A 45,217-nucleotide genomic window follows, 5' to 3' on the forward strand; every position below is an offset into this window, starting at 1 on the left:
CGCCTTCTTCACCGTTGGTCGAGCCGGGCCCGGAGCCTGCGGAGGGCCCGTGTCGAGACCTCCGCGGGATTCCCGCTCAGCTCGAGTTCCTGCACCGTGCGCCAGGGGTCTCGACACGGACGGCGCGCTGGCGCGCACGGTCCGGCTCGACCAGCGGAGAAGAAGGTCGTGAATAACGCCTTAAGACAGGCAATTCCGAACAAGGCAGGCATTTCCATCCCAAGGCAGGCGAAATCCTGTCGCAGCGAGTCGGGTCAGCGACCTCCCCAGTTCCATGGTGGCCGGTCCCCCAGCTGCTGCCCGCTGACCAACGTTTCGCCGTGGTCCTTGACCAGTTCGACGACGGCGTGATCCGCGGCCGCCGCCGCGATCGCGTCGATGAGGGCCTCGGAGTGGGTGACGACGACGACCTGGGTGTCGGTGACGCTGGCGATGAGCCGCCCCAGGGCCGGGATGAGGCTGGGGTGGAGGCTGGTCTCGGGCTCGTTGAGGGCCATCAGGGGTGGGCGGCGCGGCGCGTGGAGGGCGGCCAGCAGCATGAGGTGGCGCAGGGTGCCGTCGGAGAGTTCGGCGGCGGTCAGGGGGCGCACCATCCCGGGCTGGGTCATGGTCAGCTCGAACACCCCGTTGTCCGCCTGGATCTCGACGCGACTGCCGGGGAAGGCGTCTTCGACGAGGGCGTCGAGGTCGGTGCGGCCGTGTTCGACGATGGTCTGCAGCACGGCGGCGACGTCCGCCCCGTCACTGGAGAGCGTCCAGGTGCGGGTGCCGATCCGGGGTCGCCTGGCCGGGGCGGCGGCGTCGGTGCGCAGCGAGTCGTAGAACCGCCACGACGCGAGGTCGTCGCGCAGCGGTCGCAGCTCCGGCGCCTCGAACAGCATCGACGCATGGCTGGGGACCGACGACGGCTCACCCCCGGCGACGTCGTGCAGGGAGATGTGGCCGTTTCGGCGGTCAGCGACGAGGGTGGATCTCCGCATGACGGGGCCGCCCCACACGGCCTCACGTTTGATCTCCGGATCCCGGTTGAAGGCACTGTGGTGAGAGTGCTGGGGCAGACCGAGGTCGACGAGGTAGGAGAACCCGTCAGCTCCGACCCCGAGTCGAAGCGACACGGGGCCCGTTCGGCTGGCGCCGGCCCACAGGGCCGAGCCGAGGCCGCCCTCCTGGGCGAGCGCCCCGATCACCTCGCCCATCCCACAGGCCGCCAGGAGCCGCAAGGCCCGATAAAGGCTCGACTTCCCGGCCCCGTTGGCCCCGGTCACGACGGTGACCTGACTGAGCGGGACGACGATCTCCCGCAGACTGCGGTACCCCGCCACCGCCACACTCCGATACATGGGGCAAGCCTAGGGGGTCCCGTCGGGATGCTCCTTGTCCGTTGGGAGCCGGACCGCGAGCCTCGCGAGCCGTCCGTGTCGAGACCACCCACGCCACGTGTGGGGCCCGGCTCCCTTCCCTCCGCTGGTCGAGCCGAGGCCGCAGGCCTCGTGTCGAGACCTCCGCAACAGTCCCCGCGAACCCTCACCGGGTCTCGACACGGCCCCTGTCACTTCGTTCCGGGACCGGCTCGACCAACGGAAACCGGAGATAAGTTCTTCCCAACCCCTTGCGCTAGAACACTCATTCGATTACAATGGGGTCATGAACCCACTCCCCGCCACCCTCACCGAGGCCTACCTGGCCATCCACGAGGCCGACGCCCATGTTCGGGCGGCGGAGGTGGCCCTCATGGTCGGGATCGCGAAAGCAGCCGAACTCTATGAGATCGACGACAACGCGGTGATGGAGGCTGTGGAAGGGTTCCTCGAGCCGGGTGGGGATGGGACTCCGTCGGTGGGTGAGTTCCTCGCCCACGAACTCGCCGGGATCCTCCAGATCTCCCCCGATGCGGCGTTGGAGAGGATCGGAACCGTCCTGGACGTGCGGTTCCGATTCCCCGCTCTCTGGGAGGCCTTCCTATCCGGGAATCTTCGCTGGTGGCAGGTCGCCGAGGTGGTGAACCGACCAGCCATCTCCCACCTGAATGCTGAGGCAGCCTCACGGTTGGATCGGAAACTTGCTGTCGCGTTGAGGTTGTGGTCGTGGCAGCGGATCCGCCGCAACCTGGAGGCGTGGATCATCGCCGCCGACCCCAACACAGCCCGGGAACGAGAGGCCCGGCAGCGGGAAAACCGGTACGTGGCAGTCGATACCGTCAAGAACGGCCACTGCGCGTTGTATGGGCTGTTGGATCCCCGCGACGCGATCGACTTCGACCACGCCCTGACTGAGGTTGCGAAAACCCTCCCCAGCGAGGCGGGGGATCTGCGGCAGCGTCGCGCCGCCGCCGTCGGGGTATTGGCCCGCCAGGCGGGCGGGCAGGACATGCTGCCCCAGGCCACAGTGTTCGTCCACATCAACGCCGACGACCCCGCCCTCAATCCCGACAATGAATCCTCCGGGGTTGCTGAGGTGGAGCGGTGGGGCGCGTTCCTCACCAGCCGGTTGCCGGAGTTCTTGAAGGACTCCCGCGTGACGGTCCGGCCGATCTTTGATCCCCTTCGGCACGCACCCGAGGATCTTCATGATCCGTCGGTCGGGTTGCGGATGGCAGTCACGGCATTGATGCCAGTCGATGTGTTCCCCTACGCTGCCCGCACCTCCAGGGCGTGTGATCTGGATCACACGATCCCGTACCGGGACGGCGAATCGGGTCAGACCCGGTGGGGCAACCTCGCCCCGCTGGCGCGTAGGTCACATCGGGCAAAGACCTTCGGCGGCTGGACACTCACCCAACCAGCCCCCGGCTGGTTCCACTGGCGCTCTCCGGCAGGGTTTGAGTATCTGGTGCATGCCACCGGCGGCACAATGTGTCTCCGAACTCCGGAACCAGAACCCAGGGTGGAGGAACCACCCCCGCCATGGCTTGATCCGCCCGAACCCCCAGAGACCAGGCCAGTGGAATCCGAGGCCTGGGAATGGGTCCAATACTCCCTGTACTGAACACCCTCTTCCCACCCCGCTGGTCGAACTGAGGGCTCCTCTCCTCCCGCTGGTCGAGCTGAGGGCGCAGCGCGCCCGATAGTCGAGACCCGGCGACGGCTCGCTGGAACTGTCGCGGAGGTCTCGACACGCTCGCTTCGCTTCGCGGCTCGACCAGCGGAAAAGCAGCGACCCGGGCGCCCGTGCTGCCCGTCGCCGGTTCTCCCGTTCTCCGTTGGTCGAGCCGGGTCCCGAAACGCAGTGAAGGGCCCCGTGTCGAGACCCGGTGAGAGTTCGCAGAGACCGTTGCGGAGGTCTCGACACGAGGCCTGCGGCCTCGGCTCGACCAGCGGAGAAGTACCGACCCGGGCGCGCATGTCGCCCGAGTGCTGGTCATTCTTCCCCCGGCTGATGGTCCCCTTCCCCCGCTGGTCGAGCCGGGACCCGAAACGAAGTGGAGGGGCCCGTGTCGAGACCCCGTGAGGATTTGCAGGAACCCCTCCAGAGGTCTCGACACGAGGCCTCCGGCCTCGGCTCGACCAGCGGAGAAAGCTCGACCAGCGGAAAAGCAGCGGGACGGGAACCTGAACCGGCCGGGTCCCGTGGGACCCGGCCGGTTGCTGACTGGGTGGTTCACTCGGCCTTGGCCAGGGCTTCCCGCCACTTCATGGGCTTGCCCGTCTGCAGCAGGCCCCGGTCGTAGACCCGGGAGGCCAACAGGATCACCAGGACGGTGGTCACGATGAGCAGCGCCACAGAGACTCCCACCTGCCACCACTCCATCCGTCCCAGGAACAGCTGGATGGGCACCGCGACCGGAGAACTGAACGGGATGTAGCTCATCGCGGTCATCAACGACTGGTTGGAGTTCCCGAAGACCACCGCGAAGTAGGGAAGCATGACGATCCACATCATCGGCTGCACCACACTGTTGAGGTCCTCAGCCCGCGACACCAGAGCGGCAGCCGCTGCGTACATCGACGCGATCATGACGAAGCCGATGAGGAACAACGGCACGAAGACCAGGATCGGGACCAGCAGCTCACCCACCGGCAAGGAATCACCGTTGATGGCGAACCCCAGCAGCACCGTGGCCACGATGAGTGTGATCTGAACCAGCGCTGCGACGCTGTTGCCGATGATCTTGCCGGTGAGCAGCGCCCTGGAGGTCACACTGGCCAGCAGGATCTCAACGATGCGGGTCTGCTTCTCCTCCACCACGGACTGGGCGATGCTCATGCCGAACGTGATGCCAGCCATCATCCACACCGCTCCGAACGCGGCCGACAAGAGGTACTGGAACGCCGGGTTCTGTGCGTTCGGGTCCAGCAATTCCACCCGAGGGGCCACCGACAGACTCTGCATCAGACCCGTCGGCACGTCGCGCAGGCTCAAAACCTTGATGCCGAGCGGGCTGGACGGGTCCGAGACGAGCGCCGCCTCAGCCGTCTCATCCAGGACCGCCTGCCGGGCCGCCGCCTCATCAGTGACCTGGACCAGCTCGGCACCCGGAATCCTGTGCACCATCTCGACGTGCTCCGACGTCGTGGCAACACTGGACGCCCCACCGGCGAAGAACTCCCCCAAGCGGGGGGCAAGCACGACGACGGCCATGATGATCACCAGCGTGACAAGCGTGGAGACGATGAACGCCTTGGACAGGAAACGCACCTTGATCTCGCGCTGCGCGACGATACCGACGGTGGACCAGAAACTTGGACGGGTGTGCGTGTTCACTTCGACATCTCCTTGTAGATCTCGTGCAGGCTGCGGACCACGGGCTGGAACCGGGTGACGGTGCCGCGCTGGAGCGCCTGGGCCAGGATGGAATTCGCGACGCCCGGATCAGGGGTCCGGAAGCAGACGTAGCGGCCATCGACATCGATGACCTCGACGCCGGTCTCCCGCACCCACCCGGTGTCGACGCTGCTCTCAAGCTCCCACTCGTTGGTGGCGTTGGCGGCCTGCAACTCGGTGCGGGTGCCGTCGGCACGAATCTCCCCGTCACGGATGATGACCAGTCGGTCACACAGCCGCTCAACGACGTCCAGCTGGTGCGACGAGAACAGCACCGGCGCGCCCGTGGCGGCGAACTCCCGCAGCACCTGGACGGTGATCTCGACGGACTCCGGATCGAGCCCGGAGAACGGCTCATCGAGGATCAGGGCGGAGGGCCGGTGGATGAGGGCCGCCGCGATCTGCACCCGCTGCTGGTTGCCCAGCGACAGCGACTCCAGCGTGTCGGTCGGCTTGCCCTTGAGCTGCAGCCGCTCCAGCAGCTCAAGGCCGTACCGCTTCGCCTGCTGCGCCTCGACCCCGTGCAGCTGGGCGAGGTAGACCAGCTGGTCGATGATCTTCATCTTGGGGTACAGCCCCCGCTCCTCCGGCATGTATCCGATCGCGGCCCGGTGCTCGGGCGTGATGGGCACACCGTCGGCGAGGACGTGCCCGTTCTGGGCAGCGAGTACCCCGAGGATGATTCGCATCGTCGTGGTCTTGCCCGCGCCGTTGCCGCCGACGAAGCCAGTCATGAGGCCGGGATGGATGTCGAAGCTGACATCCTTGAGGACGTGCTTCTCACCGAAGAACCGGTGGATGTTCCGTACGCTGATCATGCCCTCAACGCTACGGCGACGCCCTCTCACCGCACATCCCGCACGGGGGTGAAATCGGCTCTCCCCCGCACGGGGGACTCCCCGACCCGAGCCGGGGGATGGACGGTCAGGACCTGGGCACCAGCCCGTGCTCGAAGGCCCAGATCACCGCGTTGATCCGGTCCCGCAACCCCAGTTTCGCGAGGATGTTGGAGACGTGGGTCTTCACCGTCTCGGCGCTGACGTACAGCTCCGCCGCGATCTCGGCATTGCTGAGCCCCCGGGCCAGGCAGCGCAGGGTGTCGATCTCCCGTTCGGTCAGGACGTCCACCTTCGCGTCGACGGGGGCTGAGGTCGCCGTGAACCTTCCGATGACCCGACGGGTCACCTCGGGCGCGAGCAGTGCCTCGCCCCGGCCGAGCACCTGGACGGCCTCGATGAGCTTCTCCGCCTCGGCGGTCTTCAACAGAAATCCCGACGCCCCCGCCTGCAGGGTCTCGAACAGGAAGTCGTCCCGATCGAAGGTGGTGAGGATGAGGATCGCGGCACGGCACCCCTGCTCCGTGAGCCTTCGGGTGGCGGCGATCCCGTCCAGCTTCGGCATCTGCACATCCATGCAGATCACGTCCGGATCGAGGTCCTGGGCCAAGGCGACGCCCTCCTCGCCGTTCGCGGCCTCCCCCACCACCTCGATGCCCGGCTCGGATTCCAGGATGGTCTTGAACCCGATCCGGATGAGCGCCTGGTCGTCGACCAGCAGTACCCGGATCATGCGGGCACCCCCGTCGGGATCTCGGCGCGCACCCGGAACCCACCACGGTTCTTGGCGCCCGTGGTGAGGGTGCCACCGACAGCCTCGACACGTTCCCGCATCCCGATGAGCCCGGTTCCGGTGCCGGGGGCGTCGGTGTGGGTGCCGCGACCGTCGTCCGAGACCTCCAGCTCCACCAGGTCGGGACGCCCACGCAGCCTCACCTCGACGTGGGCGCTCGGCCCTGCGTGCTTGGCGGCATTGGTGAGGCCCTCCTGGGCGACGCGGTAGAGGGTCAGTCCGACGGCGGGAGTCACCTCGGGCACGTCGCCGAGGATCTCGAAGGCCACGTCGAGGCCGCTGTTGCGGGCCGCCTCGATGAGCTCGGGAAGGTCGGTGGCGGTCGGTGGCGCGGAGGTGTCGCCGTCGTTGGATCTGAGGGTCGTCACCATGGTCCGGAGCTCCCCGACAGCGTGCCGGGCGCTGGTCTCGATGTGTTTGAGAGCCGTGGCTGCCGTCTCGGGGTCACGCATGATGAGCCGTCTCGCGGCGGCGGCCTGCACGGACATCGTCGTGATGTGGTGGGCGACGACGTCGTGGAGTTCCCGCGCGATCCTGAGGCGCTCCTGCTCGATCGCGGAGTCGACGAGTTCCTGCTTCAGGTCCTGGATGGCGGCATTGGCCCGTTCCAACTCCTCCCGCTCCACGGCCTGGGTCCAGGCGCGGTTCCCGAAGATCCAGGCACCGGTGAAGAAGGCGATGTTGAGGGACACCTGGAGGGTGAACCCGGCGAGGAGCACCCCCACAGGTAGGGCGGTGGCGGTCCCCTCCAGCTGCCGGACGGTCCTGAGGATGAAGCCGACGATGAGCCACAGCCCCATACCGGCGCTGATGAGGATGCGGGTGAGATCGGCTCGTTGGCGCTGCAGCGACCATGCCCCGATGGAGTAGAAGGACATGAACAGCACCACCTGCGAGGTGTAGAGGTCCAGGCCCATCGTGGAGATCACGATCCCGTAGACGATGGCCACCACGATTCCGGAGGACAGCGGGTAGCGACGGCGCCACACCAGCGGCACCGCCAGCAGGAGGCTGCCGAGGGCATGCAGCCACACGGGGGTGTCGAAGATTCCCCGCTGGACCAGGTGTGCGAGCCACGCCAGGAAGCAGCCCAACAGCCCCATGGCCGCCGCCAGCACGGCATCGGTGCGAAACCACCCTGAGGGAAGTTCTCGAGTGCGCATGTGACGATCCTGCCTCACAGCTCGGAGAGATACCGTGCAGGGATGGTGTCGGCCATCCAGACGCGATCGCTCCCCGGGTAGAACCGGATGCCCGCCTCATGGGCGGCGGCCGCATCGACGCGGAGGATGACGGGATGGGGCGCGTGGCGGGAGCCGACGGCGCGCGCCATCTCGACGTCGGTGGCCATGTGGACCTGCTGGCGCCCCATGGGGAGCAACCCGTCGGCGAACACCGACCCCAGGTTGGCCGGGGCGGTGCCGTGGTAGAGGACCTCCGGGAGCCTCGCCGGGGTGTGCTCGATGCGGGTGGCGACGGAGTGCCCGTAGACGGCGCGGATCCGGCCGTCACGGATCTCGTGCCGCTGCTTGCTGGCCGACGAGACGGCCTGCTCGATGTCGGCGCGGCTCACCCGGCGATGCTTCCGGTGGAACGCCGCCACCATGTCGTCGAGATCGACCCAGCCCTCCGCGTCGAGGGTGAGGCCATAGCTGCCGGGGTCGTGCCTGAGGGCGTGGGACAGGGTCCTGCTGATGTCGGTCAGGCGTTTGTCCATGGCCCCAGCCTATGACCTCCCGCCTATGCTGTCCCCATGACCACCCAGCCACGCATTCTCGCCGGTCTCGGGGGCTGGGAGAACCTGTGGACCACCGATGGGACGTACCTGTGGTGGACGAGCGACGGTGATCGTGTGCTGGCAAGGAACCGGGACCTGTTCCTCCACGACGCCAACACCGGGGCACTGCTCCGGGTCTTCCCACAGGCCCGCTTCCACGTCCACGGCCGCCCCCTCAGCCACGACGACGAGCGGGTGCTGGCGGGCGACGGGGTGTGGGCCACGGCGACGATGCGGGAACTGTTCCACCTCCCCCACCCTCGCGGGACCACCGCCGAGTGGAGCCCCGACGGGACCCTCATCGCGCTGACCTCCCCCGGTCAGCCCATCGACCTGGTCGACGGCCGCACCGGCGCGCTGCGGCACCGGCTCGGGACCGGCGCGGAGCATCAGTACGCGCCCGCCTGGTCGCCGGATGGCCGCCACCTCGCTGTCGGCGGGATCGCCTGCGCCTTCGTGTGGGACGCGGCGACGGGCGAGCAGGTCGTCGAGGTCCGGCGGGAACGGGGACCGCGCCGCCGTCACGCCGGGCCGGAGCACTGGCGGGTGTTCTGGGAGTCCGACGATGTGCTGATCGCCGACTCCGTCGAGGACCTCACCAGGTGGGCCCTCGACGGCACCCCACTCGGCCTCGCCACCGACCCCGGAATCACCCCACCTGACCTCACCAGCCCGGACGGGACGCGTCGTCTCGTGCCGGAGGGGAGGACGCTCCACGTCGTGACCGAGGCGACGGGGCACACCGTGCCGCTGGCCAGGGCCGTCGTCGAGGAGCGGCCACTGAGGATGACCGGGCAGCACCTCGTCATCGGGGATCCTCCGCTCCGGGTGGATCTCGCCACGGGTGCCCTCAGCGCATCCGGGGACACTCCCTCCGACCCGCAACCCGCCGCCTCGCCTGACGGTCACCCCGTCGACGAGGCACTGCCCGGCCCGGATGGTCGGTGGCTCGCCTGTCTCGACCACGGCGGCTGCCTGGAGGGTGAGGGGCTGGTGGGCCTGTGGCGGGACGAACAGCTCCTGCACCGCTTCGAGCCGCTCGGCGACGTCACGGACCTGGCCTGGAGCCCCGACGGGACGCGGCTGCTGGCCGTCGGCGAGTTCATGGGACTGCGCATCCTCGACGTCGATTCCTTCGAGGTGACCGATCTCGCGCTCCCCCACCCGAACAGCGCCGCCTGGAGCCCCGACGGGAGGCACATCGTCGCCGCCAACGAGTTCGGCCTCGTGGTCCTCGACCAGGACGGCCACCGCCGACACGACTGGGCCGGGGAGGCGAGGGAGCTCCACTGGGTGCAGCCGGAACGGATCGTCGCCCTCACCCCGCGGGGAGCGCAGCAGTGGGATCCCGCCGGGAAGCCCGTCGGACCCCGCGTCGACCTCCTCCCCGAGGGCGACCTGCTGGTCCGCGACGCCGTCACGGGCACCGTTCTCAGCGCCACCCCGGGGGCACGACGCTGGCTCGGCGACCTCCCACCGCTGTGAGAGGATTCCCGCATGTCGCACCCCGTCGATCCCCTCATCCTGGACGAGTCCCCCGCCCGCGCCACCGCCCTGGCCGTCATCGACGCGCCCGGCCTGGTGGCGGCCGCCCTCGAACGCTCCGACGACGTGCGCGTCTTCTGCGACGACCTGCGCGACGCCCAGCAGGTCGAGGCCCTCGGCGAGGGACTCCTCGTCGGGCACCCCACCGAGCTGGCCGGGGTCGACCTCGCGTGGGGGCACCTGCCGAAGTCGCTGGCCGCCCTCGACGAACACTGCTGCTGGATCCAGGGCGCGACGGACGTGATGTTCCTCACCGGAGCCCGCGTCAAGCACATGAACCGTTCCATGAACGAGGTCCTCGGCCGCCACTTCACCGCCGTCAACGCGTCGCTGGGCCGCGCGAAGAGTCGCGTGCTGCGCGCCTGGGGCCCGAACCAGCTGGCGAACCCGTGGCCGAAGCTGCGCCGCCACGACGACCTCGGGCTCACCCTCGCCGGGCACGGCGCCACGTTCAACGGCAACCGCGTCGACGACGGCACCCGCCTGCTGCTGGACCATCTCGACGTCGAGGGCACCACGGCCCTCGACCTGGGATCGGGCAACGGGGTCATCGCCGCGACCCTCGCCTCGCGGGGCCTCCGCATGACCGCCGTCGACGTGTCCTGGGCCGCGACGGCCGCGACCTTCGCCACCGCCGAGGCGAACGGCCTCGACATCGACGTCCACTGGGGTGATGGCCTGGGCGGCTACGACGACCACAGTTTCGACGTCATCGTGACCAACCCGCCGTTCCACCAGGGGGTGGCGAAGGAGTCCGAGCCGACCCTGGCCATGTTCGACGACGCCGCGCGGGTGCTGCGTCCGGGGGGCCAGTTCTGGTGCGTGTTCAACTCCCACCTGCCGTGGCGTCGGGAGCTGGGATCCCGGCTCGGCCCGACCCGCGTGGTCGCCCAGGACCGCCACTACACGGTGACGGTGACCAACCCCTGACAGGTCACAGCCGACGCGGGGCCGACTCACAGGAAACCCACAGCAACCGCGGGTTGAGTCGGGATCACACCCCACGAAGGAGAGTTCGATGACCACCACTCCCCCGACCTGGACCCCGCAGGCCTGGAACATCCCCACCCACCAGCCGATGCCACCGCAGCCGCGTCGGCGCCCGGGCATCAGCGCCATCGGCGCCCTCACCCTCGCCCTCGTCTCCGCCGGGATCGGTGGCGGGGCCGCCCTGGCGGTGAACCAACACCTGGCCCCCGTCGCCCCGGCCTCGGCCCCGGCCACCTCCACCTCCGTCGTCCACGCAGCAGCCGACTCGCCCGACTGGGCGGCCACCGCCCGCGCGGTGCAGGACGCCGTCGTCGCGATCCAGGTGTCGGGCAACTCCGGCTCCGGTCAGGGCTCAGGGGTCATCATCGACACGGGAGGCCACATCGTCACCAACAACCATGTCGTCTCCGGGGCGGGGCAGGGGGCCCGGATCGCCGTCATCATCGGCGACCGGAGCCATGCGGCGAGCGTCGTCGGCACCGACCCGTCCACCGACCTCGCCGTGCTCCGCCTCGACGAGGTACCCGAGACCCTGTCCGTCATCGCGTGGGGGGACTCCTCCTCCCTCGTCGTGGGCCAAGGGGTCATGGCGGTCGGCAACCCCCTCGGCCTCGCCGACACCGTCACCACCGGGATCATCTCGGCCCTCAACCGGCCCGTCACCACGAAGGCAGTCGGGGTGCAGCCAACGGCCCACTCCGGTGGCGACCTCGTCGTCACCGCCGCCATCCAGACCAACGCAGCCATCAACCCCGGCAACTCCGGGGGCGCGCTCGTCGACGCCTCCGGGAGGCTCATCGGCATCACGAGCTCCATCGCGACGGTGACCTCGGGGGCCGACCGGGCGGGCAACATCGGCATCGGTTTCGCCATCCCTGTCTCGCAGGTGCGCGACGTGGTCGACCAACTCATCGCCACCGGCGCCGCACAGCATCCCCAGTTGGGCATCAGTGCCCGCGACGGCGTCGAGGGCACCCAGCTCGGCGCGAGCGTCGAGGAGGTGTCCCCCGACTCCGCCGCGGCGAGGTCAGGACTGCAGCAGGGTGACCTCATCACCGCCGTCGACGACGCCCCCGTCGTCAGCACGGAATCCCTCGTCGCCCTCATCCGCACGCACGCGGTGGGGCAGGAGGTCGTGCTGCGGGTGCTCCGCAACGGCGACCCCGAGGAGATCCGTGTCGTGCTCAATCGGGCCGGCTGATGGACTCCGGTTCGACGGTGGGGGCGATGTACTCCAGATCAGGTGCGCCCCTGCCGCCGGTGTCGAAACCGAGCACCCGTGCCAGCCGCGGCTCGTCGCCCTCGACCTCGACGGCCAGCTCCGTCACCTCGGCTGGGGCGAAGGCGTGAAGTCGGTGCTCACCGACGGTCAGCCCCTCGGCGAGCAGTCGACCGTCGAGGAGGACCCGGTGTCGCGTGATCCGCTGCCCGTCCGAGTAGTCCTCCTCCAGGGCAACGTGATCGAGGCGGGTGGCCTCGGGGAACACTGCCCGCCAGCCCTTGCCGTCGCGCTCCAACCGTGCCTCGACCGGATGACCGAACCGGGAGTCCAGCTCGTCGCGCCATTCCCGCAGCCGGGCGACGTCCTCCTCGGGGATCAGACCGCGACGATCCGGAGGCACGTTGAGCAGCAGCCCCGCACCCATTCCGATCGAACGGTAGTGGATGCCGAGCAGATGGTTCAGTGACTTCGGCTGGTCTTCCTCGGCCCAGAACCAGCCCCGGCGCAGCGAGACGTCACACTCCGGTGGCAGGTACCTGCCCGCTCCCTGCCCCATGGTGACGTCACCATAGTTGTTGAGGTCCAGCAGATCGGTGACGTACTCCACCGGGTCACAGGCCATCCCGTCCTCGTTGCCGACCCAGCGGATGGTGGGGGAACCCATGTTGAACACCATCGCTCCCGGCTGGTGCTCCCGGACGACCGCCATGATCCGATCCCAGTCGTACTCGCGTCCATCGGATCCGGCTCCGTCGAACCAGAGCTCCACCAGGTCGCCGTAGCGGGTGCAGAGTTCCTCCAGCTGGGTGCAGTAGAAGTCGTCGTAGGCCGCGGCGTCCTCGTAGCAGGCCGCGTTGCGATCCCACGGCGAGAGGTACAGACCCACGGCGATCCCTCTCCGACGGAAGGCCGAGACGAACTCGCCGACGACGTCACCGCGGCCGTCCCGCCAGGGCGATGACGCCACCGAGTACTCGGTGGTGGCCGTCGGCCACAGGCAGAACCCGTCGTGGTGCTTCGCCGTGAGCACGGCGTACCGGGCTCCCATCGAGGCCGCGACATCGGCCCACTGGTCGGCGTCGAGTTCCTTCGGGTCAAATGCCTCGGCGGGCAGGGTGCCGTCGCTCCACTCGGCCCCGAAGAAGGTGTTGACACCGAAGTGGAGGAACATGCCGAGTCGCATCCGCTGCCAGGCGAGTTGCTCGGGTGTCGGAGAGGGAACGCTCATGGCATCAGGCCTTGTCCGCTGCTTCGAGGATCTCGAGGTAGCGATCCACCCCGGCTGCCTTGACGGAGGTCTTGTAGCTCTCCCAGTCCGCGTCCTTCTCGGGGTCCAGCTTGCCGAGCGCCAGGTTCGTCATGCCCTGCTTGAAGGCGTTGTCGATGTTGGTGCGCAGCTCACCGACCTCGGCGGCCTGGGTCTCGTCGAAGAAGGGCTCCATGAAGAACTCGTCCTCCTTCATCGCGAAGGGCTCGTACATCTTGCCCGCACGGTAGAGCGACGGTTCGATGGAGGACGCGTCGTCGACGGCCTCGCCATGGCGCACGTCGAGCACCAGGTTGTAGGTGCACCACTCCCACCAGTTGCCGTTCTTCGGTGCAGGTTCGGTGACCTTGTAGATGGCCTGGCGCTCGTCGATGCCCTTCTCCCCCTCCGTGGCCCAGGCCCAGTTGTTGTTCGGGCCGAGCCTCATGTTGAGGGTGGAGACGAGACCGAGCTGGTAGTCCGCCCACTGGGCGATCTCCTCCGGCTTCTGGGCCTTCGACGGGATGATGAGGCCAACCACCGCACCCGGGTCGTAGGACCAGCCCACCGTCGCCTTGCCATCGGGCCCGGTGAACGGCTTGAAGGGGATGAACTCGCGGTGCCGGGATGCGGGATCGGTGAGATCGACCGTGGCGAAATCACCCTGCGACTGGCCAGCGACCACGGCCACCCTGCTGCCCGCCGGGTCCATGGCGAGCCGGGTGAGCTGGTCCTTGGTCTGGGTGAAGGCCGCCTCATCGGTGAGCTTGTCCTTGACCAGCTTGTTCATGAAGGCCATCGCCTCGCGGAACTTCTCGTCCAGCGGCGTGTAGACGGGCTTGCCACCCTCACGACGCAGATGGTCGATGCCGAGGTTGAGGAACGCGGCGCACACCAGCGCGATGGGCGGCAGGTCCTGGTGCCCGCTGAGCGGGGTCATCTCCGGATGGGCGGCCTTGATGTCACGGAGCAGCTTCTCGAACTCGTCGATCGTGTTGACGCCATTGGTCGCTGCGACGCCGAACTCCTCGGCGATGGGGGTGTGGATCCAGGTGCGGTGCGCCGCCGAGGCACAGTGGTAGCACTGGTTGGCCGCCGGGATCGCGTACAGGGTCCCGTCGGGGGTGGTCATGACCTCCCGCAGCTTCGGGTTGGTCTTGAACATCTCCAACGCCTCGGGCATGTACTCGTCGACGAGCTGGTTGAGATCCATGAACAGACCCTGCTTGCCGTAGGCCCACAGCTGGGAGCGGGAGAACCCGCCCATCCACCGCGGCCCGGTCATGAAGGCATCCGGCAGATCCCCGGAGGTGATCATGGCGTTGAGCTTGGGGGCACCGTCGTCACCCGGGGGGATCGCCTCGTAGGTGACCTTCATCCCGGTGGCCTCCTCAAGGTGCTTGGAGAAGGCGTTCGTGGCGAGGTCGAAATCGGGGAACTGTCGACCGACGATGCGGAAGTTCGTCGAACCGTCGGAGAAGGGCTTGAACTCCCGCGCCTTCGGGCCGATGTAGCCCTCCGGGTAGAGGACCCCCTCGATCTCCTTGCCGAGTTCGACCTTCAGGCTGGCGGTGCCGGGCTTGTAGTTGGAGCCGCCGCCTGAAGAACCGGCACCACCGCCACCGTTGGCATTCTTCCCACCACCGCCGCAGCCGGCGACGGCCGCAGCCGCGACGCCACCCGCACCGGTGAGGAGGGCTCGCCTGGAGAATCGCTGGAACATGGACATGTGTCTTCCCTTTCGGTGTGTTGGCCCCTCAGAACAGGCCACTTCGGGTGGTCCGCTTCGCGAACCAGTTGACGGACAACAACAGCACGAGACCGATGACGCTCTTGAAGAGTCCGATGGCGGTCGAGTAGCTGTACTGGGGGATCGGGGACTTCAGACCAACCTCGTAGACGTAGGTGTCGATGACCTGGGAGACGCCCAGGTTGAGGGGGTTCTGGAGGAGCAGGACCTTCTCGAATCCGACGGACAGGATGTTGCCCGTGCTGAGGATGAGCAGGATCACCGCGATCGGCATGATGGAGGGCAGGTCGATGTGGATGATGCGACGGAACAGCGATGCGCCGTCGACCTTCGCCGCCTCGTGGTACTCGGGGGGCACGCTGGACAGGGCGGCCAGGTACATGATCGCCGAGAAGCCGGCGGTCTGCCACACCCCGGACCACACGTAGATGTGCCGGAACCAGCCCGGGTCGGTGAGGAAGGATGAGGGCTCCATCCCCATCGAGGAAAGGACCTTCGGCACCACACCCGTGCTCGGGTCGAGCAGCATCATGACGATGCCGACGACGACCACGACGGACAGGAAGTTCGGCGCGTAGGTGATGAGCTGGATGGAACGGCTGAAGTACTTGTGGCGCAGCGCGTTGAGGGCCAGCGCCAGGATGATGGGCACCGGGAAGGCCGCGATGAGTTCGTAGAGTGCCAGCGACAGTGTGTTCCACAGCAGGGGCCAGAAGTTGTTGCTGGCGAAGAACCTCTCGAAGTGCTTGAAACCGACCCATTCGCCGCCCGCGATGCCCGTGAGGGGGGTGAAGTCACGGAAGGCGATCTGCACCCCGTACATGGGGATGTACTGGAAGATGATGAGCCACAACAGGGCGGGCAGGAGCAGCACGTAGAGCTGCCAGGCGCGAGTGACCTTGCGCCACAACGGCACCTTGCGGGTGTTGAGCTGCGCGAGTTCCTGATCCATGGTCGTCACCCCTTGACCGATCCGAGCATCATGCCCTTGACGAAGTGTTTCTGGACGAATGGGTAGGCGATGAGGGGCGGGATGCTGGAGACGACGATGAGTGCGAACTTCAGCTTCGCGGCGACCTCCTGCATCTGGGCGATCTTCTGGGGATCGGCCTCGGCAAGCTTGGTGGCGTCGAAGGTGTTCTGGACCAGGATGTTCCTCATGGCCAGCTGCATCGGGTAGAGCGACTCATCGGTGAGGTAGATGAGGCCGTTGAAGTAGGCGTTCCACGTCGAGACGCCGTAGAGCAGCATGTTGACCGCGAGGATCGGGATGGACAGGGGCAGGGCGATGCGGAAGAAGAAGGTGAAGTCGTTGGCCCCGTCCATGCGTGAACTCTCCAGGAGTTCGTGCGGGATGGTCGTCTCGAAGAATGCCTTGGTGATGATGAGCTGCCACACGCTCACCGCGGCGGGGAGCACCATCGCCCACGGGGTGTTGAGCAACCCCAAGCTCTGCACGAGCAGGTAGGTGGGGATCATGCCGCCGCTGAACAGCATCGTCAGCATGATGAGGAAGGTCAGGACCCTGCGGAACGGCAGATCCTTCCGGGACAGGGCGTATCCGGCGGCCATGGTGATCGAGGTGCCGAGCAGGATGACCGCGCCCGAGTATCCGAGCGAGTTGAGGAAGCTGCGTAGCAGCACCGGGGAGTCGAACAACGCCTGGTAGGCCTCGAAACCGAAGCCGACGGGGAAGAGCACGACCTCGCCGGAGCGCACGGCGCTGGCATCGGACAGGGATGCGCTGACAACGTAGACAAGCGGGTAGATGATGGACACGGCGAAGATGAGGAGGATGACCACGAGGCCACCTTGGAGGGCTTTGTCACTGAGTGGCTCCCTGACCACTCTCGCCTGTTCACGGACCCGGGCTCCCTTGGCCATGTCAACCACCCAGACCCCGTCGATGTCCCGTTGTGCGCATCATCGCCGCCTTCGTCCGGGGCTCGATTCCTCCCGGCCGTGCACCCCGGCGTGCCGCCGACCGTCGCATTCCTCGAATGCTGAGGAATGTCTACCACTCACGACGCCCCCACAAATGGCAACGTTGCCATTCCGGGCCCCGGAATCGACCACTTTGACCAAAAGGATGACAGGATTGGGCATCCTTCGGCTCCCGTGCGGGTCCCCCCGGGATCCTGCGCCGCAGCGCCACCGCGGGTACCATCGATGCCCATGCGAGCCCGAGTCGTCGCCCTCCATCCCCATCCGACCCCACTCCCCTTCGACGCCGAATGGGAGGACGCCGCTTTCGGAGCGGTGGCGACGATCGACATGGACACCGAGGATCCCGAGGGGCTGCGATCATCGCTCCTCGCCGAGGGCGTCTCCGGCGGGGTGATCACCGGTCCGCTGACGGACTCCCCCGCACGGCTGGTCATGTGTGATGTCGACTCGACCCTCACCACCACCGAGGCCATCGACCTCATCGCCGAGCATGCCGGGACCGCGGGGAAGGTCGCCGCCATCACGGAGCAGGCCATGCGGGGCGAGCTCGACTTCGAGGCCTCGCTGCGGCAACGGGTCGCCACCCTGGCGGGTGTCCCCGTCTCCGTCATGGACGAGGTGCTGCCGAGGATGACGCTCTCCCCGGGGGCGCGGGACCTGGTGTCCACGTTGCAGGGCGCGGGCGTGCGGGTCGGGGTCACCTCCGGTGGGTTCACCTGCCTCGTCGGGCCGCTCGCGGAGGAGCTCGGGCTGGACTTCTTCAACGCGAATCACCTGGAGGTCCGCGACGGGCACCTCACCGGACAGGTCACCGGGACCGTCGTCGACCGCGGGCAGAAGGCCAGGGACTTGACCGCCTTCGCAGCCGCCCATGGGCTACCACTGGAACTGACGGTGGCGGTGGGCGACGGCGCGAATGACCTGGCGATGCTCGCCACCGCCGGGCTGGGCGTGGCGTACTGCGCCAAACCGGTCACGGCCGTGCAGGCCGACGCGGTGATCTCCTTCCCCCGCCTCGACGCGGTGCTCCCCCTCGCCCTGAACTGAAGGATCACACGGAGGGTGCACGGCGAGGGGGCGGGATGCCGCCACCATGGTTGAGCCACTAGTCTTGCTGCCACGCGAAACTTTCCAAGGAGGGAACATGTCAGGTCGGATTCGCAATGAGGGTTTCCGTTCCAAGGTGATGTCTGCTGCCGACGCCGCCGCGATCGTGGAGAACGGCTGGAACATCGGTTTCTCCGGCTTCACCGGGTCGGGCTACCCGAAGGCATTCCCGGGCGCCCTGGCCGAACGCATCACGCAGGCCCACGACAAGGGCGAGGAGTTCAAGGTCGGGGTGTGGACCGGCGCGTCGACCGCCCCTGAGCTCGACGGTGCACTGGCGAAGACCGGCGGCATCGGCTACCGGCAGCCGTACCAGTCTGATCCCGACATGCGCACCGCCATCAACAAGGGCATCTCGAACTACACCGACATCCACCTCTCCCACGTCGGCCCGCAGGTCAGCCAGGGCTTCCTCGGCAAGCTGCACCTCGCCGTGATCGAGGCCACCGCCATCACGGAGGACGGCGAGATCGTCCCCTCCTCCTCGGTCGGCATGAACCGCACCTACGTCGACCACGCCGACAAGGTCATCATCGAGATCAACGAGTGGCAGTCCGAGGGGCTGTACGGCATGCACGACATCTACTACCCCATCGGCGCCCTGCCGCCGAACCGGGTGGCGCTGCCGATCCTCAACGCCGGTGACCGCATCGGCGGGCTCACCATGAAGGTCGATCCGGAGAAGGTCGTCGGCATCATCGTCACCGACGCGCCCGACCGCAACTCCCCCTTCAAGCCGCTCGACGACGACTCCCTCGCCATCGCCGGCCACCTGCTCGACTTCCTCGGCAACGAGGTCAAGCAGGGCCGCCTGCCGGAGAACCTCCTGCCGCTGCAGTCCGGCGTCGGCAACATCGCCAACGCGGTGCTGGCCGGCCTGCTGGAGGGCCCGTTCGAGAACCTCACCTCCTACACCGAGGTGATCCAGGACGGCATGGTGGACCTGCTGGACTCCGGCAAGCTGCTCGTCGCCTCCGCCACCGCGTTCTCGCTGTCCCCCGAGGCCGCCGAGAAGATGAACAACAACGCCGCCGACTACGCCAAGAAGATCATCCTGCGGCCGCAGGACGTCTCCAACCACCCCGAGGCCATCCGCCGCATGGGTGTCATCGCCTGCAACGGCATGATCGAGGCCGACATCTACGGCAACGTGAACTCCACCCACATCATGGGCTCGCGGATGCAGAACGGCATCGGCGGCTCGGGCGATTTCACCCGCAACGGCTACTTCGCCGCCTTCGTCACCCCGTCGACGGCCAAGGGCGGCGCCATCTCGGCCATCGTCCCGATGGTGAGCCACGTCGACCACACGGAGCACGATGTCGACGTCATCATCACCGAGCAGGGTCTCGCCGACCTGCGGGGGCTCGCCCCGCGCCAGCGCGCGAACGTCATCATCGAGAACTGCGCGCACCCGGACTTCAAGGAGCCGCTGCGCGAGTACGTCAAGCTCGCCGCCACGAAGGCCAACGGTCAACACACCCCGCACGACCTGGCCTCGGCGCTCAACTGGCACATCCGGTTCCTCGAGACCGGCTCCATGAAGGCCTGACGACGTCACGACGGGTGGTGTTCCGGGAGACCGGGGCACCACCCGTTTCGTGTGTCGCCGTCAGGAACCGAGCGCGTAGGTGCGGTGCCGTCGCCACGCGCCGGTGCCGGGCGGTGGCCCGGACCACAGCTCCACCGTCGTGCAGCGTTGGACGATGGGCAGGTGCTTGAGCACCCGCACCTCCGCGGCCTTGAGGGCCTCGAGCGGGGCACGCTTGCCGATCGTGACGTGTGGGATCGCCCGTTCCGGGACGGCCCCGAAGGCGGGATGATCCGGGAAGAGGTCACGGATGCGGGTCACCAGATTGTTGAGGATCACCGGGTCCGTGGGTGGCAGGTAGACGGAATCCGTACCGAACCACGCGGTGGTCGAGAACTCCAGCTGGAATCTCCCGAAATCCCGCAGCACCTGGTTGAGCTGATCGTCCTGCTCCACCGACAACCTGGTGGTGAAGGGGTAGAGCAGGTTCAGGTGAGCGGGCACCCCGTCCGCGGCCGATGGGTCGAGGGCCATGCGGATGTCGTGCAGGGCCGGCTCCAGATCGGCACAATTCAGCATCAGTGCTGACTGCCGGAGCACAACGTAGGGCTCAGGCGGGGATTCCATGGGGACATTGTAAGGCCTTGCCCCCTCGACCCGGCGGGGCGACGTACCGATGACGGGGGAAGTCGATGTGGCCGATTTCATGATGGGTGCCAGACTTCACCTGTGAGCATTCGTGATTTCCTTGCAGACATCGAGGAGGAGCTGATCGCTCTGCGCCGTGATCTCCACCAGATCCCGGAGGTGGGGCTCCAGCTTCCTCGGACCCAGGCCAGGATCCTGGCCGCGCTGGAGGGTCTCCCCCTGGAGATCACCCTCGGGAGGAAGGTGAGCAGCATCGTCGCGGTCCTGCGCGGCACCGCCCCGGGCGACGGGGAACGCCCCGTTGTCCTCCTCCGTGGCGACATGGACGCCCTCCCGGTGCGGGAGCTGTCCGGCGAGCCCTTCGCCGCCACCAACGGCAACATGCACGCCTGCGGCCACGATCTCCACATGGCGCTGCTCGTCGGCGCGGTCCGGGCGCTGTGTGAGCACCGGGACCGGCTCGCGGGCGATGTCATCTTCCAGTTCCAGCCCGGCGAGGAGGGGGTCGACGGCTGCCGATACATGTTGGAGGAGGGGCTCCTCGACGTGGCCGGACGCCGACCGGTCGCGGCCTGGGCGATCCACGTCTGGTCCGCGATGGATCCGTGCGGGGTGTTCTCCACCAAACCCGGCACCGTCATGGCCTCCTCCGATGAGTTCCGGGTGAAGGTGCTCGGCCGCGGCGGCCACGGCTCCGCCCCGCAGCGGGCCGCCGATCCGGTGGCCCCGATGGCGGCGATGATCTCCGCCACCCACGACGTCGTGACGCGTCGTTTCGACGTGTTCGACCCGGTGGTGGTGACGGTCGGTCGGGTCGCGGCGGGCACCGCCCACAACGTCATCCCGGAGCACGCCGAGTTCGACGGCACCTTCCGGGCCTTCTCCGACGAGGCCCGCGCCCGGGTGGCCGACCTGCTGCCCCGGCTGTTCCACGGCATCGCCGCCGCCCACGGCGTCGAGGTGGACTACGAACGGGTGGAGCAGTACCCCGTGACCGTCAACGACGACGCCGAGACCGAGAACGTCGCCCGGGTGGTCGCCGACCTGTTCGGGGCCGACCGGCACGTCCGTTGGGAGCATCCGCTGTCGGCGGCGGAGGACTTCTCCCGCATCCTGCAGGCCGCCCCGGGCTGCTTCATCGGGCTGAGCGCCTGCCCCCCGGACCTGAACCCGGCGACCGCCCCCATGAACCACTCCGCCCACGCCCGTTTCGACGACCGGGTCGTCGCGGACGGAGCGGCCCTCCTCGCGGAGCTCGCCGCGAGGAGGATCGCCCCCGCCGGGCGGTAGGCTGAACCACGATGACCACCCCGATGCCCCCGGCCCCACCCAAGCAGATCGCGACGCTGCCCCCGCTCCCCGCCAGCAACGGGGCGGTGGCAATGTCGCCCCGCACGGGCGAACCCACCCGCCCCTGGACCGTCACGGTGGCGCTGGTCGTGATGTGTGTGGCGGCCGCCGTCGTCGCCGTCGTCTACGGCAGGCACTGGTGGCTGGCGGTGCACCCGGCGTCGTACCCGACGTCGGCGCAGCTGGTCGAATGGGTGGCCCCCGACCCGGGCAAGTGGCTGTCCCTCACCCTCGAGGGGGTGCTCGCCCTCGTCGCGTTCCTGGCGGCCGGGGCCTGCGGTTGGGCCGGATTCCAGGGCTGGAACGGCTGGTCCTTCTCCCGGTGGGCGGGGATCACCGCCATCGCCCTCACCGGGGTGGCGACGGCGGTGTTCAGCATCCACGGGCTCGTCGCGGTGGTCCTGGCGGTGGTGTCGACGCTGCTGCTGATGCTGCCCGCGAGCATTCGGTTCTTCCACGGCTTCGACGCCCACCGCAGGGTTCCGGAGACGGGCTGGAGGCGCCCGCCCCGGATCCACTACGGTCGGCTGCCGAGGTTCCGCTGACCTCCGTCAGGCGGGGGTGACGTCGCCGCTCGGCCACTCCTTGGCGATGTACTCCTTGACCTCAGGGCTGTGGAGCAACTCGTCCAGCTTCTCCACACCCGGCTTGGCGTCACCGGTGCGCCACACGAGGACGTTGGCGTAGGGGTTGCCGGCCACCTCCTCGACGATGAGCGCACCCTCGGTGGTGAGACCCGCCGTGAGGATGAAGTTGCCGTTGATGACGGCGAGGTCGATGGCGGGGTCGTCCTTGAGCTGGACGATGATCTCCGGCTGGTTCTCCTCGAAGGTCAACCCGCGCGGGTTCTGCTCGGCGGTCAGCGAGAGGGCGGAGGTGCCCTCCGTGATGTTCTGCAGCAACCCGCCCTTCTCCAGCAGCTTCAGGGCCCGGTACTGGTTGGAGACGTCGTTGGTGATGGCGACCTTCGCGCCGTCGGGGACCTCCGCGACGCTGCCGAACTTCGACGAGAACACGGCGTAGGGCTCGATGTGGACGCCCTCCCCGTGGGTGAAGTCGTAGCCCTTGTCCTTCTCCTCGGACTCGAGGTAGGGCAGGTGCTGGAAGAAGTTCGCGTCGAGGGTGCCGTCGGCGAGGCTGGAGTTCGGCAGGACGTAATCGTCAAACTCCCGGATCTCGATCCTGAGGCCGGCGTCGGCGGCCAGGTTGTCGCGGACGAACTCCAGGATCTTCGCGTGGGGAACCGGGCTGGCCCCCACGACGATGGTCGAGGTCTCTCCCCCGCCGGACTCGGCCGTTCCACCGTTGGTGGGGGACGGATCGGAGCCGCACGCGGTGAGGGCGAGGGTGGCTGCCAACGAGGCCGCCAGGAGGGACAGGTGCTTGCGCATGTCGGTGCCTTTCCGGGTCAACGACAAGTTGACCTCTCAGTTGGGGCGCGCCGCCCCGCTCAGCGATGGTCGACGCGCCGGATCACTGTATCCCCCAACGCCTGGATGGCCTGAACCATTCCCATGAGCAGCACGACGGTGATCGCCATGACGAGCGGCTCGAACCGCTGGTAGCCGTAGTTGTAGCCGAGCCGCCCCAGGCCACCACCGCCGATGAGCCCCGCCATGGCGGAGTAGCCGATGAGGGTGACGACGGTGGTCGTGACGCCCGCCACGAGGGCCGGGGCCGCCTCCGGCAGCAGCACCTTCGTGATGGTCTGGAACCGGGTGGAGCCCATGGCGTGGGCGGCGTCGATCTTGCCAGGGTGGACCTCACGCAGCGCCGACTCGACCAGCCTGGCGAAGAACGGCACCGCGGCGATCGTGAGGGAGACCGTCGCCGCGTAGGGGCCGACGGCGGTGCCGACCAGCCACTTCGTGAACGGGATGAGGCTGAGCATGAGGATGGCGTACGGCACCGAGCGGGTGATGTTGACCAGCCCGCTCAGGAGGAACGAGGCGACGGGGTTGGCGGCCATGGCGCCGCGCTGCGTGGTGAACAGGACCACGCCGAGCGGCAGGCCGAGCAGCACCGTCGCGACCGCGGAGATCCCCACCATGGCGAGGGTCTCGACGATGGCGGGGCCGAGGGCCTTGAGGAGGGCGGCGGTGGTGATGTCGAGGAGGGTCATCGTGCTTCCCCGTTCAACTCGGCGGCTGGGGTGAGACGGGCGTCGGCGCCGAGGCTGCGCAGGTAGTCGACGACCGCGTGGGGGTCGGTTCCGGTGGGGACGAGGAGCCTGAGGTGGCTGAACGTCACCCCGGCGAGGTGCTCGACGCTGCCCGCGACGATCGCGAGGGTGGCGCCGACGTGCTTCGAGGTGAGGGCGACGACCGGCTGGTCGGCGTTGCTGCCGGAGGCGAGCACGTCGACGAGCACCCCGGCGGCCTCGTCGGCGGGGTCGTGGGCGGGGATGCCGAGCAGGGCCTGCGACAGCCTGCCGTCCAGGGTGCGGATCACGTCGGTCAACGGGCCGGATTCGACGATCCTTCCGGCCTCGAGGAGGGAGACCGCGTCGCAGATGCGTTTGACGACGTGCATCTCGTGGGTGATGACGAGGACCGCGAGGTCGAGGCGGCGCCGGAGGTCGTCGATGAGGTCGAGGATCTCGTCGGTGGTGCGGGGGTCGAGGGCCGAGGTGGGTTCGTCGCACAGCAGCACCGACGGCTCGGTGGCCAGGGCCCGCGCGATCCCGACCCGCTGCCGCTGCCCCCCGGAGAGCTGGGCCGGGTGGGCGCGCCCGGCGTCGGCGAGCCCCACCAGGCCGAGGAGGTCGGCGGCGCGGCGGCGCGCCTCCGAACGGGCCACGCCCTGGATCTCGAGGGGGTAGGCGACGTTGTCGACGATGGTGCGGGAGTCGAAGAGGTTGGCGTGCTGGAAGACGACCCCGAGGCGGCGGCGCATGGCGCGCAACTCGATGTTGCTGGCGGAGGTGAGGGTCCTGCCCTCGATGCTGATGGTGCCGCTCGTGGGTCGGTCGAGCATCGCCAGGCAGCGCACGAGGGTGGACTTCCCGGCCCCGGAGTGGCCGATGATGCCGTGGATGCTCCCGGCTGGGACCGTGAGGGTGACGCCGTCGAGGGCGCGCACCTCCCGGTCGGGTTGGGTGTAGACCTTGCGCAGGTCCTGGACGGTGATCACGGCGGCTCCAGAGGTCGTCGACGGTGGGGGTCCGGAAGGGACAACCAGGACCGTCCGGAGATTATTCCGGCTCAGAGTGCCGAGCGCACCGCCGTGGCCACCTTCTGGAACCGCTTCTCGTCGAGGATGGCGCCGATGCGTCGGACCTTGTCCGGGTGCACCCGGATGATCCGGTTGACGCGGACCTCGCTGGGGCGTCCCTTGTCATCCCACGGTCCCACCCCGATGTCCACCCATTTCCGGCCCTGCCTGGCCTCCTGACGCTTGTCGAGGTCGTGGTCCTGGGAGGTCAGCTGGAGTCCCAGCAGCCAGCCGCGGTCGCGGCCGATGAGGAGCACCGGGCGGTCCTTGCCGCGGGTGTGGTCCTCCTCGTACGGGACCCAGGTCCACACGATCTCCCCCGGGTCGGCGTCGCCGTCGTCGGAGGGGCGGTAGGTGATCCTCGGGGTGCCGCGGAAGTCGCCGGGGTAGGTCGCAGACGACGACGGGGTGCGACGGCGGCGTCTCCGGTCCTGGGTGGCCCCGGATGCCGCCCCCTTGAGGAAGGAGTTGAGCAGGTCGCGGGCGATGCGGCCGAGGTTCCCGGAGAGCCACTTGTTCATGGCTTCACCCTAACGCCCGTCGCGGGATGGACGGGGTGAGGACATAAGAGAGCCCGTCCTCGCCCGATGGGGGGGTGCGGGCGAAGACGGGCTTCCTTGGGCTCCGGTTGCCCGGAGCAGTCCTTCCGCGAGCAACTCCAGCTTGGGGGGATTTGGGTCGCTTCCTGCGTTCTGGACGGTCTAAATGTAACCGACTTTCGCGAAGATGCAAAACGGGAACTGGCCAAGAGTAAACATCGTTAAACGTCCTGCCCAAAAGGAGGACTGTCCGAAAGTTATCCACATTCATCGTCCCTGCTCAGCCCCTGCTCAGCGCTCCGCCAGCTCCCGATTCTGGTACTCCGGAAGCAACAACGACGCTCCCATCGCGAGGGCGAACATCGCACCGAAAACCACGAAAAGACCCACCATCCCGAGATCCTCCCTGAGACGCAGCACCAGGAGCGGAGCGAGCAACGCGGCAAGACGACCGAAAGCGGTCGCCGCACCCGACCCGCTCGCCCGCATCGCCGTCGGGTACACCTCGGGGGTCATCGCGTAGAGCGCACCCCAGGCACCGAGGTTGAAGAAGGACAGCACACAGCCCGCCGCCAGGGCGACGGCCCCGGCACTCCAGCCGGTCGCCGTCGCGATCTGCGGCGCGAAGCCGAACAGCAGCGCCCCCACCGCGGAACCGCCGAGGAAGGAGACCAGGGTGGGGCGCCGCCCCCACACCTCGACGAGGATCGCCGCGGCGACGTAGCCGGGGAACTGCGCGAGGGTCATCCACAGGACGAAGCCGAAGGACTGCACCATCGACATCCCCTGCTTGGTGAGCAGCGTCGGCAGCCAGATGAAGGCGCCGTAGTAGGCGAAGTTGATGCCGAACCAGGTGAGCCACAGCCCGATCGTCCGGGCGCGGAACCGGACGTCGAAGAGGGTCCGCCACGGCACCCTCGGCGCGGGTTCCGGCGTCGCCGTCGTCGCCGGGGTCCCGATGCCGGCCTCCCGCTCCAGGTCCGCGACGATCCGCTCCGCCTCGTCGGTGCGCCCCGTGGCGACGAGGAACCTCACCGATTCGGGGAGACCAAAACGCACGACGAGGGAGTACAGGGCCGGCAGCGCACCGAGGGCCAGCGCCCACCGCCACCCGTCGGCCACCGCGGGGACGAGGAAGTAGCCGAGGACGGCGGCCAGCAGCCACCCGACCGCCCAGAACGACTCCAGGATCACCACCACGCGGCCACGGATGCGGCGGGGCGCGTACTCCGAGACCAGGGTCGACGCGACGGGCAGTTCGGCCCCGAGCCCCAGCCCCACGACGAAGCGGAGGACGATGAGCGCCGCGACGCTCCCGGCGAGCGCGGAGGCCCCCGTCGCGAGTCCGTAGACCAGCAGTGTGAGGGCGAACACCTGTCGGCGACCGATCCGGTCGGCGAGGAGGCCGCCGAGGGACGCCCCGAGCGCCATCCCGAGGAAACCCGCCGAGGCGAGGAGGGACAGCTCCGCGTCCCCCAGGGACCACTCCTTCGCCAGCGCGGCGACGACGAAGGCGATGAGCCCGATGTCCATGGCGTCGAGGGCCCACCCGACCCCGGAACCCAGCAGCATGCGGGAGTGTCGCCGGGTCCAGGGCAGCCGGTCCAGGCGCTGCGTGTGCGTCAGTGACATGGCCGGATTGTCGCATCACCCCGTCGCCCCGGTGCACCGTCGGCGCCGCCTCGGACACTGGCATGATGTCCCCATGTCTGATGCACCCCTGACCGGCCTCGTCGTCCTCGTGGATCCCGCTCCCCTCAGCACGCTGGTCGGGGTGGTGGAGGTCCTGGTGCAGGAGGGGGCCGCGAACATCTCCTTGTCGGCGGAGGACGGCGCCCTGGAGCCGATGCTCGGCATGTACGGGGCACGCACCCGTATCGGGTGCCACGGTCCGCTCCCGGACGTCATGGCGGCGATGGGGATGGGCGCCCAGTTCCTCCTGCCCGATGACCTCGACGAGCCGTCGGCACGGGCGGCGAGGGAACGTGGCGTCGCCTGCTACGGCATGGCGATGACCCCGACGGAGGTGCGGCGGGCCCTGGAACTCCCCGTCGACGGCGTGCAGCTGTTCCCCGCCGACGTGACGGGCCCGCTCATGGCGGATCGGCTGCGGAGCATCGGGCTGATCGAGCACGTCATCCCCAGGGGCGGCGTCGTCGCGTACTCGGCGAAGCAGTGGCTCAAGGCGGGGGCGCCCGCGGTGTGCGCCGACTCGGCTCTCCTGGCGGACGCCCTCACCGGGGGTGATCTGGCGGCACTGCGCGAGCGGTACCGGAACTACGTCGGCTGACGCCGGGGATCAGAGCGCGGCGCGGCGCGGGAGGGCCTGACCGCGGACGTCGGTGGACTCGACGTCACTCTCGGGCGCGATGGCGTGGCCGGGAGCGGGTCGGGAGGAGACGGTCTCGTCGTCGCGGAACCACGACGGCGGCATCGTCCTGACCGTGGGGGGCGGGGCGAACGCGGACGCGGACTCACCCAGCGGGCTCATCCCGGCGTCGTGATCCATGGGGCGGTCCCCGTCGAGGGCCCCCTCGGCCCAGGCGTCGGCCTGCTCGAGCTCGGCGTCCTCCGGCTCGCCGATGAGACCGACCTCGCCGTTGTCGGCCGGGGTGCGCTTGGGGCGCATGGCCGTCGCGATGAGCGCCAGCCCGGTCCCGGTGGCCAGCACGACGCCGATGAGGATGGCCCAGGTACCGAGGTTCGAGCCGGAATCGGACGTGGCGGTCGCGGGGGCCGCTGCCGCGTCGGTGCTGGTCGCCGTGGGACTCGCCTCAGGCGATGCCGATGCCGATGGGGCGGCCGCGGATTCGGGGGCGGCGGCGGTCTGCTCCTCGGCGGGAGCCCCGCTGGCCGATGTGGATGGGGCCTCGATCGTGATTGTGGCCTCGGCGTTGGACGGCCTCAGGGCCTGACTGCCCGGGAAGGCCACGCCGATCGTGACGGCCCCGGGGGCGAGATCCAGCGGGAGCTCGACGAAGGAGGAGAAGGTGCCGTCCCCGTCGGTGAGGGTGCTCGCGGCGGCCTGCTCCTGGCCGCCGACGCTGACGACGACGGATCCGCTGGCGATGGCCTTGCCGTCGTGCGTCGACAGACTGCCGTTCAGGGTGATGGTTTCCCCCGGCACCGCCGAGCTCGTGGACAGGCTGAGGGTCAGCACCGTCTCCTGGACGCCGTCGTCGGCCACGACCCCGTTGGCCGCAGCGCCCCCACCGCGGTAGTCGATGGCGTGACTGGCGGAGGATGCCGCATGGATGCCATCTCCCTCGAAGGCGAGCCTCACCTCCTGAACCCCTCTGCGGGATTCCTCGGGGATGACGAAGGTCAGCGCGAAGGACCCGTCGCCCTGCGTGGTGACGGTGCCGAGCGGCGCCCCCGCCGCGATCGCGGAAATGGTGGCGCCCGGGATCGCGTTGCCCGAGGAATCCACCAGCTGCCCGGCGATCCGAACCTCACCGTTGTCCACCGCGTCGAAGCGCGTGATCAGAGTTGTCTCGATGCCGTCGGCACGGGCGACCCCGGGGTGAAGGAAGGCCAGGAGGAGGCTCAGCAGCAAGCCAACCGCCATTTGGCTGGCCCGCAACGTCTTTCTGCTCATCCGTTTTCCTTAAGAAGAGGGGGACCTAGGAAGCGTACCGGCTGCTGAGCAACGTGTCACCCGAAAGGCCAGCATCCACGAGCCCTCCACCGAGAGCTCCCCACATGATGCAGCGAAACTCGTAGTGAAAGGCAAGTTGTACGTTTGGGGGACGCAGCCCACTTGAGATGACCCCCCGTCGCAACTATTCTGAGAGAAGTTCAGCTATTTCTCAAGATGCGAATGAGGGACATGGTCAAGGCACGACGGGCAGCACTCGAGGACGACATCCTCGAGGCCACGACAGTTGACACCGCCCCCCGACGCGGTGCGATTCAGGAAGTCGAGAGCGGCATCACGGGTGCTCGTGGTCGCCTCGTCACGCGCCTCATCGCACCCCTCGCCCTCACGGGCATCGTCGTCGCGGGTGCTGTCACCCTCAACCGGGAGGACAGCTCCTCGGTGGTCGCGGATCCGGTCCTGGAGACCGCCGACCTCGGGTTGAGCCGCAACCTGGCCCGCCAGGAGTTGGCGGCGCCGTCGGTGACCCCCTCCCCCACCGCGGAGGAGACCGGCCCCGTTGATCCGCTGCCGACCGCGGCGGCACCGGAGGCCACGGAGTCGGCGACGCCGGAGGCGACGGCTGAACCCACCGAGACCCCTTCCCCCGAGGCCACCGAGACCACGGAGCCCGCGCAGGAGGAGAAGGCTCCCGAGGCCGAGCCCAGCAAGAGCGCCGAGCCGAAGGCGGAGCTGCCTGCGCTGGGCAACGAGGCCGGCACGATGTTCACCACGAAGTCGGTCAACGTCCGCACCGGCCCTGGCGTCGACCATGACGTGCGCGTCACCCTGAAGGCCGCCACCGAGGTGACCATCACGGACGTCACCCAGGACGGCTGGCAGCAGATCAACCACAAGGGTTCGGCGGGCTGGATCAAGGCCTCGTTCCTGGCGGCGGAGAAGCCTGAGGAGGAGACCGTCAGTCCCAGCACCTCGGGCGCCTCCTGCAACTCGGCCTCCGCGAAGAGCATCGAGTCGGGGCTCACGTCGAGGAGCGTGGGCGTGCTCCGCGCCGTCTGCGCGGCATTCCCGGACGTGAAGTCGTACGGCGGCTACCGTCCCGACAGTGGCTACCACGGCAAGGGCCGGGCCATCGACGTCATGATCTCCGGCGAGGCGGGCTGGGAGATCGCAAGGTGGGCTCGCGCGAACGCGAAGGAGCTCGGCGTGATCGAGGTCATCTACTCGCAGCAGATCTGGACCACGCAGCGCGCATCCGAGGGCTGGCGCTCGATGTCGGACCGGGGCTCGAGGACGGCAAACCACTACGACCACGTGCATATCAGTGTTGCAGGCTGAGAAGCCTGCAACACTGATCCCCCTCCCACACTGATCCAACACCGCGTCGCGGGCTGACAAGCCCGCGCTCCATCGTGCACGAACCGCCGCTTTGCTTCGTCGAGACCCCGATTGAAACGTTCCAAGCGAAACAGAACGGCGATTCGTGACCGTGGCGGGTTCGCCTGCCTTGACCCGGGTTCGCCTGTCCTGGGTGTGGCTCGCCTGCCTTGTCGGCGGCTCGCCTGTCTTGTTCGGCAGGCGTTTTGAAAGAAGGCAGGCGTTTCCGATCCAAGGCAGGCGAACCCGTCGTAAGGCAGGCGAATCAGTGGGGTGAGGCGTGACGGGCCGCGCGTCGGAGCCACCGTGGCGGGCCCCGCATCATCGAGTCGGTGCGAGGTCATAGGCTTGGCACCATGATGAAGCCGGTTGATGCCACCACCACTGCCGCGTGGGACGAACTCGATGACCTCGCGGACAACGCCGAACTCGATCTGCGTGAGGCTTTCGCCGCGGATCCGGATCGCGCCCAGCGGTTCACCCGCGATGTCGCCGACCTCCACGTCGACCTGTCGAAGAACCTCATCAATGACGATGTGCTCGCCGCACTGCTGCGGCTGGCGGAGCAGACCGACGTGGCGGGGCGACGGGATGCGATGTTCGCCGGTGACCACATCAACGTCACCGAGGACCGCGCCGTCCTCCACACGGCCCTGCGTCTACCCCGTGACCGGACGCTCGAGGTCGACGGCCAGGACGTCGTGCACGACGTCCACGAGGTGCTGGACCGCATGTACGCGTTCGCGGAGAAGGTCCGTTCCGGCGAGTGGGTGGGCGTGACCGGCAAGCGGATCGAGACGGTGGTCAACATCGGCATCGGCGGCTCCGATCTGGGCCCCGTCATGGTCTACGAGGCACTCCTGCCCTACAAGCAGGACGGCCTGGAGTGCCGCTTCATCTCGAACATCGACCCCACCGACGCACACGTCAAGACCGCCGACCTGGACCCGGAGACGACGCTGTTCATCGTCGCCTCGAAGACCTTCACCACCCTGGAGACCCTGACCAACGCCCGGATGGCCCGCACATGGCTGCTCGACGGCCTCGTCGCAGCCGGGGCCATCGAGGACACCGACGAGGCACGCCGCAGCGCCGTCGCCTCCCACTTCGTCGCCGTCTCGACGGCGCTGGACAAGGTGGCGGAGTTCGGCATCGACCCGGTCAACGCGTTCGGCTTCTGGAACTGGGTGGGCGGCCGCTACTCGGTGGACTCCGCGGTCGGTCTCCCCATCGCCATCGCCATCGGACCGGACGGCTTCCGCGACTTCCTGGCCGGGTTCCACGCAGTCGACGAGCACTTCCTCACGGCCGAACCGCAGCAGAATGTGCCGCTGCTCATGGGGCTCATCAACATCTGGTACGTCAACTTCCTCGGCGCGACATCCCACGCCGTGCTGCCGTACGCGCAGTACCTGCACCGGTTCGCCGCCTACCTGCAGCAGCTCACGATGGAGTCCAACGGCAAGTCGGTGCGCTGGGACGGCTCCCCGGTGACCTGCGAGACCGGGGAGGTGTTCTGGGGGGAGCCCGGCACGAACGGGCAGCACGCGTTCTACCAGCTGCTGCACCAGGGCACGCAGCTCATCCCCGCCGACTTCATCGCCGTGGCGAACCCCGCCCACCCCGTCCAGGACGGCGACGTGGATGTCCACGGCATGTTCCTGGCCAACTTCTTCGCCCAGACCGCGGCGCTGGCTTTCGGGAAGACCGAGGAGGAGGTGCGGGCCGAGGGCACCCCTGAGGAGATCGTCCCGGCGCGGGTGTTCTCCGGGAACCGACCCACCACCTCCATCATGGCCCCGGCCCTCACCCCGTCGGTGGTGGGCCAACTCATCGCCCTGTACGAGCACATCACGTTCGTGCAGGGGATCGTGTGGGGCATCGACAGCTTCGACCAGTGGGGCGTCGAGCTGGGGAAGAAGCTGGCCCTGGAGATCGCACCGGCCCTCTTCGGCGACGACGAGGCGCTGCAGCGTCAGGACTCCTCCACCCGGGCGCTCGTCACCTGGTACCGGGAGAACCGCTACCGTTGACGCATGCCTGAGAAACCGTCGCGCCCGCGCCGCCGTCGTCTGGAGGTCGCGGTCGCGACGGCTCTGGCGTTCCTGTTCGTCCCTATCCTGTCCGGGGCGACGCACGCCGCCGTCGCGTCGGCAGGGCGGCTCCACGGCGCCACCGACGACGACATCCCGACCCGCGACGTGCTCCTGGTTCTGGGTGCCCACGCCGAGCCCGGCCGCCCGAGCCGATTCCTCCAGGCCCGACTCGACCTCGCCGTCGACCTGTTCAACGCCGGTCGGGGCAGGGTCATCATCGTCAGCGGCGCCAACACCGAGGCCAGCAACCACGAGACCCAGGTGATGGAGGACTACCTCATCGGGCGTGGCATCCCCCGGAACCGGATCATCCAGGACGGTGCGGGCTTCGACACCTATGACTCGTGCATGCGTGCCCGGGACGTGTTCGGGGTGCGGGAGCTGACCCTGGTGTCGCAGATGTACCACCTCCAGCGGGCCGTGGCGACCTGCCGGGCCCTCGGGGTGGATGCGATCGGCGTGGGGGACGTGACGGCCAAGCGATGGCCGAGCCACCACATCAAGGCGGAGCTGCGGGAGTACTTGGCGGTGGTGAAGATGCAGCTTGACCTGTTGCGGGGAGCCAAGGCCACCGAATCGGAGCCCAGCGACGCTGTGCAGATCGCGTTGGAGTCCTGACCAGCGGCGGAAACAGAAAACCCCTGTCTGAGACAGGGGGCTGTGGCCAGGGCCGGGGTCGAACCGGCGACCTTTCACTTTTCAGGCGAACGCTGCTACCAACTGAGCTACCTGGCCAGTAGGGCTGGACGCCCAGCGACCCCGACGGGACTCGAACCCGCGACCTCCGCCGTGACAGGGCGGCGCGCTAACCAACTGCGCCACGGGGCCAATTTCTTGACCTGCCGGCTTGCACCGGCCCGGGTAACTCTAGCGATCTCTTCCCGATTTGTGAAATCGGGCGTTTGTCGCTGTCAGCGACCCGTTGGGCGGGACCTGACGGCGCCCGCCTCGCATCCCCAACGGGATTCGAACCCGTGCTGCCGCCGTGAAAGGGCGGAGTCCTAGGCCGCTAGACGATGGGGACCGGACCCGACAAGGATAGAGGGACCAACGCCTCTCAGCAAACTCGGCCGGAGGATGTCTGGGCCGTAAGTTTGATGCCATGACTCTGCAGCCCGTGACCCTGCCCGGAAACCATGTCCAACTCGTCCCACTAGACCCCGACCATCACGACGGCCTGTGCGACGCCGTCCGGGACGGGGAGCTGTGGCGGCTCTGGTTCACCCGGGTCCCCGCCCCCGAGGCGATGGCCGACGAGATCCAAAGAAGGCTGGGGCTCCAGGAACACGGCTCCATGCTCCCGTTCACGATCATGGTGGGCAACGAGGTGGCCGGGATGACCACCTACTGCAACATCGATACGCCGAACAAGGTCCTGGAGGTGGGGTACACCTTCATCGCACGCCGGTTCCAGGGCAGCCACGTCAACCCGGAGATGAAACTCCTCATGCTTGAGTACGCCTTCGAAGCACTCGGGCAGAACCGGGTCGAGTTGCGCACCCACTCGATGAACCGGCACTCACGCTCAGCCATCGAGAAGCTGGGGGCCACGCTCGACGGGATCCTACGGCGACACACGATTCTCCCGAACGGAACGGTGCGCGACACCTGCGTCTACTCGATCCTCGACCACGAGTGGCCGACGGTCAGGGCTGGTCTGGAGTTCCGGCTGCAGCAGCCACCTCGGAGACGGTAGCCTCGACCCCAGGAACCCCAGGAGGCACCCATGTCCGTCGTCGTGGCCGGATCACTCAACGTCGATCTCCACCTGCACCTCGACCGCCACCCCCACCCCGGGGAAACCCTCCTCGCCTCCGGAGGCACCCTCTCCCCCGGCGGCAAGGGCGCCAACCAGGCCTGCGCCGCAGCCCTGGCCGGGGCGACGGTCACGTTGCTCGGCGCCGTCGGCGACGACGACGCCAGCCAGACCGCCCTTTCCCTGCTCCGCGGCGCCGGGGTGGACCTCAGCCACGTCGCCCGGGTCCCGGGGCCGACGGGACTGGCCGTGGTCTCCGTGGACGCCCGGGGCGAGAACACCGTCGTGGTGGTGCCGGGCGCGAACGCGGAGGTGACGGCCGAGACGGTCGCGGGCTGGGCCCCGATCCTCGCCGCCGCCCCCATCGTCGTGTCCCAGGGTGAACTGTCCAGGGCCGCGACCGAGGCCGTCGCCCACGCCGCGACGGGGCGGTGGCTGCTCAACCTGGCCCCGGTCATCGACCTGGACCCGGACGTCATCCGACGCGCCGATCCCCTCGTCGTCAACGAGCACGAGGCGCAGGCCGCCCTCAGCCAGCTCGGCGGGCCTGCCGTCGACGAGCCGGAGGTCCTCGTCGCGGAGTTGCGGCGGGCGGGACTCGCCTCGGTGGTGCTCACCCTGGGCGCGGCGGGCGCCATTGTCGCTGACGGGGCGGGCACCGAGCACGTGCCGAGCCCGACGGTGCACGCCGTCGACACCGTCGGCGCCGGCGACGCCTTCACAGGGGCCCTGGCCGCTCGCCTGGCCGAGGGGTCCACCCTCGTCGAGGCGGCCCGGTACGCGGCACGGTTCGCCGCCCACACCGTCCAGTTCGAGGGGGCCCAGACCTCCTACCCGGCCCCGGGAACCGAGCTCCCGCAGGTGTGACCGATGCCCCGTTCCGCCCCCACGCCGATGTGTCCCCTCAGGCCGGACACCCCGTGCGGCCTGTGCGTCCCCGGGGCGGACGGACCGCACAACTGTCAGACGGTCCGGCTTGTCATGGACGACCCCGACCTCAGGAGCATGTGGCGAGAGCAGCGGGTCAGCGCGCGTAGGCAGCCAGCCAGCGCTCCACCTCGGCCAGATAACGGGCGCGGGGCTCCTTGGCCGACAGCATGAGGTCGTGCTTGCCGCCGTCGATCCGCACGAGGGTGATGTGGTTACCGAGCATCGGGGCCCTCGCGGCGAGGGAGTCCACGTCGAGGACGACGTCAGCCTCCTTCAACTCCTCGCTCCAGGTCCGGTTGAAGTCCGAGCGGGCGCTGATGGCCATGAGGATCGGAACGTCGATTCCCAACCCGGCGGCCACCCTCGCCTGCCCCCGCATGATCGCGGTCCCCCATCCCACCCGCGGCAGGAACGCCGGGTCACCCTTGAGGTTGAGGTTGTAGTCCCACTCGCCGTCCTCGTGGATGGAGATGGAGCGACGGTAGAAGCCGGGATCGGACACCGCGAGGGCGCGCGTCGGGGACACCGCTCCCACGGCCCCGAAGGCGGCCGAGAGCGCGGGTCGCCACATCCCGTTGGAGCTGAGCTCCAGCCACGGCGAGTTCAGGATGAGTCCCTTCGCCACGTCCGGCCGCTCGGCCAGGTACAGCGCCGCGATGAGACCACCCGTGGAGTGCGCCATGAAGACGATCTCCTCCGCCGTGCCGCGGATGATCTCGACGGCACGGTCAAGCTCCTCGAAGTACTCGGCGAGGTCCGGGGTGTACCCGGCGAGCTGCCCGGTGCGCAGCGACCTGCCGTAGCGGCGGAGGTCCAGCGCGAAGAAGTCGTACCCGAACGAGTCGACGGCATCCGCCAACTCGACCTGGAAGAAGTAGTCGTTCCAGCCGTGGAGGTACAGCAGCGCCCTGGCCCGGGTTGGCTCACGCCGACGCACCAGCGTCGCCACCACGTCCTGTTCGGGCTCGCCCGGGTAGTGGGCGGCGTCGTCAAGGACGAGCGTCAGCTCCTGGAATCCCTCGAGCTCCGAGTCGGGGACCCACACCGACGTCGGGTCAGGGACGGTCGTCGTCGGCAGAGCCGTCGTCCTCGAACTCCACGTCCGCGTCGTCGTTGTACTGCTCCGCGAGATCGGCATACGCATCGGGAATGTCGGACGAGGACCCTCGGTCGTTGTAGCTCTCGCCCCGAAGCTCTCGCTCGAGTGACGCGAAATCGGTCTCCACCGAGCGATACTTCAGATCGCGGGCCACCTTCGTCTGCTTCGCCTTTGCACGGCCGCGCCCCATATGGGTCGACCCCCTCGCTCAATCATCGCGGTTCACCGCGGAATCTGGTCAGTTGTCTCGTGGGCCCGAGAATACCGGAGTAACGCGAGGACCTCAAAGCACACGCGTTCGCATGCCCTAGGCTGAGCGCGTTGACTGCCTGAGACGACTAAGGAGACCCGATGGGCAAGATCATCTACACCCTCACCGACGAGGCCCCCCTGCTCGCCACCTACTCCCTGCTGCCCGTGATCCAGGCATACGGAAGGCTGGCCGGGGTGGACGTGGAGACGCGGGACATCTCCCTCGCCGGGCGCATCCTCGCCCAGTTCGCCGACAAGCTGCCCGCGGACCAGCAGGTCCCCGACGCGCTGACGGAGCTGGGCGAACTCGCCAGGACCCCCGAGGCCAACATCATCAAGCTGCCGAACATCTCCGCCTCCGTGCCCCAGCTCAAGGCGGCCATCGCCGAGCTGCAGGCCAAGGGCCACGCCCTGCCCGACTACCCGGAGGATCCGCAGAGCGACGAGGAGCGCGACATCCAGGCCCGCTACGACCGGGTCAAGGGCTCCGCGGTCAACCCGGTGCTGCGCGAGGGCAACTCCGACCGGCGCGCCCCCGAGTCCGTGAAGAACTACGCGAAGGCCAACCCGCACCGGATGGGCGCATGGACGCCGGAGTCCCGCACCAGCGTCGCCACGATGGCGGCCGACGACTTCCGCCACAACGAGCAGTCCGTCGTCCTGCCCGCCGACGACGTCCTGACCATCCGGCACGTCGCCGCCGACGGCACCGAGACCGTCCTCAAGTCCGGGCTGAAGGTGCAGGCCGGGGAGGTCGTCGACGCCACCGTCATGCGCGCGAAGGCCCTCGACGCCTTCCTCGCGGAACAGGTCCGGGCCGCCAAGGAGCAGGGCGTCCTGTTCTCCGTCCACCTCAAGGCCACCATGATGAAGGTCTCCGACCCGATCATCTTCGGTCACGTCATCAAGGCGTTCTTCGCCCCCGTCTTCGAGCGGTACGGCGCCGACCTCGACGCGGCCGGGCTGTCCGCCAACGACGGTCTGGGCGCGATCCTCGCCGGGCTGGAGCAGCTCGACAACGGCGCCGAGATCCGGGCCGCCTTCGACGCCGCCCTCGCCGACGGCCCCGCCCTGGCGATGGTCAACTCGGACAAGGGGATCACCAACCTCCACGTCCCCTCCGACGTCATCGTCGATGCCTCCATGCCCGCCATGATCCGCACCTCCGGGCACATGTGGGGGCCGGACGGCCAGGAGGCCGACACCCTCGCGGTGCTGCCCGACTCCTCCTATGCCGGGGTGTACCAGGCCGTCATCGACGACTGCAAGGCCCACGGCGCCTTCGATCCCCGCACGATGGGCACCGTCCCCAACGTCGGGCTCATGGCGCAGAAGGCGGAGGAGTACGGCTCCCACGACAAGACGTTCGAGATCGCGGAGGACGGCCGTGTCGAGGTCGTCAACCGGGCCGGCGAGGTCCTCATGGGGCACGACGTCTCGGCCGGTGACATCTGGCGCGCCTGCCAGGCCAAGGACGCACCGATCCGCGACTGGGTGAAGCTCGCCGTGACCCGCGCCCGCGCCACCGGCTGGCCCGCGGTGTTCTGGCTCGACGACGAGCGAGCACACGACCGCAACCTCAGGGCGAAGGTGGAGCAGTACCTGACCGAGCACGACACCGACGGGCTCGACATCCGGGTGCTGTCCCCCGTCGAGGCGACCCGGTTCTCGGTGGAACGGATCCGCAGGGGCGAGAACACGATCTCCGTCACCGGCAACGTGCTGCGCGACTACCTCACCGACCTGTTCCCCATCCTGGAGCTCGGCACGTCGGCGAAGATGCTGTCGATCGTGCCGCTCATGGCCGGTGGTGGCCTGTTCGAGACCGGCGCCGGCGGCTCCGCCCCGAAGCACGTGCAGCAGCTCGTCGCCGAGGACTACCTCCGCTGGGACTCGCTGGGCGAGTTCCTGGCGCTGGCGGCGTCGCTGGAACACCTCGCCGCGACCGAGGGCAACACGAAGGCCGCGGTGCTGGCCACCACCCTGGACCGGGCCAATGGCCGATTCCTCGTGACCGACAAGTCGCCGACGCGTCGTCTCGGCGGGATCGACAACCGCGGCTCGCACTACTGGCTGGCGCGTTACTGGGCCGAGGAGCTCGCCCAGCAGGATGAGGACGCGGAGCTCGCCCAGGCCTTCGCCCCCGTCGCGAAGGGCCTGGTCGACGGCGAGAAGGCCATCCTCGACGAGCTCATCGGCGTGCAGGGCAAGCCCGCCGACATCGGCGGGTACTACCGTCCCGACGAGGCGCTGACCTCGTCGGTGATGCGTCCGAGCTCCACCTTCAACCAGGTGATCGACCGGATCTGACCGGTTGCGCACCACGCGTGGGGCCGTCTCTCCTCAGGGCTGGGACGGCCCCACACGCCATCTGGATGACAGGGTTGAAGACGGCCTCCACTAGGCCCTGGACCCCCACCACCCCCCACCGTCCAAACGGATGACGTTGAGGCGTCAACAGCCCTTCCCCCAGTTGTTACATTGCACTCCTCGGAGGCTGGTTCGACAGGGACGCTTACCAGAGGGGGTCGGACAACCATGCACCATGCGATGCTCGTGGTCGCTTTCGTCGCCCTCGCACTCGTGTTCACCATGACCGAGCTCCACATCCGTCGGCGACTGCGGCAGTTCCGCCGGGTTCAGCTGTTCTGCTACAGCAGCTCCTACCTCGGCGCGATGGCCAACGCCTCGTGCCTGCTCCACGACCCCCCGGAGGCCTTCCGCCACTGGAGTGTCCTCCTCGGCGTCGCCTGCGTCGCCGTGCAGATCCTGCTCCTGATGAGGGGCTGGACCAGGTCCCGCCTGCCGATGCGGGCGCTTCCCGCGGAATCCACCCAATGAGCCCCCTCATGACGGCACTCGCCGTGGTGGCCCTGCCCGGCGTGCTGCTCGGATTCGTCCACTGGGTGTGGTACCCGTTCTCGGTCCTGTTCGAGTTCCGCCAGCACTCGCCGGGAGTGCTGTACCGGGGGGTGCGGGTCAGCGTCATCATCCCCGCCTACAACGAGGGGGTCGTGCTCCACGCATCCGTGGCCTCCGTCCTCGACAGCGGCTACTCCAACCTGCAGGTCATCGTCGTCAACGACGGCTCCACCGACAACACCTGGGAGATCATGCAGGCCTTCGCGGCCGACCCCCGGGTCGTGCTCATCAACAAACCCAACGGTGGCAAGGGGTCGGCCCTCAACGCGGGCATCGACGTCGCCGACGGTGAGGTGCTGCTGTTCGTCGACGCCGACGGACTGTTCACGAAGACCACCATCCCCAGGCTCCTCGCCGGGTTCCGGCACCACAACGTCGGAGCCGTGTGCGGCAACGACCAGCCGATCAACGTCACCGGTCCCCTGACCCGACTGCTGGCGCTCATGACCCACGTCGGCACCGGCCTCACCCGTCGCGCCCTCGCGTTGCTCGGGATCCTGCCGATCGTCTCCGGCAACTCGGGCGCCTTCCTCGCCCGGGTGGTGCGGGAGGTCGGCGGGTTCAGGACCGACACCCTCGGCGAGGATCTCGAACTGACATGGCGGGTCCAGTTCGCCGGGTACGACGTGGAGTTCGCCCCGCGGGCCCTCGTCCTCGCCGAGGTGCCCTCCACCCTGCGGGGCCTGTGGAAGCAGCGGGTCCGTTGGCAACGCGGCCTCATCCAGACCGCGCGCATCCACCGTCACCGCGCCCTGCGCCTGCCGCGCAGCCGGTTCGACTGGTACCTACCACTCAACCTGCTCTCCATGCTCATCGCCCCGGTGCTGCAGCTCATCGCCCTCGTCCTGTTCCTCGCCGTCCTCGCGACGGGGGAGCTCCGGATCGAGTCGTGGTGGGCGGCGGTGCTGCTGCTCGGCCTCGAGGTGACGCTCGGAGCGGCGGTGATCGCCCTGCTTCTCGACCGGGCATGGCACAACCTGCCCCTGCTCATCGTCCTTCCCCTGTGGCTCCCGTTGGGCCTGTTCCTCTCCGCCGCCACCGCACGCGCCATCTGGGCCGAGCTGCGGGGCACCGCGTCGACCTGGAACAAGCTGGAACGCACCGGCGTCCGCAACCGGACCGCCAAGGAGGAGCCGCTCGATTTCGAGGTGGGCATCGAACCACCCCCACAGTCTGGAGTCAACGCCCCAACTCCGCCCCTCACCGTTGCTCGTTGAAAGGAACACATCGTGTCGGACCCACTGGTGCATCTCACCCTGATATCCCTGCACATCCTCGCCGTGTTCCTGTACACACTGGGAAGGGTCAACCTGGCCCGCCGGATCAGCCACTACCGGCTGCTGAGTCGCTTCGCCTGCATCAGCGCCGGGGTCATGATCCCGGCCAACCTCGCCTGCCTGTCCACCCCCAGCGGGACCATCCACCCGTTGACACAGTCCTTCTCCATCGCCTCATTGCTGGCTCTCGCCGCCCTCACCTGGTACTTCCGGCACCCTTCCTGCAAACAGGACCCCTCGCGCGTCGTCCTGGCCATCGGCGCCCATCCCGACGACCTGGAGCTCGCCTGCTCCGGAACACTGGCCCGCCTGGTCGACCACGGCCACCGGGTCCACGCGCTGGTCATGACGCACGGAGCGATCGGCGGCGACCCGAGCATCAGGCCCGATGAGGCCCGCGACGGGGCACGTTTCCTCGGCCTGACCTCCTGCGACCTCCACGACCTGCCCGACACCCACCTCGCGGAGAGCAGCCACACCATGGTCTCCCTCATCGAGGCCGCCATCGCCCGGCACAACCCGCATCTCATTCTCACCCACTCCGCGAACGACCAGCACCAGGACCACGTCGCGGTGCACTGGGCGACGCGGCGGGCCGCGCGGAACCATCCGGCGATCATCTGCTACGAGTCCCCGTCGGCGACCCCCGCCTTCTGCCCCCACGCCTATGTCGACGTCTCCGGGTACCTCGACACGAAACAGATGGCGGTGGAACTCCACAAGGACCAGTCCGCCAAGCCCTACATGGCGAACTCCGTCCTACAGGGGATGGCGACGTTCCGCGGCAGGCAGGGACGCATGGACGACGCGGAGGGCTTCGAGGTCATCCGGCTGCCGCTGTTCGGGGGCATCCTGTGATCCGCGTCCTCGTCACCGGTGCCTGCGGACCCGCCGGACGGTCCCTGCTCGACCAGCTGTCCGCCCGCGGGGTGACCGCAGTCGGCTGCGACATGATGCCCGAGCCGCGGGCCGACGGCATCGAGGTCCTCGGTGTCCTGCCCGCCCGCGACCCCGGCTACCTCCAGGATCTGGACCAGCTGGTCCTCGCCCAGAACGCCACCCTCCTCATCCCCACCGTCCAGGAGGAACTCCCGATCGTCGCCGAGGACCCGCCGTTCCAGGCGCTGATCTCCTCGGAGGAGACGATACGGATCTGCGACGACAAGTGGCTCACCGGCCAGCACCTGGCAGCTGCCGGGGTTCCGGTGCCCGCCACCGTCCGCGCCGAGTCCGCACTGCCTGCCGACATCGCACCCCTCGGCCTACCCGTCCTCAGCAAGCCACGTGTCTCGCGCGGTGGCCGGGGCGTGGAACTCCACGACCAGCTCAACACGATCCCGAAGGAGCAAGGCGTGCTGCTGAGCGAGTTCGCGCCCGGCACCGAGTACTGCGTGCAGATGCTGCGGGGGCTCGGCCAGGACCTGTGCGTCGTGCTGGAGAAGACCGCGCTGCGGGAGGGACGTGTGGGCAATGCCGACGCGGTGCGTCGCGTCGAGGTGCCGGATGTGGCCGAGGTGGCGACGGCGGCCTGCGAGGCCTTGGGGATCCGTGGCCCGGCTGACCTCGACATCCGACGCCGCGATGACGGCACCCCGCTCGTCATCGAGGTCAACGCCCGGTTCGGGGCCCAGAGCGCCCACGCCCCGGAGATCATCGACGCGGTGCTCGCCTGGCACGTCGCCCGCAGGGCAGCGGCCGAGGTGTGACAGGGGCGCCCTCTGAGACGACCTCTAAACCAGTTCAGCCACGCCGTCGCCGTCGTGGTCCTCGATCCGGCCGAGGACCCAGGCGTCAATCCCCCGGTCGTTGAGGAGGGTCACGGCCCGGTCGACCTCGGTGTCGGGAAGCACCGCCACCATGCCGACCCCCATGTTGAGGGTGGCCTCGATGTCGGGCTGGGACACCTTCCCGACCTGCTGGACGAGCTGGAAGATGGCGGGCGGGGTCCAGGAGTCGCGGCGCAGCACGGCCCGTTTGCCCGCCGGGATGACGCGGGCCAGGTTGTTGGCGAGTCCGCCGCCCGTGATGTGGCTGAAGGCGTGGCACTCGACCTCACGGATGAGGGCGAGCACGTCGAGCGCGTAGACCCGCGTCGGGGTGAGCAGTTCTTCACCGAGAGTGCGGCCGAGCTCGTCGACGTGGCGGTCCAACGACCAGCCCGCCTCCGTCAGCAGCACGTGCCGGACCAGCGAGTAACCGTTGGAGTGGAGGCCCGAGGAGGCCAGCGCCAGCACCACGTCCCCGGCGCGGATGCGGTCGGCGCCGAGGATGGCGTCCCGCTCCACGACCCCCGTCGTCGCACCCGCGATGTCGTACTCGTCCGGGCCGAGAAGACCGGGATGCTCCGCGGTCTCGCCACCGACGAGGGAGCACCCGGCCGCGACGCAGGCGTCGGCGATCCCGGAGACGATGGCCGCGATGCGTTCAGGCACCACCCTGCCGCAGGCGACGTAGTCGGTGACGAACAGCGGCTCGGCCCCGCAGACGACGAGGTCGTCGACGAGCATCCCGATGAGGTCGAAGCCGATGGTGTCGTGCTTGTCGAGGGCCTGGGCGATCGCCACCTTCGTGCCCACCCCGTCGGTGGAGGTGGCCAGCACCGGATGGCGGTAGTCCTTGAGGGCGGAGGCGTCGAAGAACCCGGCGAAACCGCCGAGGCCACCCAGCACCTCGGGACGTCGGGTGCGGGCGACGGAGGCCTTCATGAGGTCGACGGCGCGGTCCCCCGCCTCGATGTCGACCCCGGCGCGGGCGTAGGCGGATGGGCTCATCTGACCTCCTGGGTTGGGGTGGCGAGGGCGTCGAGGTCATCGACCCCTTCACATGCGGCCTCGCGGAGCAGCTGCTCCTGACCGCGGGGCACCTCGATGGGGTATCGACCGTCGAAGCAGGCCCGGCACAGCTCGGACGGGGCCTGGTGGGTGGCCTCGGTGAGGGCGTCGAGGGAGATGAAACCCAGCGAATCGGCCCCGATGGACCGGCAGATGGCGTCGACGGTGAGTCCGGGAGCGATGAGTTCGGCCCGGGTGGCGAAGTCGATGCCGTAGAAGCAGGGCCATTCCACGGGTGGTGAGGAGATCCGGACGTGGACCTCCTTCGCCCCGGCCTCACGCAGCATCCTGACGAGGGCCCGCTGGGTGTTGCCGCGCACGATGGAGTCGTCGACCACCACGAGCCGCTTCCCTGCGATGACCTCCTTCAAGGGGTTGAGCTTGAGCCGGATCCCGAGTTGGCGGATGGTCTGGCTGGGCTGGATGAAGGTGCGGCCGACGTAGGCGTTCTTCACCAGCCCGAGCCCGAAGGGGATGCCCGATGCCTCGGCGTAGCCGACCGCCGATGGGGTCCCGGAGTCGGGGGTGGGGATGACGAGGTCGGCCTCGACGGGATGCTGCCGGGCGAGGATCCGGCCGATCTCGACACGGGTGGCGTGGACGGAACGGCCGGAGATCGTCGTGTCGGGACGGGCGAGATAGACGTACTCGAACAGGCAGCCCTTGGGAGCGGCATCGGCGAAGCGCCGACTGCGCAGGCCCGCCTCGTCGATGGCGATGAACTCGCCGGGTTCGACCTCCCGCACGAAGCTGGCCCCGACGATGTCGAGGGCGGCGGTCTCGGAGGCGACCACCCAGCCCGCCGCGAGCCGTCCGAGGACGAGCGGCCTGACCCCTTGTGGGTCGCGTGCCGCGAACAGGGTGGTCTCGTTCATGAAGGTCAGGCAGAAGGCCCCCTTGAGGCGGGGCAGCACCTTGAGGGCGACCTGGTCGATGGGTTCGTCGCCGAAGGAGGCCATGAGGGCCGTGACGAGCGAGGTGTCGTTGGTCGAATCCATGGTCTTCTTCTCCGGAACGCGGAGTTCCGGGTCCAACTCATGGAGCCACTCGGCCAGTTCCTCGGTGTTGGTGAGGTTGCCGTTGTGGGCGAGCGCGATCCCGCCGCGATGGGTGGCGCGGAACGTCGGCTGGGCGTTGTGCCAGACGGAGGCCCCCGTCGTTGAGTAGCGGGTGTGGCCGATACCGAGCCTGCCCTTGAGGGAGCTCAGGGTGGCCTCGTCGAAGACCTGGGAGACGAGCCCCATGTCCTTGAAGACGGTGATCCGGTTGCCGGTGGAGACGGCGATGCCGGCGGATTCCTGGCCGCGGTGCTGGAGCGCGAAGAGCCCGTAGTAGGTCAGCTGGGCGACGTCCTCGGCGGGCGCGAACACCCCGAAGACGCCGCAGGCGTCCTTGGGCCCGTGGTCGACGGGGTCCAGATCCAGGGAGAGTCGTCCGTCCGGTCGCAGCACGCGTTCAGCCTATCGCCCTCACCCCGGAAACCCTGCACATGCGCGGCGGATGCCTCGCGGGAGCGCTGACAGGGCACTTGCGCCGCGTATTTGCAGGTCTACCCGGAGTCTCCAGCTCACCCGCATCCTTCACCCGCTCAGCGAGCTGCACCACCGGAGCTCCAGGTTGCGGGCCCGAAACTGTCTTGGCGCGGGTTCGCCTGTGCTGGGTGTGGCTCGCCTGCCTTGACGGCGGCTCGCCTGTCCAACTAGACAGGCGATTTGAATCGGCAGGCGTTTCCGATGTGATGTCTCAGGAGATCGGTGACAGTTCTGCCTCAGGACATCGGTGACGTTTCTTGTGTCAGGACATCGGTGACGGAGTGGGTGTAGA

The 45,217-nt window shown here is 68.6% G+C and carries 41 protein-coding genes and 3 tRNA genes; 20 read left to right on the forward strand and 24 right to left on the reverse strand.

Translation table 11 applies throughout. From position 1 onward, the window contains the following. Window positions 1-254: 254 nt before the first annotated feature. A complete protein-coding gene (locus EII35_RS09520; protein ID WP_125228238.1) occupies window positions 255-1,340 on the reverse strand; it encodes an AAA family ATPase in 1,086 nt (361 codons plus the stop codon). Between the two features lie 304 nt (window positions 1,341-1,644). On the opposite strand from EII35_RS09520, the gene EII35_RS09525 reads away from it, so the two are divergent. Further along, a complete protein-coding gene (locus tag EII35_RS09525) occupies window positions 1,645-2,985 on the forward strand; it encodes a DUF222 domain-containing protein (protein WP_125228239.1) in 1,341 nt (446 codons plus the stop codon). A 612-nt stretch (window positions 2,986-3,597) separates the two neighbouring features. Here EII35_RS09525 and EII35_RS09530 read toward each other — a convergent pair. From EII35_RS09530 to EII35_RS09550, 5 genes are all read right to left on the reverse strand, one after another. Then, the gene (locus EII35_RS09530) at window positions 3,598-4,701 is read right to left on the reverse strand and encodes an ABC transporter permease (RefSeq protein WP_125228240.1); all 1,104 of its coding nucleotides are present in this window, start codon (window positions 4,699-4,701) and stop codon (window positions 3,598-3,600) included. Further along, window positions 4,698-5,579 (reverse strand): ABC transporter ATP-binding protein, encoded by an 882-nt coding sequence (locus EII35_RS09535; RefSeq protein ID WP_125228241.1) that lies wholly within the window; start codon window positions 5,577-5,579, stop codon window positions 4,698-4,700. The genes EII35_RS09530 and EII35_RS09535 overlap by 4 nt, the downstream gene beginning before the upstream one ends. A 106-nt stretch (window positions 5,580-5,685) precedes the next feature. After that, the gene (locus tag EII35_RS09540) at window positions 5,686-6,330 is read right to left on the reverse strand and encodes a response regulator (RefSeq protein WP_125228242.1); all 645 of its coding nucleotides are present in this window, start codon (window positions 6,328-6,330) and stop codon (window positions 5,686-5,688) included. Further along, on the reverse strand, window positions 6,327-7,553 hold the full coding sequence (locus tag EII35_RS09545) for a sensor histidine kinase (RefSeq protein ID WP_125228243.1): 1,227 nt from the start codon (window positions 7,551-7,553) through the stop codon (window positions 6,327-6,329). Before EII35_RS09545 ends, EII35_RS09540 begins: the two co-directional genes overlap by 4 nt. A 14-nt stretch (window positions 7,554-7,567) precedes the next feature. After that, the gene (locus EII35_RS09550) at window positions 7,568-8,107 is read right to left on the reverse strand and encodes an RNA 2'-phosphotransferase (RefSeq protein ID WP_125228244.1); all 540 of its coding nucleotides are present in this window, start codon (window positions 8,105-8,107) and stop codon (window positions 7,568-7,570) included. Window positions 8,108-8,143: 36 nt separating this feature from the next. Here EII35_RS09550 and EII35_RS09555 point away from each other — a divergent pair, with 36 nt between their 5' ends. The 3 genes from EII35_RS09555 (at window position 8,144) to EII35_RS09565 (ending at window position 11,903) form a co-directional block, all read left to right on the forward strand. Further along, window positions 8,144-9,652 (forward strand): WD40 repeat domain-containing protein, encoded by a 1,509-nt coding sequence (locus EII35_RS09555; RefSeq protein WP_125228245.1) that lies wholly within the window; start codon window positions 8,144-8,146, stop codon window positions 9,650-9,652. Window positions 9,653-9,664: 12 nt separating this feature from the next. Beyond that, on the forward strand, window positions 9,665-10,642 hold the full coding sequence (locus EII35_RS09560; RefSeq protein ID WP_125228246.1) for a class I SAM-dependent methyltransferase: 978 nt from the start codon (window positions 9,665-9,667) through the stop codon (window positions 10,640-10,642). A gap of 88 nt (window positions 10,643-10,730) precedes the next feature. Beyond that, window positions 10,731-11,903, forward strand: a complete 1,173-nt coding sequence (locus EII35_RS09565) for a S1C family serine protease (protein ID WP_125228247.1) — start codon at window positions 10,731-10,733, stop codon at window positions 11,901-11,903. Here EII35_RS09565 and EII35_RS09570 read toward each other — a convergent pair. The 4 genes from EII35_RS09570 to EII35_RS09585 are packed head-to-tail and all read right to left on the reverse strand — an operon-like array spanning window position 11,887 to window position 16,804. Beyond that, window positions 11,887-13,152 (reverse strand): alpha-L-fucosidase, encoded by a 1,266-nt coding sequence (locus EII35_RS09570; RefSeq protein WP_125228248.1) that lies wholly within the window; start codon window positions 13,150-13,152, stop codon window positions 11,887-11,889. The two genes, EII35_RS09565 and EII35_RS09570, sit on opposite strands and share 17 nt — an antisense overlap. 4 nt (window positions 13,153-13,156) lie before the next feature. Continuing rightward, entirely contained in the window at window positions 13,157-14,899 is a 1,743-nt protein-coding gene (locus tag EII35_RS09575) for an extracellular solute-binding protein (RefSeq protein ID WP_185744254.1), read from the reverse strand. A 28-nt stretch (window positions 14,900-14,927) separates the two neighbouring features. After that, entirely contained in the window at window positions 14,928-15,872 is a 945-nt protein-coding gene (locus EII35_RS09580) for an ABC transporter permease (RefSeq protein ID WP_125228249.1), read from the reverse strand. Window positions 15,873-15,877: 5 nt separating this feature from the next. Further along, window positions 15,878-16,804, reverse strand: coding sequence for a carbohydrate ABC transporter permease (locus EII35_RS09585; RefSeq protein ID WP_125228250.1), 927 nt, complete (start codon window positions 16,802-16,804; stop codon window positions 15,878-15,880). 291 nt (window positions 16,805-17,095) lie between these two features. Between EII35_RS09585 and serB the strand changes: the two genes are divergently transcribed. After that, window positions 17,096-17,914: a phosphoserine phosphatase SerB gene (gene serB / locus EII35_RS09590; protein ID WP_125228251.1), complete on the forward strand. Its 819-nt coding sequence runs from the start codon at window positions 17,096-17,098 to the stop codon at window positions 17,912-17,914. 97 nt (window positions 17,915-18,011) lie between these two features. Then, window positions 18,012-19,526 carry an acetyl-CoA hydrolase/transferase family protein gene (locus EII35_RS09595; RefSeq protein ID WP_125228252.1) on the forward strand — a complete coding sequence of 505 codons (1,515 nt, stop codon included), beginning with the start codon at window positions 18,012-18,014 and terminating at the stop codon, window positions 19,524-19,526. Window positions 19,527-19,586: 60 nt separating this feature from the next. Here EII35_RS09595 and EII35_RS09600 read toward each other — a convergent pair whose 3' ends face one another. After that, window positions 19,587-20,132, reverse strand: a complete 546-nt coding sequence (locus EII35_RS09600; RefSeq protein ID WP_185744255.1) for a 2'-5' RNA ligase family protein — start codon at window positions 20,130-20,132, stop codon at window positions 19,587-19,589. A 102-nt stretch (window positions 20,133-20,234) separates the two neighbouring features. Between EII35_RS09600 and EII35_RS09605 the strand changes: the two genes are divergently transcribed. After that, a complete protein-coding gene (locus tag EII35_RS09605; RefSeq protein WP_125228254.1) occupies window positions 20,235-21,443 on the forward strand; it encodes a M20 metallopeptidase family protein in 1,209 nt (402 codons plus the stop codon). 11 nt (window positions 21,444-21,454) lie between these two features. Then, a complete protein-coding gene (locus tag EII35_RS09610; protein WP_125228255.1) occupies window positions 21,455-22,048 on the forward strand; it encodes a hypothetical protein in 594 nt (197 codons plus the stop codon). A 6-nt stretch (window positions 22,049-22,054) separates the two neighbouring features. Here EII35_RS09610 and EII35_RS09615 read toward each other — a convergent pair whose 3' ends face one another. The 5 genes from EII35_RS09615 to EII35_RS09635 form a co-directional block, all read right to left on the reverse strand. After that, on the reverse strand, window positions 22,055-22,894 hold the full coding sequence (locus tag EII35_RS09615) for a MetQ/NlpA family ABC transporter substrate-binding protein (RefSeq protein WP_125228256.1): 840 nt from the start codon (window positions 22,892-22,894) through the stop codon (window positions 22,055-22,057). A gap of 59 nt (window positions 22,895-22,953) precedes the next feature. Beyond that, window positions 22,954-23,625: a methionine ABC transporter permease gene (locus EII35_RS09620; RefSeq protein ID WP_125228257.1), complete on the reverse strand. Its 672-nt coding sequence runs from the start codon at window positions 23,623-23,625 to the stop codon at window positions 22,954-22,956. After that, window positions 23,622-24,635, reverse strand: coding sequence for a methionine ABC transporter ATP-binding protein (locus tag EII35_RS09625; protein WP_125228258.1), 1,014 nt, complete (start codon window positions 24,633-24,635; stop codon window positions 23,622-23,624). The genes EII35_RS09620 and EII35_RS09625 overlap by 4 nt, the downstream gene beginning before the upstream one ends. Window positions 24,636-24,706: 71 nt before the next feature. After that, on the reverse strand, window positions 24,707-25,237 hold the full coding sequence (locus EII35_RS09630; RefSeq protein WP_125228259.1) for a type II toxin-antitoxin system PemK/MazF family toxin: 531 nt from the start codon (window positions 25,235-25,237) through the stop codon (window positions 24,707-24,709). 309 nt (window positions 25,238-25,546) lie between these two features. Next, the gene (locus tag EII35_RS09635) at window positions 25,547-26,887 is read right to left on the reverse strand and encodes an MFS transporter (RefSeq protein WP_125228260.1); all 1,341 of its coding nucleotides are present in this window, start codon (window positions 26,885-26,887) and stop codon (window positions 25,547-25,549) included. A 73-nt stretch (window positions 26,888-26,960) separates the two neighbouring features. On the opposite strand from EII35_RS09635, the gene EII35_RS09640 reads away from it, so the two are divergent. Next, entirely contained in the window at window positions 26,961-27,545 is a 585-nt protein-coding gene (locus EII35_RS09640) for a bifunctional 4-hydroxy-2-oxoglutarate aldolase/2-dehydro-3-deoxy-phosphogluconate aldolase (protein ID WP_185744256.1), read from the forward strand. Window positions 27,546-27,554: 9 nt separating this feature from the next. On the opposite strand, the gene EII35_RS09645 is transcribed toward EII35_RS09640, so the two are convergent. Then, window positions 27,555-28,853: a carboxypeptidase-like regulatory domain-containing protein gene (locus EII35_RS09645; RefSeq protein ID WP_125228262.1), complete on the reverse strand. Its 1,299-nt coding sequence runs from the start codon at window positions 28,851-28,853 to the stop codon at window positions 27,555-27,557. Between the two features lie 231 nt (window positions 28,854-29,084). Between EII35_RS09645 and EII35_RS09650 the strand changes: the two genes are divergently transcribed. The 3 genes from EII35_RS09650 to EII35_RS09660 all read left to right on the forward strand — a co-directional run bounded on the left by EII35_RS09650 (window position 29,085) and on the right by EII35_RS09660 (window position 32,944). Next, entirely contained in the window at window positions 29,085-30,191 is a 1,107-nt protein-coding gene (locus EII35_RS09650) for an SH3 domain-containing protein (protein ID WP_185744257.1), read from the forward strand. A gap of 395 nt (window positions 30,192-30,586) precedes the next feature. Next, a complete protein-coding gene (gene pgi, locus EII35_RS09655) occupies window positions 30,587-32,263 on the forward strand; it encodes a glucose-6-phosphate isomerase (protein WP_125228264.1) in 1,677 nt (558 codons plus the stop codon). Between the two features lie 3 nt (window positions 32,264-32,266). Continuing rightward, complete coding sequence (locus EII35_RS09660) at window positions 32,267-32,944, forward strand: SanA/YdcF family protein (protein WP_125228265.1); 678 nt, start codon at window positions 32,267-32,269, stop codon at window positions 32,942-32,944. Window positions 32,945-32,987: 43 nt separating this feature from the next. Here the strand turns inward: EII35_RS09660 and EII35_RS09665 are convergent. The 3 genes from EII35_RS09665 to EII35_RS09675 form a co-directional block, all read right to left on the reverse strand. Then, window positions 32,988-33,061 (reverse strand) — tRNA-Phe (locus tag EII35_RS09665). A 19-nt stretch (window positions 33,062-33,080) separates the two neighbouring features. Next, a tRNA-Asp gene (locus EII35_RS09670) sits at window positions 33,081-33,154 on the reverse strand. A 123-nt stretch (window positions 33,155-33,277) separates the two neighbouring features. After that, window positions 33,278-33,350 (reverse strand) — tRNA-Glu (locus tag EII35_RS09675). Window positions 33,351-33,428: 78 nt separating this feature from the next. On the opposite strand from EII35_RS09675, the gene EII35_RS09680 reads away from it, so the two are divergent. Genes EII35_RS09680 through EII35_RS16710 form a run of 3 tightly spaced genes read left to right on the forward strand, consistent with a single transcriptional unit; the run spans window position 33,429 to window position 35,183 of the window. Continuing rightward, on the forward strand, window positions 33,429-34,022 hold the full coding sequence (locus tag EII35_RS09680) for a GNAT family N-acetyltransferase (RefSeq protein WP_125228266.1): 594 nt from the start codon (window positions 33,429-33,431) through the stop codon (window positions 34,020-34,022). Window positions 34,023-34,052: 30 nt separating this feature from the next. Further along, window positions 34,053-34,949, forward strand: a complete 897-nt coding sequence (locus tag EII35_RS09685; protein WP_125228267.1) for a ribokinase — start codon at window positions 34,053-34,055, stop codon at window positions 34,947-34,949. Between the two features lie 27 nt (window positions 34,950-34,976). Further along, window positions 34,977-35,183, forward strand: coding sequence for a DUF6767 domain-containing protein (locus tag EII35_RS16710; RefSeq protein ID WP_125228278.1), 207 nt, complete (start codon window positions 34,977-34,979; stop codon window positions 35,181-35,183). Here the strand turns inward: EII35_RS16710 and EII35_RS09695 are convergent. Further along, window positions 35,107-36,057 (reverse strand): alpha/beta hydrolase, encoded by a 951-nt coding sequence (locus EII35_RS09695; protein WP_260465084.1) that lies wholly within the window; start codon window positions 36,055-36,057, stop codon window positions 35,107-35,109. The genes EII35_RS16710 and EII35_RS09695 overlap by 77 nt on opposite strands. Before the next feature lie 10 nt (window positions 36,058-36,067). Continuing rightward, window positions 36,068-36,301, reverse strand: a complete 234-nt coding sequence (locus EII35_RS09700) for a DUF3073 domain-containing protein (protein ID WP_125228269.1) — start codon at window positions 36,299-36,301, stop codon at window positions 36,068-36,070. A 161-nt stretch (window positions 36,302-36,462) separates the two neighbouring features. On the opposite strand from EII35_RS09700, the gene EII35_RS09705 reads away from it, so the two are divergent. The 5 genes from EII35_RS09705 (at window position 36,463) to EII35_RS09725 (ending at window position 42,268) form a co-directional block, all read left to right on the forward strand. Next, window positions 36,463-38,673, forward strand: a complete 2,211-nt coding sequence (locus EII35_RS09705) for an NADP-dependent isocitrate dehydrogenase (protein WP_125228270.1) — start codon at window positions 36,463-36,465, stop codon at window positions 38,671-38,673. Window positions 38,674-38,913: 240 nt separating this feature from the next. Then, window positions 38,914-39,204 carry a hypothetical protein gene (locus tag EII35_RS09710; RefSeq protein WP_148098939.1) on the forward strand — a complete coding sequence of 97 codons (291 nt, stop codon included), beginning with the start codon at window positions 38,914-38,916 and terminating at the stop codon, window positions 39,202-39,204. An 8-nt stretch (window positions 39,205-39,212) separates the two neighbouring features. Beyond that, complete coding sequence (locus tag EII35_RS09715) at window positions 39,213-40,502, forward strand: glycosyltransferase family 2 protein (RefSeq protein WP_221739724.1); 1,290 nt, start codon at window positions 39,213-39,215, stop codon at window positions 40,500-40,502. A gap of 12 nt (window positions 40,503-40,514) precedes the next feature. Continuing rightward, window positions 40,515-41,420, forward strand: coding sequence for a PIG-L deacetylase family protein (locus tag EII35_RS09720; RefSeq protein ID WP_125228273.1), 906 nt, complete (start codon window positions 40,515-40,517; stop codon window positions 41,418-41,420). After that, window positions 41,417-42,268: an ATP-grasp domain-containing protein gene (locus tag EII35_RS09725; RefSeq protein ID WP_125228274.1), complete on the forward strand. Its 852-nt coding sequence runs from the start codon at window positions 41,417-41,419 to the stop codon at window positions 42,266-42,268. The genes EII35_RS09720 and EII35_RS09725 overlap by 4 nt, the downstream gene beginning before the upstream one ends. A gap of 24 nt (window positions 42,269-42,292) precedes the next feature. On the opposite strand, the gene purM is transcribed toward EII35_RS09725, so the two are convergent. Both purM and purF read right to left on the reverse strand, forming a co-directional pair. Then, window positions 42,293-43,333: a phosphoribosylformylglycinamidine cyclo-ligase gene (gene purM / locus EII35_RS09730; RefSeq protein ID WP_125228275.1), complete on the reverse strand. Its 1,041-nt coding sequence runs from the start codon at window positions 43,331-43,333 to the stop codon at window positions 42,293-42,295. Beyond that, the gene (gene purF, locus EII35_RS09735) at window positions 43,330-44,844 is read right to left on the reverse strand and encodes an amidophosphoribosyltransferase (protein WP_125228276.1); all 1,515 of its coding nucleotides are present in this window, start codon (window positions 44,842-44,844) and stop codon (window positions 43,330-43,332) included. Before purF ends, purM begins: the two co-directional genes overlap by 4 nt. Window positions 44,845-45,217 lie beyond the last annotated feature (373 nt).

This window comes from Arachnia propionica (genome assembly GCF_003932785.1).
Classification (GTDB): Bacteria; Actinomycetota; Actinomycetes; order Propionibacteriales; family Propionibacteriaceae; genus Arachnia; species Arachnia propionica_B.

Coding starts and splice junctions, on each gene's coding strand:
- EII35_RS09520 (WP_125228238.1), bottom strand. CDS start 1,340: ATGTATCGGAGTGTGGCGGTGGCGGGGTACCGCAGTCTGCGGGAGATC.
- EII35_RS09525 (WP_125228239.1), top strand. CDS start 1,645: ATGAACCCACTCCCCGCCACCCTCACCGAGGCCTACCTGGCCATCCAC.
- EII35_RS09535 (WP_125228241.1), bottom strand. CDS start 5,579: ATGATCAGCGTACGGAACATCCACCGGTTCTTCGGTGAGAAGCACGTC.
- EII35_RS09540 (WP_125228242.1), bottom strand. CDS start 6,330: ATGATCCGGGTACTGCTGGTCGACGACCAGGCGCTCATCCGGATCGGG.
- EII35_RS09545 (WP_125228243.1), bottom strand. CDS start 7,553: ATGCGCACTCGAGAACTTCCCTCAGGGTGGTTTCGCACCGATGCCGTG.
- EII35_RS09550 (WP_125228244.1), bottom strand. CDS start 8,107: ATGGACAAACGCCTGACCGACATCAGCAGGACCCTGTCCCACGCCCTC.
- EII35_RS09555 (WP_125228245.1), top strand. CDS start 8,144: ATGACCACCCAGCCACGCATTCTCGCCGGTCTCGGGGGCTGGGAGAAC.
- EII35_RS09560 (WP_125228246.1), top strand. CDS start 9,665: ATGTCGCACCCCGTCGATCCCCTCATCCTGGACGAGTCCCCCGCCCGC.
- EII35_RS09565 (WP_125228247.1), top strand. CDS start 10,731: ATGACCACCACTCCCCCGACCTGGACCCCGCAGGCCTGGAACATCCCC.
- EII35_RS09570 (WP_125228248.1), bottom strand. CDS start 13,152: ATGAGCGTTCCCTCTCCGACACCCGAGCAACTCGCCTGGCAGCGGATG.
- EII35_RS09575 (WP_185744254.1), bottom strand. CDS start 14,899: ATGTCCATGTTCCAGCGATTCTCCAGGCGAGCCCTCCTCACCGGTGCG.
- EII35_RS09580 (WP_125228249.1), bottom strand. CDS start 15,872: ATGGATCAGGAACTCGCGCAGCTCAACACCCGCAAGGTGCCGTTGTGG.
- EII35_RS09585 (WP_125228250.1), bottom strand. CDS start 16,804: ATGGCCAAGGGAGCCCGGGTCCGTGAACAGGCGAGAGTGGTCAGGGAG.
- serB (WP_125228251.1), top strand. CDS start 17,096: ATGCGAGCCCGAGTCGTCGCCCTCCATCCCCATCCGACCCCACTCCCC.
- EII35_RS09595 (WP_125228252.1), top strand. CDS start 18,012: ATGTCAGGTCGGATTCGCAATGAGGGTTTCCGTTCCAAGGTGATGTCT.
- EII35_RS09600 (WP_185744255.1), bottom strand. CDS start 20,132: ATGGAATCCCCGCCTGAGCCCTACGTTGTGCTCCGGCAGTCAGCACTG.
- EII35_RS09610 (WP_125228255.1), top strand. CDS start 21,455: ATGACCACCCCGATGCCCCCGGCCCCACCCAAGCAGATCGCGACGCTG.
- EII35_RS09615 (WP_125228256.1), bottom strand. CDS start 22,894: ATGCGCAAGCACCTGTCCCTCCTGGCGGCCTCGTTGGCAGCCACCCTC.
- EII35_RS09620 (WP_125228257.1), bottom strand. CDS start 23,625: ATGACCCTCCTCGACATCACCACCGCCGCCCTCCTCAAGGCCCTCGGC.
- EII35_RS09630 (WP_125228259.1), bottom strand. CDS start 25,237: ATGAACAAGTGGCTCTCCGGGAACCTCGGCCGCATCGCCCGCGACCTG.
- EII35_RS09635 (WP_125228260.1), bottom strand. CDS start 26,887: ATGTCACTGACGCACACGCAGCGCCTGGACCGGCTGCCCTGGACCCGG.
- EII35_RS09640 (WP_185744256.1), top strand. CDS start 26,961: ATGTCTGATGCACCCCTGACCGGCCTCGTCGTCCTCGTGGATCCCGCT.
- EII35_RS09645 (WP_125228262.1), bottom strand. CDS start 28,853: ATGAGCAGAAAGACGTTGCGGGCCAGCCAAATGGCGGTTGGCTTGCTG.
- EII35_RS09650 (WP_185744257.1), top strand. CDS start 29,085: ATGGTCAAGGCACGACGGGCAGCACTCGAGGACGACATCCTCGAGGCC.
- pgi (WP_125228264.1), top strand. CDS start 30,587: ATGATGAAGCCGGTTGATGCCACCACCACTGCCGCGTGGGACGAACTC.
- EII35_RS09660 (WP_125228265.1), top strand. CDS start 32,267: ATGCCTGAGAAACCGTCGCGCCCGCGCCGCCGTCGTCTGGAGGTCGCG.
- EII35_RS09680 (WP_125228266.1), top strand. CDS start 33,429: ATGACTCTGCAGCCCGTGACCCTGCCCGGAAACCATGTCCAACTCGTC.
- EII35_RS09685 (WP_125228267.1), top strand. CDS start 34,053: ATGTCCGTCGTCGTGGCCGGATCACTCAACGTCGATCTCCACCTGCAC.
- EII35_RS16710 (WP_125228278.1), top strand. CDS start 34,977: ATGTGTCCCCTCAGGCCGGACACCCCGTGCGGCCTGTGCGTCCCCGGG.
- EII35_RS09700 (WP_125228269.1), bottom strand. CDS start 36,301: ATGGGGCGCGGCCGTGCAAAGGCGAAGCAGACGAAGGTGGCCCGCGAT.
- EII35_RS09705 (WP_125228270.1), top strand. CDS start 36,463: ATGGGCAAGATCATCTACACCCTCACCGACGAGGCCCCCCTGCTCGCC.
- EII35_RS09710 (WP_148098939.1), top strand. CDS start 38,914: ATGCTCGTGGTCGCTTTCGTCGCCCTCGCACTCGTGTTCACCATGACC.
- EII35_RS09715 (WP_221739724.1), top strand. CDS start 39,213: ATGACGGCACTCGCCGTGGTGGCCCTGCCCGGCGTGCTGCTCGGATTC.
- purM (WP_125228275.1), bottom strand. CDS start 43,333: ATGAGCCCATCCGCCTACGCCCGCGCCGGGGTCGACATCGAGGCGGGG.